This is a genomic window from Agrobacterium sp. NPDC058088, assembly GCF_042885035.1.
Taxonomy (GTDB): Bacteria; Pseudomonadota; Alphaproteobacteria; order Rhizobiales; family Rhizobiaceae; genus Agrobacterium.
In genome coordinates this window covers 1-56,278 of sequence record NZ_JBHVSU010000006.1, presented here as the reverse complement: position 1 = coordinate 56,278, position 56,278 = coordinate 1, and the positions used below count along the sequence as shown (strand labels likewise).

Genomic DNA, 56,278 nt, shown 5'->3' with positions numbered 1-56,278 from the left:
ACCAGCACCTGATATCGCCGACCTTGCCAATGCATGGAACCTTGATCCGGTTCTGATCGCAGCAATTGCGCTTGTGGCATTGTGGCTATTTACGACCGGTGCTCGAAACACCCCGATCATTTCGCGCGTAGCCATAATTCTTCTGCTCATCCTCGCATTCGTATCGCCGCTCTGCGCGCTGACCACAGCTCTTTTTTCGGCAAGGGTTTTCCACCATTTCATATTGATCGCTTTCGTGGCCCCGCTAATAGCACTGAGCCTCAAAGCAAGATTGGGCCTCCGCCCAGACTGGCTCTCGCGCTTTCCGGAAGCAGCTTTTCTTGCCCATACGATCGCGTACTGGGCATGGCATTTGCCGCCAGGCTATTCTTTTGCGCTTTCCGGTACGCTCAACTATTGGATGATGCAGCTTACCCTCATCGCCACAGCCGTCTGGCTCTGGTGGACGATCCTGGTTGTGGCGAGGCCCATTATGCGCATCTCGCTGGCGCTTGCCACGATGGCGCAAATGGGCTTTCTCGCGGCAATCCTCACCTTCGCGCCCTATCCGCTTTTTTCGGAACATCTCTTGACGACGCAGGCCTATGGGCTGACGCCGCTTGGGGACCAGCAGCTTTCGGGCCTCATCATGTGGACATTGGGGCTGGTTCCCTACCTCGTGGTCGCGCTCACCGCCGTCAGCGAGACGCTGCGTCGTAACGCAACGCGGGAGAGTGAATGATCGCGCTTGTGAAGTTCATCCACTTCATGGCTATCTCGATCTGGGTCTCGGGGCTTATCAGCCTGCCCAGCCTCTACGTGCAACGCGCTCGCGTTCAAAACGATGACGATCGTTTTCGTTTGCAGAAGATAGTCCGCTTTTCCTACGTGAAAATCCTGTCACCCGCCGCCTTCATAGCGGTTGCATCCGGTACGACGCTTATCTTTTTGCAGTCCACCTATCTGTCATGGTTCAGCGCGAAACTGGTTCTCGTCGCTGGTCTTGTGCTCATCCATGTTCTGACAGGACTTGTCATTATCCGCCTCTTCGATGAAGGCGAGGTCTATCCGCCGTGGCGGTTCGTCACGGTCACAGCACTCAGCATCATCATCTCCGTCGGGATCGTCTACTTGGCGTTGGCAAAACCAGAGATACCCGCGCTGCTACCGGAGTGGGTCTTAGAGCCGGGAGCGCTCAAGCGCATCCTCGATCCACTCATTCCTTGGAAGACACCATGAGGCCGATGCCGTGATCGAATATCAGCTTCCCGCCATGCCAGCCGGCGAGCGCCGTCAGTCCCGAAGCAATGAGCGACAAGCCGAGCCCGTGCGGCAGAATGTCGATCAGGCCAAATGCCCGCCCGCCCCAATTGGCACCCGCCACGGAAATGAGCGCGATTGCCGCCACGCCGTGCGCCCAGCTTGCAACCCGCGCGCGGATGCCGGCAACCAGAAGCAGTTCCGCCGTTCCGATGACGCCGGCTGCAACGCCGCTGAAAAAAGCGCCGCCGGACGCCCATATGCCGGCGCGAACCCAGAACTCGTCTGCCGACCACCAATAGAGGAGATCGCAGGCCAGTGTGGTGATGACGAGCGCGATTGGAAAGTGGACGGTCATCGCATGCAAGGGGTGGCCAGCAACGGCAATCGCAGAGTCCGTCGTCTTTTCTTCCACCTTGGAGATAACCGGATTGGGCTCGTCGCGTTTTTCCATCGAGTTTTTCCTTTTTCATCGCTAACCCGTTTGAGAACGGTGAGGTTCCCGTCGATCGCATTCATGCTTTCGCTTTTGCTGGTGTCGGGATGCTCCGGCGATCTCTCGGTCCTGGAACCTGCCGGCCCCGCCAGTCACAAGGTCGCACTTCTGTGGTGGGTCATGTTTGGCGGTGCCTGCGCTATTTTCGTGCTGGTCGCCGTTCTTCTGGTGCTCGTCTTTTTCAGGCCGGCGATGATGGCGCGGATCAATTCGCGTCAGTGGCTGATAGGCGGGGGCATCGGTTTTCCCCTGCCGGTTTTGATGGCGCTGGTGGCGTTTTCGTTCATGCAGGGAGAATCCCTGCTTCCGCAATCTGCCAGCGATCCACTTCGCATCGGCGCCGTTTCCCGGATGTGGAATTGGGAGTTCGTGTACCAGACGCCTACCGGAACTGTCAGCAGTACCGACGTTCTGCATCTGCCGGTCGACCGGGACGTCGTCCTTGAGGTCAAAAGTGCCGATGTCATCCACAGCTTCTGGGTACCAAGACTTGGCGGAAAGATAGACGCTGTTCCGGGAATTTCCAACAGGATCGTCCTGCGGGCCGACCAGACAGGCGCATTTGGAGGTATCTGCTCCGAATATTGCGGTACCGGCCATGCCGGCATGAGTTTCCGCGTCGTCGCCTACGACGAGAGCGATTTTTCAAGGGTGATCGGGGAATTGGGACAAAATTGATGGATGATGTGCGCACACCCAAGAGTCACTCACCTATCGCGCTTCACCGCGAACTCAGTGACGTCTGGAGTTCTGGAACGGGGCTTCAGCGTCTCGCAGCGGTCAATCACACCGTCATAGGCAAACGCTTCATGGTGACGGCGCTGGTGTTCTTCGCGATCGGTGGTTTCCTCGGCATGCTCATCAGGACACAGCTGGCCACGGCGTCGAATGCCTTCATGGACGCCGAGCAATATGCGCAGGTCTTCACGATGCACGGCACGATCATGATGTTCCTGTTCGCCATTCCTTTCTTTGAGGGACTTTCCATCTATGTCCTGCCAAAGCTCATAGGCGCCAGAGATCTCGCCTTTCCCCGCCTGTCCGCTTACGGTTACTGGTGTTATCTCTTCGGCGGAGGAATGCTGATTGTTGCCCTTTTGGGCGGCATTGCGCCAGCGGGCGGCTGGTTCATGTATACGCCGCTTTCATCGTCGCAATATAGTCCCGGGATCAACGCGGATATCTGGCTGCTTGGCATCACATTCGTGGAAATTTCCGCCATCAGCGCGGCCATCGAAATCGTCGTGACGATCCTCAGGCTACGGGCGCCCGGCATGTCTCTGGACAGGATGCCTGTTTTTGCCTGGTACATGCTGGTCGTTGCGGCGATGATGCTGGTCGGGTTTCCGCCCTTGATCCTGGGTTCGATACTGCTGGAGGCGGAGCGAGCCTTCGATATTCCTTTTTTCGATCCGGAAAGGGGAGGCAGCCCGCTTCTCTGGCAACATCTCTTCTGGCTGTTCGGCCATCCCGAGGTTTACATCATCTTTCTGCCGGCTGCCGGCGCATTGTCGACCATCATTCCCGTTCTGGCGGGAACCCGCCTGATTGGTTACAACATCATCGTTGCCGCGCTGATTGCCATGGCGTTCCTGTCCTTCGGGCTATGGGTTCACCACATGTACACCGTCGGCATTCCCCATGTGGCGCTTTCATTTTTCTCAGCTGCCAGCGCGCTGGTCACCATCCCGACCGCAATTCAGATATTTGCCTGGCTCGGCACCCTCGCGCGCGGCAAGCCGACGATGAGCGTACCCATGCTTCATATCATGGGTTTTTTCTGCGTGTTCATTATTGGCGGCCTGACGGGTGTCATGCTGGCCATGGTGCCGTTCGATCAGCAGGCGCATGATACCCACTTCGTGGTGGCTCATCTGCATTACGTCCTGGTCGGCGGGTTTCTGTTTCCGATGCTTGCCGGGCTTTATTACTGGGTGCCGCATATCAGTGGGCGTCAGCCAGTGCAGCACCTTTCCAAAGCCGCGTTCTGGATGATTTTTATCGGCTTCAATCTGACGTTTTTCGTGATGCATCTGACCGGTCTTCTCGGCATGCCGCGCCGCATTTTTTCTTATCCGGAGAGCGCGCCATGGCAATGGCTCAATCTTCTCTCCTCGATCGGCAGCTTCATCATGGCGGCTGGCTTCATGCTTGTCGTGTTGGATTTCGTTCTGCTGTTTCTGTACGGACGCGCCTTCAGGCGCAATCCCTGGAATGCCGGCACGCTCGAATGGGCCATGCCGACACCACCGACCGCTTATGCTTTTGCTTCACAGCCCGAAGTGACTGCGCGGGCGGATGGGCTTCCCATCAACCGGATTGCGGCCAAGCTTGCCGCCGGCAAGGGCTATCTCGGCTTCGTGCGATCCAGAAAAATGGAAACGATGGGGACGGACGCTGTCACGGGCGCACCGCTGCAGATCGTCGTATTGCCAGGCCCGAGCTTTCTTCCCCTGCTGACGGCAGTTTCCACTGCCGCGTTCTTTATCGCGCTACTTCTCAAAGCCTACCCGGTCGCAATCGTCAGCCTCTTGCTAACAGCATGTCTCTTCATTTCATGGACGCCGAACGAGGATGCGAGACAGGAGCGGGGGCCGGTTGTCGCGCGTGGTGACGAGCGTTTTCCCCTCCACTATGAAAGTGCGGATGCCCCGTCCGTTCTGGCGATGAAACTTGCCCTGATCGCGGACACTACCCTTTTCGTGTCTCTGCTATTTGGCGGGCTTTTCCTCTGGATTTCCGCCGGTGGTGAAAAGGTTGTCTGGCCGCAATCGATCTCGCTGCATGACGTTTTTCTGGTGAGCGCCTTTATAGCCGCTCTTTGCGGCGCCGCTGCCAGTCATTTCAGGATGACAAGCGTCATATTACTCGTAAGCGCTATCGCCTACGCGACGGCGATTGCTTGCGGTCTATTCGTTCTGCGCCAGCAATATGGCGAGGTAAGCCAGGCAGTCCACGGCGTTTCGGTTGCCGTCAATGTCTATCTCGTATTGCATGGATTTGTCGGCTTCATTCTCGCGGCATTCGGTTGCTGGCGTCTGTCCAAGGGCTACGTTTCCGACCGTCGCCGCAACGACCTGCGCATAGGGACCCTCTGGCACGCTCATTTTCTGGCGGCAACTGCCATTTCGTTTCTTTTCCTGCACACACTGCGGGCGATGACGGAGGGTGGCTGATATGCGGTACCGCACCGCTTTTGGCCTTGCTGGGCCATTCGTCACCTGGGCTTTATGCTTTCTGGCATTATATGCCGCGCAATTTGTCGGCTGTGCCTGGGGGTGGGACGTTCGGTCCTACGCCGGGGTTTCCCTGCTTCGATTTGTTCTGATCGGCCTGCTTGCCCTGTCTCTTTTCCTGCTCGTCATCTGGTGGAAAAAACTGAAACGCCGTCGGACGGAAGAGAATGATGTGCTTTCAGCAATAACCCACGTCGCGGCATTGGCAGCCCTTGCGGCAACTGTTTTTGTCTTTCCTGGCGTATTCTGGCTCAGTGTTTGTTGATGTGGGCCGACATTGCCATCAGCTGGCCGTTTCTCCGCGGGCACTCCAAATGTTTCGCCCACAGATCACAGGTCCGTTTGAAGGCTGCTCTGGTGATCTGGAACCCCAATTTAGCGCGACTTGATATTCGCTAGGCGAATGATGAATGGAAAAAACATTCATTTGATAAATCAGGTCGAGGCCGGAATAATACTTTCCGAGCCAATATGGCGAAGGCGATCCATCGCTAAAAGAAATCAATAAAAAGGGAACAAAATGAGGAAAAGTGCTGTTTTTTTATGGTTGGCGGCCTGCGCCAGCTTTTCGGTTTCTTCGGCTCTTGCGAAGGATATTACGGTAGGATTGAGCGGCACCGTAACGTCGGTTGATCCGCATTTTTATAATGCCTCTCCAAACAACAGCATTGCCATGCAAATATTCGATAGGCTAACCGAGCGGACAGCCGAAGGGCAGCTTGTCGAGGGTCTTGCAACGAAATGGGAGGCCGTTTCCGAAACCAAATGGCGTTTTACTCTTCGTGAGGGCGTAAAATGGCATGACGGAAAACCTTTCACTGCCGATGACGTTGTTTTCACACTCGGCCGCGCTGGAAATGTTCCCAACAGCCCCGGTGGGTTCGGCGGTTTCATCAGAAATGTCGCAAGCGTCGAAGCCGATGGAAATCTTGCGGTCATCATCAACACGAAGGCGCCGGCGCCTACCCTCCCGGGTGATCTCGCCAACATCGCGATCATTTCCCGGCACGTCGGGGAGGGCGCGGACACCGCAGACTACAATTCCGGAAAAGCGGCAATCGGCACCGGCGCCTTTCGCTTTTCCACTTTCAAGCAGGGCATCGAAGTTGGGCTGGAGCGTAATCCAGACTGGTGGGGCAAGAAAGTGGCGTGGGACCATGCGACCTACCGCATGATCTCAAGCGCCAGCGCGCGCACCACGGCCATTCTGGCGGGTGATGTCGACATTATCGACGCTCCCGCCGCTACCGATATCGCGCGCTTCAAGTCGACAGCAAATCTTTCCTTCGTCTCTACGCCCGGTCTGCGTGTGATCTATCTGGCGCCGACGACATCGGGCGAGACCTGGAAAGCCAATGTGAAGGGACCGAATGGCGAAGCGCTGGAGACAAATCCGCTTGCCGATGCACGCGTCCGCAACGCTTTGTCCGTGGCGATAAACCGTCAAGGTATCGTCGATAAGATCATGGAAGGCACAGCCACGGCATCTGGCCAGTGGTTGCCCAAAGGTGCCTTCTCCTACACCGACGACATTCAACCACCGAAGCCAGATGCGGCAGCTGCCAAGAAGATGCTGGCCGATGCCGGCTTCCCGAACGGTTTCCAGCTGACGGTTCATGTACCGAACGACCGTTATCCTAACGCGCCAGCAGTCGTTCAGGCTGTTGCGCAGATGTGGACCCGCATTGGCGTGAAGACGAATGTGGAAGCGCTTCCATGGACCACGTTCTCCTCGCGCAAATCGGAATTCTCCATGAAGCTGCTGGGGCTCGGTAACGCCACCTATGATGCAAGCTCCATGTTGGTGAACGTCCTGGGAACCGTTGATCCGAAGCGTGGACTGGGTGCTTCAAATGACAGCGGATACTCCAATCCGGCACTCGATGATCTCGTCGCGAAGGCGATGACGATTTACGACGACAAGGCGCGCGAGACGGCCCTTGTGGAGGCGGTCAAGGTCGCGGTAAATGACGGCGCCATCATACCGCTTTACCAGCAGAGCAATGCCTGGGTTACGCGCAAAGGCCTGTCCTATGCACCGCGCATCGATGAGCGCACGCTCGTCAAGGACATCTTCGAATAAGGCGCGCTGGCGGATCGGACTGTTTTCGATCCGTCACGGTCACTTCCTGCGCGCAGAGGAGCGGCTTTTGCACAAGAAGGCAAAGCCTGAAATGCGGTATATCTGACAGCGCCCGCATGTCGAAAGCGGCGGGCCTGCGCCACATCATCAATGTTTTGAGGGTATCATGACCCTATGGATTATCCAGCGCCTGTTGCAAGCGATACTGGTCGCTCTGGCAATGGCCGTGATCGTGTTTATTGGCCTTCACCTGATAGGCAGCCCGATCGAAACCCTGCTTCCGGCGGAAGCCACCCATGAAGACCGCCTGCGGCTGATCGCCGATCTTGGCCTTGATCGCCCGCTTTACGAACAGTTCTTTCTGTTTCTGAAAGGCGTCCTCCAGGGAAATCTCGGCATCAGCTATGTCTACAAGGAGCCGGCCGTCGAGCTGATCCTGTCCCGCCTGCCAGCCACGTTGGAGCTTGCCTTTGCGGCCGTCCTGCTGTCGCTCGTCTTCGGCGTGCCCCTCGGCCTCATGGCGGGTTGGAAGCCCGAGAGCCCATTTTCCCGCATGATCATGGTCGGTTCGATCTTCGGTTTCAGTCTGCCGATCTTCTGGATAGCCATTCTTCTCATCATGATATTCAGCGTGCAGCTGGGCTGGTTGCCGAGTTCCGGGCGCGGTGCAACCGAAACCCTGTTTGGTATTCCATGGTCCTTCGTCACGCTGGATGGCCTCAGGCACATGGTACTGCCGGCAGTCAGCCTTTCGTTGTTTAACATTTCCATGGTGACGCGCCTGACCGAAGCCGGTGTCCGCGAGGCCATGTCCAGCGAATATGTGCGGTTTGCCAAGGCCAAGGGTCTTTCTCCACGGCGCATACTCGGCATCCACGTCCTCAAAAACGTCATGATACCGGTCGTTACCGTCGTCGGGCTCGATATCGGTCAGACAATCGCTTTTTCTGTCGTCACCGAAACGATTTTTGCCTGGCCCGGCGTCGGAAAGATCATCATCGACAGCATCGCCGCCCTCGATCGCCCCGTGATCGTGGCCTATCTCATGCTTGTGGTCATCATGTTCGTCATCATCAATCTCGTCGTCGATGTCACCTACAGGCTGCTCGATCCACGTATCCGACTTCAGGGAGAGTGACGTGCAAGCTATCCCCGTCTCCGTAAAATTCCGACCCGGGCTGCAATTCCTGCGGCAGTTCTCACGCTCGCCGCTTGCGTTGATCGGCCTCATCCTGATTATACTTATTGCCCTTCTGGCGATCTTCGCTCCGATATTGTCGCCTCAGAACCCCTACGACCTGATGCAACTGGACATCATGGATGGCCGCATGGCCCCGGGATCGGAGGCGTCCGCCGGCTTTACGTTCCTGTTTGGCTCTGACGATCAGGGGCGCGACATGCTCTCCGCCATTCTCCACGGTCTGCGGATCAGCCTGATTGTCGGTCTGGGATCGGCAGCCATCGCCTTTGTCATCGGCACCGCTTTTGGCCTGACGGCCGCTTATGTCGGTGGCAAGGTGGAAACGGCGATGATGCGCATTGTCGATCTTCAGCTCTCCTTTCCCACCATCCTTTCAGCGCTCCTCATCCTTGCGCTGCTCGGGAAAAGCGTCGGCAACGTCGTTTTCGCAATCGTGCTGGTGGAATGGGCGACCTATGCCCGCACCGCCCGCGGCGCCGCACTGACGGAACTGCGCCGCGAATATGTTGAAGCCGCAAGGTCGTTGCGCCTTCCCCACCGGAATATTCTATTTCGCCAGCTTCTGCCGAACTGTTTGTCGCCGCTGGTGGTCCTGCTGACCATGCAGGTCGCGCGCGCAATTACTCTTGAGGCGACGCTCAGCTTTCTTGGTCTAGGCGTGCCCGTTACCGAACCGTCGCTCGGGCTCCTCATTTCCAGCGGCTATGAATTCATGTTGTCGGGCACCTACTGGATCGCGCTTTTCCCCGGAATAGCGCTGCTCGTCACCATCTTTGCGATCAACCTCGTCGGCGACCGCCTGCGTCAAATGCTCGATCCGAAGGCTGCACAGAAATGACCGCCATGCTCGAAATCAAAGGTTTGAAGACCGAAGTCGTGACCGCCGAAGGCCGCGTCACTCTTATCGACGACATCAATCTCGACCTCGCGGCCGGTGAAGTGATGGGGCTTGTGGGAGAATCGGGATCGGGTAAATCGGTAACCGGACTGTCGATCATGGGATTGATCGATAAGCCAGCCCAGGTCACGGGTGGACAGATACTCTTTAAGGGCAGGGATCTGCGGACGCTCTCTGAGCGGGAGTTTCGCTCCATTCGCGGCAACCGGATTGCCATGATTTTCCAGGATCCGATGTCCACGCTCAACCCCGTCCTGCGTATCGATACGCAGATGATGGAGGTGGTGCGTGCCCATGAAACGATCAGCAAGCAGGCCGCCCGCGAGAGGGCACGTGATGCCCTGGGAATGGTCGGCATTCCAAGCCCTGAGGAGAGGCTGAGCGCCTATCCGCATCAATTCTCGGGCGGGATGCGGCAGAGAGTGGCCATCGCCATCGCACTCCTGATGTCGCCGGATCTCATCATCGCCGATGAACCGACCACGGCACTTGATGTCACGATCCAGGCGCAGATCCTCTCGATCGTGCAGAAGCTCGCTCGCGAAAAGGGAACTGCCCTCATCTGGGTTACACATGACCTCTCGGTCGTCGCTGGCCTCGCCGACCGCCTTTCGGTCATGTATGCCGGCCGCATCGCCGAGCAGGGAAAGACGGCCGATCTGCTCAGCCGCCCCATGCATCCCTATACAAACGGCTTGATGGCGAGCCTTCCCGCGCACAACAAGCGCGGTTTCAGGCTCAAACAGATATCGGGCACGACGCCATCTGTCGCCAATATGCCGAAAGGTTGCGCCTTCCACCCCCGCTGTTCGTCAGCGACCGAGCTCTGTCTCAGTCCACCGCAGCTTGAACCCGTCGAAGGCCGACTTCTTCGCTGTTTTCACCCCGTCATGGAAGGAGCGCCAGCATGAGCAATCGACTTGAGGTCCGCAACGTCAGCAAGCGCTTCACCCGCAAATCCGGCCTGATCGAACGCGGCGCCGAATTTATCGGTGTGAAATCCCCCAATCCCGTCGTCCGCGCTCTGGATGATGTCAGTCTTACCGTCGCAGAAGGCGAAGTCGTCGGCATCGTCGGTGAATCCGGCTGCGGGAAGTCGACGCTCGGACGCGTGGTGGCCGGTCTGCTGCAGGCGTCAGAAGGAACCGTGCTCTTCCGGGACAAGCGCCTACAGGATATGCAGGGCGACGAGGCGGAGACGGCGCGGCTGAAGGTCCAGATGATCTTTCAGGACCCGTCCTCCTCCCTCAATCCCCGGCAGCGGGTGCGTGAAATCATTGGTGCTGCGCCCCTTCATCATGGGCTCACCACGGCGCGGGAGCTGGATGATTATGTCAACCAGCAGATGGCGCGCGCCGGCCTCGATCCCTCCATGGCATCCCGCTTTCCCCACCAGTTCAGCGGCGGGCAGCGTCAGCGTATCGGCATCGCACGCGCGCTTGCGGTTCAACCGGACATGCTGATCTGCGACGAGTCGGTCGCGGCTCTCGATGTGTCGATCCAGGCGCAGATAATCAACCTTTTTCTCGACCTTAGAGAACAGCTGGACCTGACTTACATCTTCATCAGCCATGACCTCTCGGTTGTTGAGCATATCTCCGATCGCGTCGTGGTGATGTATCTCGGCCGTGTCGTGGAAGAGGCGACCGTCGAGGAGTTGTTCGCCCATCCCAATCATCCCTATACCCGCGCACTCCTTCAGGAACGACCAAGCCTCGATCCTGTGCAGCGCAGTTTTACTGCCATCGAAGGGGAAATACCAAGCCCGCTTTCACCGCCGTCAGGATGCCACTTCCACCCCCGCTGTCCGCTGGCGATGGAGCGCTGTCGCGTCGAGCGGCCGGAACTACGTTCGGTCGGTTCGCGCCACAAGAGCGCCTGCCATCTGAACGACTGATGTCGGCAAATCCAAAACCAAAACCGCAAAAGGAAGAAATATGTCTGTTTCAGCACCTCTGGAACATTTGTCTGCCGATCAACGCCAGGAATTTCCGTCACAGGAATGGAAGCAGGTGGATAATCCTGCCGATCACGGTCTTTCCGCCGATGTTCGCTCGAAAGTCGATGCGGCTCTGGAAGCTCTGCCAACCACATCGTTTATCGCGGTTGCCGGTGGCGAAATCCTCTATAGCTACGGTGATATTTCCGAGGTGAGCTATCTCGCCTCGACCCGCAAGAGCATCCTTTCGATGCTGATGGGGAAAGCCGTTGCCGAAGGAAAGATCGATCTCGATCTGACCATGGCAGAGCTCGGCATCGATGAGGATCACGGCCTGCTGCCTATCGAAAAGACGGCAACGCTGCGTGACCTTCTGATCAGCAGTTCCGGCGTTTACCATCGGCCTGGGAGCCCCGGCAGCAATACCAAGAACATTCCAGAGCGCGGCTCCAAAAAACCCGGCACGTATTTCCACTACAACAACTGGGATTTCAACGTGCTCGGGGCCGTTTTCGAACAGTTGACCGGCCGCAGTGTCTTCAAGGCCTTCGAGGAAGATTTCGCAGGGCCGATGGAAATGCAGGATTTCGATCCTTCCCGCCAGCGGATGATGGGTTACGAGGGTGCATCGCGGTACCTTGCCTATCACTTCTTCCTGTCCGGGCGCGACATGGCGCGGCTGGGGCTTGCGATGGTCCGACAGGGTCTTTGGGGCGACAGGCATGTGATGCCGACCGGATGGGTTGCAGAAAGCACTAAAATCCGCGTTCCAGCAGAAAGCATGAACGAGAGCGAAAAGTCGCGGATTGCCGGCTACAGCTATCTCTGGTGGATTCCCGTGGTCACGGATGAGACGCCGGAATGGCAGGGCGCCTGTGTTGCCGCTGGCCACTTCGGGCAGTTCATCCTGTGCCTGCCAGCGCTCGACATGGTTTTTGTCAACAGAAGAGCAATACCCGATGATCTGGCGATTGCGCGCAATGACGGAAGCTTCAAGGAAGAATTGCCGGCAGTGACCATGGAAAATTTCCTTGGCGTCGCCGATCATTTCATCCGCGCAAAGTTGACGATGCGATGAAGCGGCAAGGCCGCCGATCCATCAGGGCGCGTCCCCGGTGAAACAGTCGGAAATCTGTTCCCGCAGCCACTGACTTGCCGGATCGCGTTCCTTTTCGGCAAGCCAGATCATGCTGGTCGACTGTTTTTCTTCTGCAAAAGGAGATTCCAGCAGCAACAATTCGTGCGAACGTTCGAAGAGTTTCGCAACGCTTTCCGGCATGATCGCCACAAGATCGCTGCGGGCTATGATAGCGACTGCGGCAGAAAAATGCGGCACGACGGCAACCACTCTTCGCTCAAGACCCATGGCGTCCAGCCGCTCGTCGATCCAGCCACGACGGCTTGGCGCGGAGGTTACCTTGACGTGTCCAAGCGACAGCAGCGCATCCAGCGTCAGCGGCTTCTGCGCGGCCGGATTGGTGGCCGACATGATGCAGACGCGCCTTTCTGTAAAGAGTGAGGTACAGCGGTAACGGGCCGGAAAATTGTCCGCCGTCATGACGGCGACATCAATCGTGCCTTCATCGAGATGCTCCTGGACGACGGGAAGAAAGTTTCGATTGTTGGCCACGCCCGTGCGCGGCATGTGAATGACTTCCAGCACGCAATGCTTCGCCCGTGCCTGCACACGCTCGATCAGGCGAGGCATCAGGACAACGGAGAAATAGTCGTTCATTCCGATCCTGAAGGCGCGGTGGGATGTTTCCGGTTCGAATTTGAGATGTGACAGCATCACGGTTTCGGTATCTTCGATGATGCGCCGGACCGCCGGAAAAATCTCCGCACAGAACCGCGTCATCACGAAACCGCCTGACGTCTTTCGGAACAATTCATCACCCGTGATGGCACGAACGCGCTTCAGCGCATGGCTCATGGCGGGTTGGGAGAGACCGATATACTCGCCTGCTGCCGTCATGTTGCCTTTGACAACGAGGGCATAGATGACCTTGAGTAGATTGAGATCGATGGATCCCAATGAAAATCGCTGCATGCGAACCTGCCTTAGCCTTCAAAACGTACATGAACACAATGGCATGGACCGCGCCTTGCGAAAATAGGCGGCAGTCCTTCGCTTGTGATCTCAGTCGGTGCGGCCACCACAGCTGCTGCGATTTTGAGGACGTCTCCGACGGTGACTTACTCCGGCCCATGAGACGATGTCTCGATCCAAACAAGCAGGGTCTGTCGCAGGACTTTGTGGTGTCGATGCTGCTTCATGAACATTTGTCCGGCAGGTTGGCCAATCCTTGTGATCAGTGTTCGAAGTGTGGTTTTCTCATTGTCAGGAAGCTTGAGAATATAGAGGCTGTCGAAATCATCACTCGGCCATTTCGGAGCATCGCCGGGATTACCGCCAACCACTTTCATCAATGACTTCGCCGCCTTGACCAGCGTCTTCTGTTCCCAGGCGACAAAAGTCACGCGTGCTTCATGGTCGACCGGTGCCAAGGCTTCCACCAGCGCGTCAACACCATGGTAACCTATCGCGGTCTCCACCGGCGGCCCGTTGGCAATGACGGTGGGCTCTATGGTTGCAATCGGGCGGACATAGGCAAAAGTCTTCCCATCATCTTGCTTGAGATGGGATGGTAGGCCTGTCTGGACGTATTCGAGCACATCAAAATGATCTACAACCCAAAACGAAAGCACGCCGGGAACGTGAAGCTCTCGCCCGTCGAATTCGGGAAACGCTAGAATGCCCAACCCGAGGGGTGTCTTGGAAACTCGGGCCTATTCAACGAGGAATGCACCGTATGACAACGATCAAACGCATTGTGCTGGCAAGCCGCCCCTTGGCGGAGCCGACGCATGAAAATTTCCGACTTGAGGACGCCGAGTTGCGCGAATCAGCCGAGGGCGATGTCACGGTCCGCGTTCTCTACCTTTCGCTCGACCCCTACATGCGTGGGCGCATGAGCGATGCCAAATCCTATGCCGCGCCCGTACCCGTCAACGGTATCATGGAAGGCGAGACGATCTGCGAGGTGGTGAAGTCACGGCATAATGGTTTTGCGCCCGGCGACATCGTGCGCGGGCGGACCGGTTGGTGTACGGGCGCGGTGATCAGTGGGGACTTGCTTCGAAAGGTCGAGACGCACGGTGCACCGGTCACGACCGCGATCGGCGTACTCGGCATGCCGGGATTTACCGCATGGAGTGGTCTGAAGTTCATTGGCAAGCCGAAGCAGGGTGAGACGGTTGCGGTTGCTGCTGCCTCTGGGCCGGTCGGTTCGATGGTCGGACAGCTTGCAAAGCTTTACGGGGCGAGGGCAGTTGGTATAGCCGGTGGTTCCGACAAGTGTGCGTTCGTCAAGGGTGAACTTGGCTTCGACAGCGTGGTTGATCATCGCTCGGAGAATTTTGTCAGCGATCTGAAAGCGGCCTCTCCAAACGGGATTGATGTCTATTTCGAGAATGTCGGAGGACGCGTCTGGGATGCGGTATTGCCTCTTCTAAACCAGTTCGGGCGCGTTCCCGTCTGCGGCCTCGTTTCTCAATATAACGGTGCAAACTCGTCGCAGGCAGATCGTCTTCCGGCAACGATGTCGGTGATCCTGAGACAGAGCCTGCTTGTTCGAGGTTTCATCCAGACAGAGTTTGCCGCCGATCATTTCAATGACTTTCTCGCGGAGATCGGCCCAAGGGTCGCTAGAGGCGAGATCAGGTACCGCGAGGATGTCGTTGATGGATTGGAGAACGCTCCCGACGCCTTTATCGGCATGCTGAAGGGCAAAAATTTTGGCAAGCTTATCGTCAAAATCGACGGCGTCGTCTCATGAAACGTCATAACGTAAAACATATCGCGGTGTTGGATGACTACCAGAATGTGGCGATCAGCAGCGCCGACTGGTCGCCATTAAACGACCGTGCAGAAATCACGGTCTTCAATGACCATATCGCGGACGAAGAACGCCTGGTTGATCGTCTCTTGCCGTTCGACGCTGTCTGCGTCATGCGCGAACGGACGCCGCTGTCGCGACGTATTCTCGAGCGCCTGCCGAACCTGCGGTTCATCGCAACGACTGGAGGGCGCAATGCCTCAATCGACGTTGCAGCAGCCCGTGATCTCGGCATCGTTGTTTCGGCGACGGGTGCCAACGGATCGGGCGCCCCGGAGCTGACTTGGGCACTCATCCTTGCGGCGGCACGCCATATTCCCACAGAAATTGCCTCGTTTCGGGGTGGTGGCTGGCAAACCACGGTCGGGCGCGATCTTTCGGGCAGCACGCTGGGTGTTATCGGTCTGGGTAGGATCGGCCGCCAGATTGCAAAGGTCGGCCTTGCATTCGGTATGGAGGTGATCGCCTGGAGCCAGAATCTGACCGATGAGGCGGCAGAGGCTGCCGGTGTGAGGCGGGTTGAGAAAGCGATGCTTCTTCGCGAGTCCGAGTGGGTGACGTTGCATCTTGTTCTGTCCGAGCGAACAAAAGGCATAATCGGTCAGGACGAGCTGGCGTTGATGAAGCCAACAGCTTGGCTCGTGAATACGTCACGAGGTCCGCTTATCGATGAAAGAGCCTTGATCGCTGCCCTGGAAACCGAGAGCATCGCAGGTCTTGCAGTGGACGTATTTGATCGTGAGCCTTTGCCCGCTGATCATCCACTTCGGACTTTTGGCAATGTGATCGCGACGCCTCATATCGGGTTTGTTACCGAAAACTCATACCGAATTTTCTATCGAGATACCGTGGACAATCTCGCCGCATGGCTGAACGGCGCGCCACTGCGGGTTTTGTGAATTTCCGACGCGATCCTTGCTTCCTGTCTCACCGCCTGGCGGGGCCATTTGACCTTGCCTAAATAAAAATGCGGCCGGGTAACCGGCCGCATTCCCGTTTTGCAAGAAGGCTCAACCCTTGATGAAGGCCAACAGGTCGGCGTTCAGCACATCGGCATTGACTGTCAGCATGCCGTGCGAGAAACCGGGATAGGTCTTCAGGGTGCCGTTTTTCAGCAGCTTGATCGACTTGTGAGCGGAGTCGGCGATCGGAACGATCTGGTCGTCTTCACCGTGCAGAACCAGCGTCGGAACGCTGATATTCTTCAGGTCTTCCGTCTGGTCTGTTTCAGAGAAGGCCTTGATGCCGTCGTAGTGGGCCTTTGCACTGCCCATCATGCCCTGACGCCACCAGTTCTGGATAACGCCTTCATGCACGGTCGCGCCATCGCGGTTGAAACCATAGAACGGGCCGGCCGGGACATCACGGAAGAACTGGGCGCGGTTTGCGGCAAGCGCCGAGCGGAAGCCGTCAAAAACCTCCATCGGCAGGCCTTCCGGATTGGCCTCGGTCTTCAGCATCAGCGGCGGCACGGCGGAAACGAGAACGGCCTTGGCAACACGGCCGGCGGGCTCGCCATGCTTTGCGACGTAACGGGCAACTTCACCGCCACCGGTGGAATGGCCGATATGGACGGCATTCTTCAGATCGAGCGCTTCGACGACGGCAAAGGCGTCGGAAGCATAATGATCCATGTCGTGCCCTTCCGAGACCTGAGCGGAGCGGCCGTGTCCGCGGCGGTCATGGGCGACGACGCGATATCCTTTGGAAACGAAGAACAGCATCTGCGCATCCCAGTCATCGGAAGAGAGCGGCCAGCCATGGTGGAAAACGATCGGCTGGGCATCCTTCGGGCCCCAGTCCTTGTAGAAAATCTCAGTGCCGTCCCTGGTTGTTACGAAACCCATGTCAATTTCTCCTTGTGCTGAATGGTTAGTGGAAGGGGTCTGCGAGAAGGCGATCGTCGGAATGCTCACGCTGGCAAGCGCGATGCTACCGATGAGTACGCTGCGTCTCGACACGAAAAACCGATCTGCATCAGATGTCATACATATCTCCTGTCGAGCTTTGTCTTCGAATGCCCTTGGTGACTTGAACAAGCTAGCGCCATCCGCTATCACAGGCACGTGGCGCAAATGACTTTCTCAGAGGCAAAAGTGACAAATCTCAAGCGGGCTGACTTCATCGAGGTGGGATTACTGATCTATCCGGATTGTCAGCTGGCTGCGGTCTACGGACTGACGGACTTATTCCGTGTTGCTAGCGATTGGGCGACGGATTTGCAGGAACCATCAAGCCTTCGAAAAATCCGTGTCAGTCACTGGACGGTCGAGGATGGCGCGGTTTCCTGCACCTGGGATTCGGAAACTGGGGCATCGCATTCGTTGAGCTACATCATCGCGCCACCGAGCATCGTCATGCCGGAGAAGATGCAAAGCATGCGGCCGGCATCAAAATGGCTTTCATCCCAGCATGCACTTGGTGTGACTGTCTGCTCGATCTGCGCCGGCGCTTTCGTTCTCGCCGAAACGGGGCTCATCGATGGCCGGCGCGCCACGACCCACTGGGCCTTTGCCCAGAGACTTGCCGAGCGGTTTCCCAAAATAGACGTTTCGCCCGATAATATGATCATTGACGATGGAGACGTGATCACCGCCGGAGGCATTTTGGCTTGGGCCGATCTCGGCCTGCTTCTCGTTGAAAAGCTTCTTGGGCAGACCACAATGCTGGAGACAGCGCGCTTTCTGGTCGTGGACCCGCCGCGGCGCAGCCAGAGTCAATACAAGACATTCATCCCGCGATTTGATCACGGCGACAAAGAAGTGCGACAAATCCAGCATCAATTCCACGCAGCGCCAGAGCTGCAAAAATCGATCGGTGAATTGGCAGACAGCGTGCATCTTTCAGAAAGGACGCTCCAGCGTCGCTTCTTGCGTGCGACAGGATTGAAACTGACGGAATATCTTCAAAACGTGCGCATCATGAAGGCGCGGCAATTGCTCGAGACGACGAATGGCTCGGTCGAGAGCATCGCCTGGGCGGTCGGCTATGCGGATCCGGCAGCATTCCGCAAGATATTTGGCAGGTTGACGGGAGCGACGCCGAACGTTTATCGCGGCGATGTGCGACTGTGATTAAGCTTGCGGGCGACTACTTTTCCTGTTGCGGGACGAGGCTGCCATCCCGTTGAAGCTAAATCTCCCGTTTCGACGCCGGCCCGTCTTCAGCCATATGCCTGTTCTGGCAGGTCTCATCTGAACGGCGCAAACGGATCAAGTTGAGGTAGCCTTTACCTTCTTCTGACGGAGCGTTTCTCCGAACTTCATCCGATAGGCACGCGCAAGCGTGGAGGGCGAGGAAAACCCTGTGCGAAAAGCAATTTCATAAAGCGACAGATTGGTTTCCACCGCGAGTGCGCGGGCATGAGATAGTCTGATCTGGCTGTAGTACTGGCCCGCGGACATGCCAAGATATTGGTGAAACAGGCGATCCATGCTGCGCTCTGAAACCGCAACACGGTCGGCAATGATTGGCAATTTGAGCGGCTGTTCGGCAGTTTCACGCATAACGATGATGGCACGCTGTAAGGCTGTGGGGAGGCCGTGATCGCTCATCCTGCCGGCGAACCCTCGCGCCAGCCCCCTTTCACCAGGTTGTTGGACACCGCCAAACATGTTGGCGACATCAAACCGCAGCGCCTCGCCCGCGTGTTTGCCGATGAGGTCGAGTGACCAGCTCAGAACACTCTGTGCATCTCCGCAAGTGACGATGTTTCCGTCTACGACATAGGGTCCGTCCGTGACACGGACCTCGGGAAAATTCTCCGAAAATTCCTTCGTCTCCATCCAGTGGATCGTCGCCTTGCGTCCTCCCAGAAGACCCACGCGCGCAAGTAGCCACGCACCGGTGTCAAGCCCGCCCACCACCGGCAATCCGCGGGCTTTTCTGCGCACAGCAGCCGCTGAATCGTGATCAAGGTGATTTCGCACACCGTAGCCCGCAACAAGGACCAGTGCATCGGTCGCTCCAACGCGGGACAGGGGTAGGTCAGCGCCAATCACCGCACGTGACGAGCTGGCGATGGGACCACCGTTCAAAGAGCATAATTGCCATGAAAACAGCTGACGACCCGATAGATCGCGGGCTGCCCGCAGAGGCTCAATGGCGCTGGCGAGCACCATGTTGGAAAAGCCTTCGAAAAGCACGAACGTCAGGTGAAACGGCGATTTTGGCGACATTTGCATAATTTAGCGCAAATCATGCACATTGCGACTAGAAATTTGCTGTCACACTCCCTTGGAATTTACCTCGTTTCCGGAGTTTTTCATGAACCGCGACGTCTTCATCACATGCGCTGTCACCGGTTCCGGTCAGAGCCATACGAAGTCAAGTCTCGTACCGATCACGCCAGCACAAATTGCCGATGCCTGCATTGAGGCCGCCAAGGCGGGCGCCGCCATCGCCCACGTCCATGTTCGCGATCCAAATACCGGGGCGCCCTCTCGCGATCCGGCTCTTTACCGGGAAGTTGTCGAGCGTGTCCGCGCTTCGGATACGGATGTCGTGCTCAACCTGACGGCGGGAATGGGTGGAGATATCGTTCTCGGATCGGCGGAAGCGCCTTTGCCGCTCGCGCCACAATCCGATCTGGTTGGCGCAACCGAGCGTCTGATCCATGTGGAAGAATTGCTGCCGGAAATCTGCACGCTCGACTGCGGAACGATGAATTTCGCGGAAGCAGACTATGTGATGACAAACACCCCCGGCACGTTGCGTGCCATGGCCCGGCGCATTCAGGCAGCTGGCGTGCGTCCGGAAATCGAGGTCTTTGATACTGGGCATCTCTGGCTTGCCAGGACACTCGTCGATGAGGGGCTCATCGACGATCCCGTCATGATCCAACTTTGCATGGGCATCCCCTACGGCGCGCCAGCCGATATCAACAGCCTCATGGCGATGGTCAACAACATCCCGCAAGGATGGACCTATTCGATGTTCTCGATTGGCCGCATGCAGCTGCCATATGTTGCACAGGCGGCGCTCGCGGGCGGTCATGTCCGTGTCGGGCTGGAAGATAATATCTGGCTGGACAAGGGTGTGCTCGCGCGCAACGGCGATCTGGTCGAACGCGCGGCCACCATTTTAACAGGAATGGGCTGCCGGATTCTTACCCCACAGGAGGTTCGCGACAAGCTCAAACTGCTTCGGCGCTAATCAGCATCTCATCAAACTATAATAAAGAGAGGAACTGTTGAAATGAGCAAAGCACTATTCGATGTAACCCGACGCGGCCTCTTGGCTGGCGCAGCTGGCCTTGCGGCTGCCGGGCTGATCATGCCATATGGCGCAAGAGCAGCAGAACCGAAGCGTGGCGGCACGTTGCGTATCGGCCATCTTGGCGGCGCGACCTCCGATACCACAGACCCTGCGACGTTTGCTGCCGGCCCGGTCGTCACCGCCATGCTGGCGGTGTGCAACAACCTCGTGGAAATCGACGCCGAGGGCAAAGCGGTGCCGGAGCTTGCGGAAAGCTTCGAGACCGACACAGACGCGCGCATCTGGACCTTCAAGCTGCGGCAGACCGCAACCTTTTCCGACGGGCGCAAGCTGACTGCCAAGGACGTGATCGCTTCATTCAATCACCATCGCGGGCAGGATTCCAAGTCCGGCGCGAAGGGATCTCTCTCGCAGTTGACCGACATTCGCGCCGATGGTGATCACGTCGTGATCTTCGAACTCAAATCAGGCAATGCCGATTTTGCCTATCTTACCTCCGACTACCACTTCGTCATCATGCCGGCCAACGAGGACGGAACGCTGAACTGGCAATCCAAACTCGGCACAGGTGGATACGTACTGGCCGATTTTGAGCCGGGCGTTCGCATTACCTTGAAGCGTCGCGATGACTACTGGAAATCGGATCGGGCCTGGTTCGATACCGCCGTTCTGTCAACCATCAACGACGCCACGGCGCGTCAGAATGCGTTGATCACCGGCGAGGTCGATGTCATCAACTCGCCTGACCTTGCAACACTTCCGCTTCTTTTGCGCCGACCAGGGATCAAGGCAACGGAAGTCACGGGCACCGCCCATTACGCAATGCCAATGTTCTGTGATGCAGCGCCGTTCAAGGACCCCAATATTCGCCTAGCCCTCAAACACGCCATCGACCGCAAGGCGGTGCTTGACAAGGTTCTGCACGGGCACGGTCGCATCGCCAACGACAGCCCCATCGCGCCCGCTAACCGCTACTTTGCCGCCGACCTGCCGCAACACAACTATGATCCTGATAAGGCAAAGCACTATCTCAAAAAGGCGGGCATGGATGCGCTCAAGGTGGAAATATCCGCATCGGACGCAGCCTCCGTCGGGGCGCTGGCCATGGTTCAGCTGTTCCAGCAGTCCGCCAAGGCGACTGGGATCGATCTCGGCATCAAACGGGAGCCGGACGATGGATATTGGTCGAATGTCTGGCTGAAGAAGCCGTTCTGTGTGAGCTACTGGAATGGCCGCCCGACCGAGGACGACATGTTCAGCCTCGTTTATGCCAAAGGTGTCGATTGGAACGAAAGCCACTGGGATAACGAGCGGTTCAACACGCTTCTTGTAAAGGCGCGTACCACTCTGGACGAAAAGCTGCGTGCAGAAATGTATCACGAGATGCAGGGCCTGGTCAGTGAGGATGGCGGGACGATCATTCCTGTCTTCGTGAATTACGTCGATGTCTCCAATGACAAGGTTGCGCATGGCCCCGTTGCCAACAACCGCTTTTTCGACGGCTGGAAAATCGTAGAACGGTGGTGGCAGGCATGAAAATCGCAGCAATTGGAGGCGGTGTCATCGGCGGCGGCTGGATCGCCCGCTTCATACTGGCCGGTCATGACGTTGCTGTCTTCGACCCGCATCCCGAAGCAAACCGTATTGTCACAGAAGTAATGACAAATGCGTCCGAGGCATGGGGGAGGCTTTATCAATCACCTCTGCCTAAGCCAGGGGCAATAGTCTGGGCAGGCTCGATCGCCGAGGCGGTAGCAGGTGCGGACTACATCCAGGAAAGCGTTCCGGAGCGGCTGGATCTCAAGCATCGTATCATTGCCGAAATTGAAGCAGCGGCTCCGCCACAGGCGATCATTGCCTCTTCCACCTCCGGGTTCAAGCCGTCAGAGCTGCGCGAAGGTGCAGTTCATCCCGAGCGTGTCATCGTGGCGCATCCATTCAATCCGGTCTATCTTTTGCCGGTCGTTGAAGTGGTGGGCAGCGGCATTGCTGCGCAAAAGGCGTCGGACATTCTGGTGTCGGTGGGCATGAAACCGGTGCAGATCGGCCGGGAAATCGATGCACATATCGGTGATCGCCTGCTCGAAGCGATCTGGCGGGAAGCACTTTGGCTGGTCAAGGATGGTATCGCCACCACTCAGGAAATAGACGATATCATCCGATACGGCTTTGGACTGCGCTGGGCGCAGATGGGTCTGTTCGAGACCTATCGCATCGCTGGCGGTGAAGCTGGTATGCGTCACTTCCTTGCTCAGTTCGGCCCGGCGCTGAAATGGCCATGGACCAAGTTGATGGACGTGCCGGACTTCAACGACGACCTGATTGACCTGATTGCCGGCCAATCGGACGCACAGTCAGGAGCGTACACCATTCGCGAGCTTGAGCGCATTCGCGATAGCAACCTGATCGGTATTTTCCATGCGCTCAAGGCAAATGATTGGGGAGCCGGACAAACCGTCAAAGCGATGGAAAATCGCTTTTATGCACGTCACGGTAAGATGCAGTCAGATTATCCGCTGCGTCTCCATGAAGCCCATGTGAACGGTGGCTGGGTGGATTACAACGGTCACATGACCGAATTTCGCTACTTGCAGGTATTGGGCGATGCGACTGACGCCTTTCTCATCCATATCGGGCTCGACGCCGAATATCGCGCCGGCGGTCATTCCGCTTACACGGTCGAAACCCACATCCGTCATCTGGCGGAAGTAAAGGCAGGTGCGCGGCTCACGGTGGAAACCAGGCTGTTTGGTTATGACGAGAAGCGCCTTCGCCTCCATCATGCGATCCTGAAAGAAGATGGCGAGACAGTCGCGACCGGCGAGCATATGCTGCTGCATGTCGATACCAAGGCAAACCGTACGGTGGCAATGCCGACAGCATTGATGCGCGCACTTGATCATGTCAACGCGCAGGAAAATGGATCACTTCCAGATCACGCCGGGGCCGGTATCCGTGCGGTACGGTTGAAGGAGACGTCGGCATGACGAGCGGACGAAAGCGCCCCATTCAGCATATGCTGGCCGTGCGGCTGGGTCTCGGCTTGTTCACTCTGATTTTGATTTCCCTCCTGATTTTCCTTGCCGTTGGCCTGCTGCCGGGCGACATTGCCCAGCAGGTCCTCGGCCAATCGGCGACGCCCGAAACCGTTGCAGCTTTTCGCCGCGAGCTCGGTCTCGATCAACCTCTGACATGGCGCTATCTCACGTGGATCGGCGGCATCCTCACCGGCGACTTCGGGCATTCGCTTGCCAACGGTCGACCTGTTGCTGAGCTTCTGTCGGCGCGGTTGGGCAATACGCTGTTTCTTGCTGCATACGCAGCCGCCATCGCGATACCACTGGCGGTGCTGTTGGGGCTGCTGGCGGCGATGTGGAGAGGGACGTGGTTCGACAGGGTCATCAACATCATGACCCTGTCCGCCATCTCTTTTCCCGAATTCTTCGTCGCTTACATCCTGATGTTTTGGCTTTCCGTACACATGGGATGGTTTCCATCGGTCGCCGATCCCGGTGCGGCACCCGACTTCTTCGACATGCTACGCCGCGCGTTCCTTCCGGCAATAACGCTCGTCCTTGTCGTGACAGCGCATATGATGCGCATGACGCGTGCTGCGGTGCTGAATGTGCTGGCCGAGCCCTATGTCACAATGGCGCGCCTCAAGGGCGCCTCCCGCTGGCGCATCATCACCAGGCATGCCCTGCCGAATGCGCTTGCGCCGATTTCCAACGTCATCGCGATCAATGTTGCGTGGCTTATTACCGGTGTCGTCATCGTCGAGGTTGTTTTTGTCTATCCTGGTCTCGGCCAGTTGATGGTCGACAGCGTTACCAATCGTGACATGCCCGTGGTGCAGGCCTGCGCTCTCATCTTTGCCTCAGTTTATATTCTCTTGAACCTTTTGGCCGACGTGCTGGCAATTGCCACCAATCCGCGCCTGCTGCATCCAAGGTGAGCTGATGACGAGCCTTACCCGGACAATCAGGACCATGCCTTTAACCGCGCTGATCGGTCTTATAATCATCGTCATCTATGTTGTTGTCGTGGCGCTTGCCCCAATGATCGCGCCCTACGACCAGGCCGAAATCGTCGGCGCGCAATTCGAACCCTGGAGTACGGCTTTTCCCCTCGGCACGGATGCGCTTGGTCGCGACATGCTCTCGCGGCTCATTTGGGGCGCACGCAATACTGTCGGAATTGCCGTCGCGACCACCGTGCTTGCTTTTGCGCTCGGTGCGGTAGCTGGTCTTCTTGCTGCTGCTCTCGGCAAGTGGTTTGATCTCGTTCTTTCCCGCATTGTTGACGTGATGATGGCGGTGCCGCCCCTGATCCTGACATTGCTGGCGCTATCAGCGCTTGGGTCGGGCGTGGTCAATCTGATCCTGATCGTTGCGGTTCTCGATTCAACACGCGTCTTTCGTCTGGCGCGCGCGACCGCGGCAAATGTCATGGTCATGGACTATGTGGAGGCGGCGAAACTCAGAGGCGACGGCATCGCCTGGATCATTCTCAAGGAAGTGCTTCCCAACGTCACCGCGCCCCTCATTGCCGAATTCGGGCTGCGGTTCTGTTTCGTCTTTCTGACCATTTCGGCGCTTGCCTTCCTGGGGCTTGGGCTACCACCACCGATGGCTGATTGGGGCGCGATGGTTCGCGACAACGCCGCCCTCATCACCTTCGGAGATATCACACCGCTTCTACCGGCCGCCTGTATCGCCGTGCTGACGGTTTCGATCAATTTTGTCGTGGACTGGATGTTACATCGCGCCTCGGGATTGAAAGACTAAAGCCATGTTGCTGAAGATCGAAAACCTCAAAGTTGAAGCTAAGAACGAGGATGGTTGGTCCCCGATCCTGCACGGCATAAATCTCGAAGTGAGGCGCGGCGAGGTCGTTGGCCTGATCGGCGAGTCTGGTGCCGGCAAATCGACGCTTGGCCTTGCAGCATTGGGTTTTGCCCATGCCGGCCTGCGTTTTGCAGGTGGGCGCGTTCTCGTTGAGAATGTTGATCTGCTGCGCCTGAGCGAACGGGAGAGATCGGCCTATCGAGGACGGCGCGTTGCCTACGTCGCCCAATCTGCTGCCGCCAGTTTTAACCCTGCCTGGCGATTGCTCGATCAATTCTGCGAAGGCCCGGCCATACACGGCACCGCGAGTAGACCGGATTGCGAAATCTTTGCGCGTCAGCTTTACGCCAGCATGCATTTGCCTGATCCGGCAAATTTCGGGTTTAGATTTCCGCATCAGGTGTCGGGTGGACAGTTGCAACGTGCCATGGTCGCAATGGCCATGGCCTGCAAACCCGATCTCATCGTCTTTGACGAACCGACGACAGCGCTCGACGTGACAACGCAGATCGGGGTACTGACCGCCATCCGCTCAGCCGTCGAAACATCGGGAACTGCAGCGATCTATATCACCCACGATCTCGCCGTCGTGGCTCAGATGGCTGATCGCATCAAGGTGATGCGTCATGGCCGGGAGGTGGAGGAGGCGCCTACACGCCAGATCATGCAGGCACCACGCGATGAATACACCCGCTCGCTCTGGGCCGTGCGGGAGTTCCGCCGCCCTGAGCGCTGTCTGGAGAGAAAGGACGCGCCTGTCATCAGCATCAACAATGTCACCGCATCTTATGGTCACTTCGATGTCTTGCGTGACGTCGCGTTTGAAATTCCGCGCGGTGCCACCGCCGCTGTTGTCGGAGAATCGGGTTCGGGAAAATCAACCGCCGCCCGCGTTGTTACGGGCCTCCTGCCGCCACGCATCGGCAGCATAGCGCTGAATGGTGAAGTACTGCCGCCGAGCCTTAACCGCAGATCGCGCGAGCAATTGCGCAAGATCCAGATGATCTATCAAATGGCTGACACAGCCCTCAATCCACGCCAATCCATCCGCCAGATTCTCTCCCGTCCGCTACAATTTTATCTGGGCTTGAAGGGAGCGGCGCTGGAAAGCCGCCTTGTGGAACTGATGGAGCAGATCGAGCTCGCGCCCAGCCAGTTTCTTCATCGGCGACCCGGCGAGTTGTCTGGTGGCCAGAAGCAGCGGATCGGCATCGCCAGGGCGCTGGCGGCAAATCCTGAGATTATCATCTGTGACGAAGTGACGAGCGCACTTGATCAACTGGTGGCCGAGGGCATCCTGCGTCTTCTCAGTCGCCTCCAGGACGAAACGGGCGTTTCCTACATGTTCATCACGCACGACATCGACACGGTGCGCGCCATTGCGGACGACGTTGTGGTGATGAAGGGTGGAACGGTGCAGGACAAGGGCAGCAAGGCCGACGTCATGGATCCGCCGCGCCATGATTATACGCGTCAGTTGCTCGCCTCTGTGCCGCAGATGGATCCGGATTGGCTAAGGCGTCATAACGGGGATACACCATATGATCAGTGATCCTCAGGTTCTCGCCTTCATCCACAAAACCGAAGCCAGCTATCCAGCGCAGGCCAACACGGCGAGCGCCGCGGAAAACCGTGCCTACTACGATGCGATGTGCGCTAACTTTCGGGCACCTCGGCCAGAGAACGTCATCGTCGTCGATCGGTCGATCAGCGGCGTGGCTTGTCGTTTATACGGTTTGGCATCACCCGTTTGCGTCCTTTATCTGCATGGCGGCGGCTTTGTCGTGGGCGGGCTGGACAGCCATGATGACGTCTGTGCGGAGATCGCTGATGCGACCGGCTTGCAGATCATTTCAGTCAATTACCGCCTTGCGCCGGAGCACAGGTGGCCGGCACAGATAAACGACGTTGAAGCGGTTTGGCGCGCCGTGGATCAGCCAGTTGTTGTCGTCGGTGATAGCGCCGGCGGCTTGCTTGCTGCAGCACTTTGCCTTTCGCAGAAAGGCGGCAGGCAGCCGCTGGGCCAGGTCCTCATCTACCCTGGCCTGGGTGGTGGCGGAGATGCTGCGTCCTATCGCGAAAACGCTGAAGCCCCGCTGTTGCGCGCAAGCGACGTGCTGGCCTACCAGGACTTAGTCTTCGGTGGCCAGCCCGCAACCGATCCCATCGCCCGACCTTTGAAGGCTCCGGATCTTTCAGACCTCACGCCTGCTTTTATCGTTACAGCGGATGTGGACCCTTTGCGTGACGACGGGTGGGCTTATGCCGAGCGGCTGGCGGCGGCGGGTGTGCCTGTAACGTTGCGCAACGAGGCTCAATTGCCTCACGGTTTCTTGCGCGCGAGGAGCATGAGCGACCGTGCGCGCCGGAGTTTCCAAGCCGTGATTGCGGCGATCGGCCGGTTCGCATCTCAGGAGGTCCCTTAGCAAGTTTTCCCCATGAGCCATCGCCGCGATGCGCAGCGAGGACCGATTGAGAGCACAATTCCGTCCTTAACAATCGATCACTAGCCTTGAGCCCCTCATCGACGCGATCCACTGCGATGTCCGTCGCGCATGCACGGCAAATGCGACAGTGCCTCTAGCTCGCGCAACAAGCATTTTTGTGACGACATCAATCGACTACCGACGCGCTCCCGTTTTCGAGACGACCTCATGAACCGGTAGATGAGAGAGAGCGTAATGCTGAGGAAAGGTAGCGTTGAGTTAGCTCTAAGCCGCTGATTTTGGCGAGATGAAGCGCGGCATCGATATGCTTTTCCAATCCGGATGCGTTGAGCTTCATCTCCATTTCTCTTTCGATTAGCACGATACCCGAATAAATGGACGGCACGCCGTCTTGATCCTTCGAGCAAGAACCCATGCTTAGGAGAGATCTTATATGTCCGTCAGTACATCGGATGCGGTAAGGCGAAACGAATGGCCTGCCACCAAGGATGACGTCGTGTATCCGCGCAGCAAGGCGAGGGCGATCTTCTTCTACAATCCGTTCAAGAATGGCTTCGACTGGAATGCCTTTGGCGAGGTCATCTTCGCTAATCTCGTAAATCGCGGCAAAAGCCGCATCGGCAGTCAGCGTGTTCGTTGACAACGACCACGAATAGAACCCAGCTCCATCCAGAAGATTTTCAACCAAGCTTCTAGGCGGCGTTTCCATGCCGGTCCGCTCCCTCTCGCGTTGCTCTATTGAAGAGCATGCAATCCGCTTTACTAATAAAATGCAAGGTTGTTTCATAGTTGATCTGCAACGCCGTCACCATCGTTCTTTGCAATTGAGCTGCCAGGATCGGCGGACCGCGTGGCTTCGAATTGGCGGTCGGGCACTTCACTTTAATCACATAGTGACGAAGGCAGATTTTCTGGTCAAAAACCCAAGCCGAGTTGCGACGGTTCCTCGTCTTCGGCTTCCCTTTCATTGGTGAGCGACGACAGCGTTACACCGAGGAGCCGAACCGGTCGCTTGAACGGATAGACACCGGCGAGAAGGGCATTGGCCGCGTCGAGGATGTTTTCGACGCCCGAATAGGGGAGGGCAATTGTCTTGCTCCGCGTCGCCTGGGTGAAATCGGAATATTTGATCTTCACTGTCACCGTCTTGCCGCTGAATCCCTTGGCCTCGCAGTAGCCCCAGACCTTTTCCGCAAGCGGCCGGAGCTCTTTCGTCGCGAGCTCGAGGTCGTCAATGTCCGCGGTAAACGTATCTTCCGCGCCGACAGACTTTCGCACTCGATCCGGCCTGACCTGCCGCTCATCGATGCCCCGGGCAATGCCATAAAAGTACGGACCGGACTTTCCGAAATGCTCGACCAAAAAAGGCAAGGACTTTGCCTTCAGATCCGCACCTGTCTCGATCCCCAGCCGCTGCATCTTTTCCGCTGTCGCCGGGCCGACGCCATGGAATTTCTTGACGGCGAGCTGTTCGACAAAGGCTGGACCGTTCTTCGGCGTGATCACCGCCTGGCCGTTCGGTTTGTTCAGATCGGACGCCATTTTTGCGAGGAACTTGTTGTATGAAATCCCGGCCGAAGCGTTCAGTCCTGTCACCTCCTTGATCCTGGCCCTGATTTCCAGAGCAATCTCCGTGGCGACAGGCATATGCTTCAGATTTTCGGTAACGTCGAGATAGGCCTCGTCGAGCGACAAGGGTTCGATGATCGGCGTGTAGTCCGCAAAAATCTCACGGATCTGTTGCGAGACGGCGCGATAGACTTCAAACCTGGGCTTCACGAAGATCAGATCGGGGCATTTTCGCGCCGCCGTGACTGACGGCATGGCCGAGCGCACGCCGAATTCCCGCGCCTCGTAGCTTGCTGCTGCGACGACGCCACGGGCAGCCGCTCCGCCAACAGCCAAGGGTTTGCCACGAAGCTCCGGGTTGTCGCGCTGCTCGACCGACGCGTAGAAGGCATCCATGTCCACATGGATGATTTTTCTGACGGTTGAGACGGAGGCGAGATCCATTGCGATTAAGAGTCTCTGGTGAAACGAAACGGGAACATAGCATCTTCCGGCGCGGCATCCAAGTGCCAGCGATATTTGGTCGATCGACTGAGGGAAATTAGTCGCTTCTTCAGGCATTCAGTCATCAACTCAAGTGAATTGCAGCTTGCCAAACTGGATGCTGGATCGCATCTTGACCGATAGGCCGCAGGCGCGATCCGATAGTTGTAGCTATAAGAGGACTGCCAATGGAAGTAACGCCGCCGCTGCGAGACAACACAAAGAACGACCAACCGCCCGCAACCGTCGCGGCAGTGATCCTGGCTGCCGGAAAAGCCAGCCGCATGGGTGAGGGCGGAGGCCATAAGCTGCTGGCCGAATTCGATGGAGAGCCGCTAGTGCGCCGTGCCGCGAAAATAGCGCTCTCCGCCGATGTGGACTTCGTCATCGTTGTGACCGGTCACCGTCGGTATGAAATAGAGGCAGCACTTCTGGGGCTGGAGGTAACCACCATCTGCAATCCCGACTATGCATCCGGCATGGCGAGCTCGCTGATCGCGGGATATTCAGCCGCAGCAGCGCGTGGTGCCGATGGCGCTCTCGTCATGCTTGCGGATATGCCCGGGGTGACGGTCGGCGACCTCAACGCCCTGATCTCCTCTTTCCGCCAGCATTCGGGGCAAGCGATCATTCGCGCGGTTTCGCGGGGCAAACGTGGAAATCCGGTCATCCTTCCGAAGTCACTCAGCGATTTCATCATGCGGCTTGAAGGCGATGTCGGGGCGCGGCACCTCGTAGAGACGTCGGGGACCCCGGTCATCGATTTGGATATCGGCGATGCGGCCCGTCTGGATGTTGATACGCCCGAGGAGGTTCTCGCGGCCGGAGGCGTTTTGAAAGGATAAGGTCCGTGGCGGGCCCGAGCAAGCAGCCGGATATCTTCAATGCATCTGGTGCGCGCTGGGTGGGAGACCACATTGCTTCATTGGATCGGGACACGTTGCGGACGGCTCATCCTCCGTCGCATTTTGTTAACACCAAGCCACAGGCATCATTTTGAGGTCGAGGCCCTATATAGGGCCTCGACATTTCGGCGAATGGTTTCTACCCGGGTGAAACACCAGGAAGATTGCCGCCGCCAATGGCGTCAGTCGAGCTCAACCATCAGCTTGTCCAGGGTGATGGGCAGGTCGCGAACACGAACTCCTGTCGCATTATAAACCGCATTGGCAACCGCCGCACCAACCCCCGTTATCCCGATTTCTCCTATACCCCGTGCGCCCATCGGGGCCTGCGGGTCGGGCTTGTTGGTATAAAGGATTTCGATTGACGGTACATCCATCTGGACCGGCACGTGGTAATCGGCCAGCGAGGCGTTGACGACACGGCCTGTCCGCTCATCGAAGTTGGTTTCTTCCGTGAGAGCAAGACCGATTCCCATGATGATCCCGCCCTTGAACTGGCTGGTCGCCATTTTGTGGTTCAATATCTGACCAGCATCGAAGGACCCTAAGAAGCGCGAAACACGCGTCTCCCCTGTGAGAGCACTAACGCGTACCTCGCAGAACTGGGCGCCGTAGGAATGCATGGAAAAGGCTTCCATTTCGGCTGGTGCAGGTGCTTCCGCCTCGCAAACGAGCTCTTCTCGCCCCGCCCTTTGGAGGATCGATTGGTAGCTCTCAAACCGGCTATTGTCGCTGACGTGCGACAGCCCACCGTCTCTCGGTTCGACTTCGAGAAGCGACAGTCCGGCAAGCGGTGAGTCATTGCCGGCAAGCTTGATCAATTCCTCTACGAAGACTTCTGTTGCGGCAATGATCGCGCCGCCAATGGAGGCGGTTTGGGTCGAACCTCCGGCGATCACACCCTTTGGCAGTCTGCTGTCACCATATTCGAAAGTCACCTGATCGAGCGGCAAGCCCAACCGTGCTGCGAGATGCTGCACCTGAACCGTGGCGGTTCCCATTCCCATATCGTGGACGGCAGTTGAAACGGTGACATGGCCGTCCGCCGTCAGCTTGATCCGGGCCGCACCTCCGGGAAACCGGTGGTATGGATAGGTCGCGGTGGCGCATCCCATGCCGATCAGCCATTCGCCTTCGCGTCTTTGGCGCGGTGTCCGGCTCCGGTTGTCCCAACCAAATTGTTTTGCGCCTTCCTCGTAGGCTTCAATGAGATCGCGGGAAGAGAACGGCTTGCCAGTTGTCGGGTCTTTTTCCGGCTCGATTCGCCGACGCAGCTCGATCGGATCCAGTCCCAATTTTTCGGCCAGTTCATCGAGCGCACATTCAAGCGCGAAGGTGCCAACGGACTCACCCGGCGCGCGCATGAAGGTGTTCACCAGCATGTCCATGTCGGCAACGTTCTGGCCGATGCTGAACGTTCTGGCGGCATAGAGGTGGCGCGCGGGAAAGGTAAATTGTTCCGGGCAGGAATTATGCGACGTCATCGCCGCCGTTCCAGTGTGGATCAGCGCATCGAGCGTCCCGTCGGCTCTCGCCCCCAGGGCAACGCGCTGTTCGGTGACCGTGCGGCCGCCGACGATCCGGAAGACACCTTCGCGTGAAAGCATGATGCGCACGGGCCGCTTTGCGAGTTTGGCTGCCGCGCAGGCAAGGATTTGGTGATCCCACAAACATTTGCCGCCAAAGCCGCCACCGACATAGGGCGAGGTAACATGCACCTTGCTGACATCAATTCCAAAAATATCCGCAAGCTGGCCCGTCGTCAGGTCGAGAAGCTGACTGGCGTCATGGACACGCAGTTCGTCATCATTCCAGGCAACGGTTGCCGCATGCAGCTCAATGGCATTGTGGTTGTGACGCGGTGTTCTGTAGATGAGATCGACCTTGACCTCGGCATTGGCAAGCGCCGTTTCCGCATCGCCGATTTCCACGTATGGCGGCTGGCCGAGCAGGTTCTCAAGCTGGCGGGGCGTTTTTTTCGCTTCATCGAAAGACGTGACCGCCGGCAGCAATTCATACGTCGCCTTGATGAGGGAAGCGGCGTAATCCGCCTGTTCCTGTGTTTCGGCGAGAACCAGCGCAATCGGTTGGCCGTTCCAGTGGATTTCGTCATTTTGCATGACAGGAAGATTGCTTGCTCCGGCCGCTGTCGGAGAAGACATCATCAGCGATGGCGCCTTCATCCGTGGCGCGTTCTTATAGGTCATGACGAGAATGACGCCGGGTGCGGCCTCCGCAGCGCCGACATCAAGTTCGGTGATGCGTCCACGGGCAACGGCGCTGAAAGCGAGTGCAGCGTAGCTGATGTTATCGTAGGGAAACTCTGCCGCAAAGCGCGTCTTGCCCTGGACTTTCATGGGGCCTTCGATGCGCGATACGGATTGCCCGAGCGAACCATGTTTGCGCAGCAGCGGGTCAGTTGTGACGGCAGGCTGCCAGCGGCCTTGTTTGCCTGTCTCCCGCAGTGTCTGGGTATCGGCGCTCATGCGTTTTCTCCCTTTAATTCCTCAAGAACCGCGACAATGGTGCGTTTTGCCAGTTCAATCTTGAAAGCATTGTCTCGCAGGCCGACGGCTTCGGCGAGTTCGGCCTCGGCGGCAGCCCGGAAGTGCTCCGCATCTGCCTTCTGGCCCTTAAGATGGGCTTCGGCCTTCAGGGCACGCCACGGCTTGTGAGCCACGCCGCCCAGCGCCAGCCTTACGTCGTTCACATTCCCATCGCCATCGAGATCCAGTGCCGCCGCAACGGAGACGAGCGCGAAAGCGTAACTCGCTCTATCCCTGACTTTCCTGTAGGCGGATTTTTTTGCGAAAGGCAGCGCGGGAATTTCGACGGCCGTGATGAGTTCGTCCGGGTGAAGGGCGGTTTCGATTTCGGGCGTGTCGCCGGGCAGACGGTGGAGATCACGCAGCGGCAGGCTGCGCTTGCCTGCCGGACCCTGAAGGTGAACCATGGCATCCAGTGCGACCAGCGCGACGCACATATCGGATGGATGGGTCGCAACGCAGCTTGCAGATGCTCCGAGGATGGCGTGATAGCGGTTGAAACCCTCCAGCGCGTCACATCCTGAGTGGGGCTCGCGCTTGTTGCAGTGAGCGGCATTGTCATAGAAATACCGACACCGGGTGCGCTGAAGAATGTTGCCTCCCACGGTCGCGACATTTCGAATTTGCGCGCTTGCACCTGCCAGGACCGCGCGGGAGAGAACCGGAAATTGGGTCCTGACCGCACCATGGGCCGCAAGCGCGGTGTTTTTCACGCCCGCCCCGATCAGCAGGCTGCCATCGGCGCGTTGTTCGATGGTGCTCGACAGGTGCGTGACATCGATCAGCGTTTCCGGTTTTTCGACCGTTTCCCGCATGAGATCGACGAGATTGGTGCCGCCACCCAGATATTTCGTTGTCGGCCCGGCCTGTTTGAGCGTTATTGCCGACGCAGCATCAGAGGCTTGGTGGTAAGAGAAGATATTCATGCCCGTGCCCTCTCGTCGGTCTGCATCGCGGTCTGCTGGACCAGCGTTTCAGAAATCGCCTCAACGATGCCGTTATAAGCGCCGCAGCGACAAAGATTGCCGCTCATACGTTCGCGAATTTCGGTGTCATCGATCCTGACACTGTCGCCCGAAAGATCGGCGGTGACGACGCTCGGGATGTTTCGCTCGATCTCGCCTGCCATGCCCACGGCGGAACAGAGCTGCCCGGGCGTGCAATAGCCGCACTGGAAGCCTTCATGTTCGATAAAAGCTTTTTGCAACGGGTGAAGGTTGCCGTTGGCCGCAAGGCCCTCCACAGTCGTGATGTTACGGCCTTGGTACTGAACGGCGAGCGCGAGACAGGAATTGATACGCTCGCCATCCACCAGCACCGTGCACGCGCCGCACGCGCCCTGGTCGCAGCCCTTCTTCGTGCCGGTAAATCCAAGATAGTTGCGCATGAGATCAAGCAGTGACGTGCGGATGTCCGCCTCCACCTCCACTGCCGTTCCGTTGATGTTGAATTGCATTGGACATCTCCCTCATCTGAAGGTCCGCACGGAAAGTCTCCTTGCGGCACCCATGGAGCTCATAGTGATGGTTTGCCTGTGGCTACTGTCGGATATGTTGATCCGTCGATCTGCTTTTGCTCTAGCTTTGCGTCACATAGGACTGTCTGCTGGCGGCGATATCGGCGAGGACTGAGAGTGCCAGCGACTGTGCATCCCTTGCCCGTCCGAAAACGCCGATTGGCGCTTTGATCCTGGCGATTGCCTCGTCCGAATGACCACTCCGACGCAATCGCTCGACGCGTTTCTCATGGGTGCGGGAACTGCCGAGAGCGCCGATGTAAAAGGGTGATGCGCGCAGGGCGGCCTCAAGGACCGGCATTTCCCGATCGAGGTCGTGCTGGAGGAGCGCAACTGCCGTGTCGGGATCGATCATGGTGGGATCGACGTCGGTCCGAGCCTCATCCTCAAGGAGGAAAACGTCGTATCCTGCGGCTCTCGCGATACTGGCGGTGGTCTCGACCTCGAGCGAGCGTCCGGAAAGAACCATACGCACTTTGGGACGATAGTGTGTAACGAAGCCGTCGCCGTTCCATCCTGTCCGCGTGCCTTCCAATCCAAGCGAAAGTTGTTCGACACCCGGCCGATAGCACAACGACGCGCGTCGGCGTTGATCTACCAACATGTTGATGGAACAGAGCAGCTCAACGTTTTTGACAAGATGGACAGCGACGGTAATTCCGCCTCCGCAGGGAAGGACGATGTCGAAGAAAGGCGAGCCTTCGCCCAGCATGACGAAACGATCATGGCCACTCTTCATTGCCTGGAGGGCTTCAGCGGCGATAGCCGCTTCCGTGCATCCGCCAGAAACATATCCACAGTACCTGGCGTCCTCGGCAACCGCCATATGCGCGCCAAGCGGACGCGACGAACCGCCGCGTATTTCCACTAAGGTGCATAGCGCCACCCGAAGCCCTGTCTTGATGTTCTCGATTGCAAATTTCAGGACGTCATAAGCCTTGTCGGTGGAGAAAGCTTTTTGTGGCGTCGTCAAGACTGTGTTCTCGGCAATGCGAGGCAACCAATTCGCGGCATTTTCGTTGTGGCAGATGCTATCGGCCGATCTTGTCATAAGTGCCTCCCGCATTGTGACAACAGAATGAGTGACGGACAGTTAAGTTCCTCAGGAACTCCTGAGTGGTGAGATGATCACCAGCGCCACTCGTTGATTTCGGCATGACATCCGCCTCCAATCTGATTTAAAGAAGCGAATGGCGCACCCATAAACGGAGGCGCCTCCGTTTAACTTAGTAGCTTGCGATCGTTCGTCAAGCGATTTTTCGTGGAGTGGCCTTTCCGTGCCCAAGGAGCAGACGCCTCCGGTTCAACCGCCCCCTTTGCGTGCAGACGCACGGCGAAACCGGGATAAGCTGATAGAAGTAGCGGCGCTGGCGTTTTCAGATGAGGGCGCGGCCGCTTCGCTGGAAGATATTGCCAGGCGTGCAGGGGTTGGTATCGGCACGCTTTACCGGCATTTTCCCACCCGCGAACATTTGGTCGAAAGCGTCTATCGCCGAGAGCTGGAAATTCTGGCGACGGCTGCGCGCGATCTGATGCGGGAAGAAGAGCCCGCGAAAGCCATTGAAGAATGGATGAACCGGTTCGTGAGCTACATGGCCGCGAAAAGGGGTATGGCGAACAGCCTGAAGCTTCTGTTCACATCCAATTCCGCCCTCTTTGCAGAGGGCTCGAAGCTCTTGCACACGGCGTTCGAAGAGCTACTAAGCAACGCCGTCAAGGCTGATGCGGTCAAGGGAGACATTGAGGGGGCGGATGTTCTCAACGCGCTCTTCGGCATTTATTCCATTCCGGAAGGTCCGGATTGGCGTGACCGCGCGCACAGGATTGTTCGGTTGGTGATGGACGGTCTAAGGCGGTAGCTTCCGCCAAACCTGTTGTCGGGCGATCTGGAAGTTGCTGTAATCAACGTCCATCAAATAATTGGCAAATACAAAGGACGTGCCAACGACCCACGTTCGCATTGATGTGGGCGGTCAGCCGTTGGAAAAATCGCGGGCAGCTTTGATGAAGGCGCTGAAGGCAGCGGGTGGGTTCTTCCTGCCGGGGTAATACAAGGCCAATTGGGAAAGAGAGGGTGTCCAGTCTTCAAGGACGCGCACGAGCCTGCTGGCCGCGATGTCATCGCGAACATCCGGCTCCATCACGTACCCAAGGCCAACGCCTTCTTGGGCAGCTATTCTGACCAGACTTGGTTCGTCGAGGGTTATCGAACCCTTCACATCGATCTGGACTTGGTTTCCATCTTTCTCAAACTTCCACCGAAACAGGGCTTGATTGGGAAGACGGGCGCGGATGCACCGAAATCGATAGAGGTCGGTCGGCACCATCGGTCTGCCGTACGTCCGCAAAAACGCCGGCGATGCGACAACCGCATTGCTGCGCTTCAAACCAAGTGGCACCGCGATCATGTCGCTCGGGACCAGATCCGCCGGCCTCAAGCCGAGGTCGAAGCCACCCGCCACGATGTCGACCAGCCGACCTTCCGTCACCAGATCGATATGCACCTGCGGGTAACGCTGCAAAAACGAAATGATGAGCGGGGCTATGACCTCTCGTGCTGCCGAGGCGAATGCGTTTATCCGCAAGGTGCCCGTCGGGATCTCCTGCAGCGATTGAGCCGCAGTCATAGCATCGTGGATATCGGTCATGGCCGGACCAACACGCTCGACAAACGCCCGTCCGGCGTCGGTGAGGGAAACGCTTCGCGTTGTGCGGTTGAACAAGCGGATGCCAAGACGCTGCTCCAGCTTTGCGATGGCATTGCTGAGCGCTGTCGTCGAAATTCCAAGCTCCAGCGCCGCTGCCCGAAACGACCCAAGGCGCGCAATTGCAAGAACGGCATCAATGTCAACCAGGACGGAACGAGTCATTATCCCTCTTTTCGCAATAGCTCATCCTAATTAGTCCCGCTTATCGCGTCAATTTCTCTGTTCTACCTTAGCGAAGTGCGACGGTTACGGGTCGTTTCCGAGCCGCAGCGGCTAGAACATGATGAGGATGAACATGACTATCAAACTACCAAAGGCCATCGAAGCCTATTTCGAGGCGGACCGGACCGGCAGTCCGGAAGCCATCGCAGCGACTTTCACGGAAGACGGCATCGTGAAGGATAAGGGCGAGACCCATAAGGGACGCAAGGCTATCCGCGACTGGATGGCTGATGAGGCTCAGCAGTACAGCTATACGGTCGAGCCGTTTTTGATCACCATTGAGACCGGCAAAACCCAGGTAACGGCGCACACCGCTGGCGACTTCCCCGGCAGCCCCATCGACCTGCGTTTTATTTTCGTCCTGTCGGGCGACAAGGTTGCTGAACTGGAGATCACCGTATGACCGGCTTTCTTACCCTGGAGGGCCGTCGCGCTCTCATCACCGGTGGCACTTCGGGTGCCGGTGCGGCAACAGTCGCGTTGTTTAAGGAACTCGGCGCCCGGGTGCTCACCACGGCGCGCAAGAAGCCGGTGGATTTCTCCGGCGCGGCGTTCGTCGAAGCAGATCTCACCACTGTGAATGGTGTCCAAACGGTAGTGGACGCCGTTCATCAGGAACTTGGCGGACTGGATATTCTCGTAAACGTGCTGGGTGGCTCCTCGGCGCCCTCAGGCGGCTTTGCCGCGTTGACCGACGAGGAGTGGGAAAAGGAGTTCAACCTCAACTTCTTTCCGGCTGTTCGGCTTGATCGCGCTCTCCTTCCTGGCATGATCGCGCAGGGAAGCGGGGTCGTCATTCACGTGACGTCGATCCAGCGGATTCTCCCCTTGCACCAGGCGACAACTGGCTACGCCTCGGCGAAGGGCGCGCTCAACACATACAGCAAGAGCCTCTCCAAGGAGGTCTCTCCCAAGGGTGTGCGGGTCGTGCGGGTTTCTCCCGGCTGGATCGCCGATCCGGGCACGAACGGTCTCGCCCTTCGTATAGCCGAGGACGCCGGCATCAGTTACGACGAAGCGGTGCAGGCGATCATGGACTCGCTGGGCGGCATACCGCTGGGCCGGCCAGCCAAGCCGGAAGAAGTCGCCGACCTGATTGCCTTCCTTGCTTCAGACCGAGCGTCGTCGATTACCGGGACGGAGCACATCATCGACGGCGGTACCGTTCCGACCGCCTGATGGGGTAGATCCGTTGCAGATCAGGCGGGTGGCGCCCATCCGCCGATCTGTGAATAGATCGCATCCCGCAAATGGCGCACGTCCTTGTTCAAGGCAGCGAGTTCGGGAGGCGTCTGGGTAGAGGCGGCAAGCAAAGTATCGCTGAGGCAGCCGGCTCTGTGCTGCATGGCACGTCCCTGATCCGTCAGCGTCACCAAAACCTGACGTTCGTTGCTCAGGTTGCGTTCCCGACGCACATGTCCAGCAGCTTCGAGACGCTTTAAAAGGGGGGTGAGCGTGCTGGATTCTAAAGCGAGCTGGTCCGCGATGGAAACAACACTCTGATTGTCTTCTGCCCAGAGAACGTTGAGGACGAGATATTGCGGATAGGTTAGCCCCAGCTCGTCGAGAAGCGGCTTGTAAGCGCGCTGGATGGCAATGCCGGCGGTATAAATGGCGTAGCAAAGCTGGTCCTGCAGCGGCGGCGGATCGTTATGTCGTTTGGTCATCTTCAACTCCTGAAGACCCACATATAGGTCGTCTTACCGCAAAAATAAATATCGCGATAATAAATATGTTGACGAACGAAATGACATCTGCCAGTCAATAGTTATCGCAATAATTATTATCGCAAAACAGGAGGAATGAACCATGACACGAAGAACCGTCTCCACCATTTCGGCAATTGCATCTGCTGTCACATTGGCCGCGACGCTGTCTGCAAATGCCGCCGATAACACCATTCCCAACGATCAATCCGTGCGAAACGTCGTGCTGGTCCACGGCGCTTTTGCCGATGGTTCGGGCTGGAAGGGCGTCTACGACAATCTGACGAAACGCGGTTACCGCGTCACCGTTGTCCAAAATCCGCTGACGTCACTTGCAGACGACGTTGCGGCCACCAAACGCGCGCTCGAACGGCAGGATGGTCCGGTCATTCTGGTTGGGCATTCCTGGGGTGGCACGGTCATTACGGAAGCGGGTGTTGATGACAAGGTTAAAGGCCTCGTCTATGTCTCCGCCCTCTCACCGGACGCCGGTGAGACCACGGCCCAGCAATATGATGGATTTGCTCCTGCGTCAGATTTTGTCATCGAGACCACGAAGGACGGGTTTGACTATGTCAGCCCGGCCAAGTTCAAGGCAGGCTTCGCACACGATGTCAGCGAAGCTGATGTTGCATTCATGCGGGACGCCCAGGTTCCGATCAATATGTCCGCATTCGGCACTAAACTGGAAAATGCCGCTTGGCGCACCCGCCCCAGCTGGGCCGTCATCGCCACCGAAGACAAGGCTTTCGATCAAGCAATGTTGATCCACATGGCTGAGCGCATCAAGGCCAAGATCACCAAAGTCTCGGCGAGCCACGCCTTGTTCATGACACAGCCTGAAGTCATCTCCGATACAATAGATCTTGCCGCCCGCACCGTATCGGCGAAAAAATAATGATCGGGGGACGATGTCTCCCAGTGATCCGACGTCGCGCTATCTCATCAGTGGCGCGACGTCTTGTCAGCGGGGCGGGGCTTGCCCATTAGAGTTGCCGTCATCAATTCGCTGGGCTGATGGGGTGGCCGCCAAGATCAGAGCGCTTGAGCAGCACTGATCGATGAAACGAACTGCCGCGTACGCTCATTGCGGGGTGAACGGAAGATGGTTTCAGGCTCACCCGTTTCGACGACCTTGCCTGCCTCAAGGAACACGACCTGGTTGGAAACCTGCGAAGCCAGCCTGAGATCATGTGTCGCCATCACCATCGTCGTGCCTTCCCTTGCCAGTTGACCAAGGACATCGACCACCTCTGCAGCAAGCTCCGGATCGAGTGCGGATGTCGGCTCGTCGCAGAGCAGCACCTGAGGCGAAGGGGCGAGTGCCCTTGCTATCGCGATACGCTGTTGTTGACCGCCGGAAAGATTGGCCGGCCAGGCATCTGCCTTGTGCGCCATTCCAACCTTTTGCAGCAACTCCATAGCGCGTGCCTCAGCTTTCTCCTTCGTCCATTTCTGGACGACAAGAAGACCCTCCATAACGTTCTCAATCGCCGTTCTGTGAGGAAACAGCTGGAAGTTCTGGAAGACCATACCCGTTTGTCTACGGATTTTCTGGATATCCTGCCAGCGGGCTTTGCGCCCCGGGTGAAACTCCACGGTTTCGGACCCAACCCTCACAGAACCGGAGGTGGGTTGTTCCAACAGATTAATACAGCGCAGGAGCGTGCTCTTGCCGCTACCTGACGGCCCGACAAGGGCCGTGACACTTCCCTCCGGAAACTGCAGGGAGACGTCCTTGAGGATCACCGCGTCCCCGAAACGTTTTTCGATATTGCGAAGTTCGATCATCGGCTCGCCTCCAAGTGCCCACCGTAGCGGGAAAACCTGGCCTCCAGCCGCGATTGAAGGGTTGATAGAACGGAACTCAGGACCAGATAAATCAGTGCTGCCTGAATATAGAGAATGAGGGGCTCGTACGTCGTGGCGACGATGCGCTGTGCTGCCTGAAACAACTCCGGAACCGTAATCGCCGCTGCAAGCGACGTATCTTTCACGAGTGAAATGAAGGTATTTGAAAGCGGTGGCACCGACACCCTTGCAGCCTGCGGCAGAATCGTCCTGCGCATCGCCTGTTGCCAGTTCATTCCGGTGGAATAGGCAGCCTCCCATTGGCCTTTGGGGACGGAAGAAATGGCCGCGCGAATAATCTCGGATGTATATGCGCCAACGTTGAGTGTGAAGCCGATCAATGCCGCGGGAAAGGCATCTAGAAGCACGCCGATACTCGGGAGGCCGTAAAAAATGACGAAGAGTTGCACCAGGAGCGGCGTGCCGCGGATGATCCAGACGTAAAACCGGGCGAGCCCTGAAATCGGGGCAGGACCAAATAGTCTTGCAATTGCGGTCACCAGGCCCAGGGTCAGGCCAAGCCCGAAGGAAAGCAGTGTAAGCGGGATGGTGAATCGGATGCCCGCCCACAACAAGGTAGGAAACGAGTCCAACATCAACTGAAGCCAGTGGGGCAATGCACACCTCTAAAACGAAGTCGCCCGACGTAGACGCCGGACGACCGATTGGACTTGACTGCGCGGGTTGCGGCAGGATGACAGGTTTATTTGGACACGTCCTGCCCAAAATACTTGTCTGAAATCGCCTTGTAGGTACCGTCCGCCTTTATCTCGGCAAGAGCCTTGTTAATGGAAGCGACCAGATCGTCGTCGCCTTTTCGCACGATGATGCCTGAATAATCGGCGTCTGACTTTTCGGCGACGATCTTCACGGGAGCATCAGGTTGATGCTTCTTGAAGTCCAGGAAGGAGAGGCTGTCATTTACGGTTGCGTCTGCACGCCGCGTAAGCACCAACTGGATCGACTGGTCAAACCCGTCAGTGCCAACAAGCTCGGCTCCGGCCGCCTCGGCAAGCTTGCCGAAGTTACTGGTCAGCGACTGAGCGGACTTCTTGCCCTTCAGGTCTTCGAAACCCTTGATGTCCGTGTTGCCATCGCGAACGATCAAAACGGCCTTCGAAGCGATATAAGGCTCGGAGAAAGCGTATTTCTGCTTGCGTGCCTCGGTAATGCCGACCTGGTTGATGACGGCGTCATATCGCTTTGCGTCGAGACCGGCGATCAGTCCGTCCCATTTGCCCTCGATGAATTCGGCTTTCACGCCGAGCTTCTTTGCCACGGCCTCGCCGATTTCAACGTCGAAGCCCACAAGCTTGTTGGAAGAATCATGGAAGGTAAAGGGCGCGTAGGTGCCTTCGGTGCCGATCTTGATGATACCGGCCGACTTGATTTGATCGAGGTTTTCTCCGGCCACTGACGGGGAAAAAGCAAGTGCCTGAAGTGCCACCGTCGTCGCGATAATTTTGATCCAGCCCATGTCCGGGTTCCTTTAGAGGATTACGATTGCACAAGGATATAGGATGGCGTTCATTCGTTCGCACGATAAAGAAAAGCAAAAAATACGCACTGGTTAGAATATTTTACCCTGAAAGAGAATTGCCTTTAAAGAGGATTAGCCGGATCACGGACGCACCTATGGGCTTACGTTCACGTCTCCTTCTTTGCCTGCGCGGTTCCCAGTCACAGGGCCGGTGATGCGGTGTTTCGGCTTGTCTGCGCCGGAAAGTTCTATAAAAATTGCAGTCTGTCGAATTCAATGTGGAGACCGTCGTCCTGGACAAGGTTAACGATCGCGCACCCGCAGCTTCCGTAGCTGACCTCCTGGAAACAGTGGACTGGGCATCGAGTCCGCTTGGCCCTAGGTCTGAATGGCCTGCCTGTCTGCGGGCCGCTATCGGCATTATGTGTCCCTCCCAGGCGCAGATCGTGATGTTCTGGGGGCCAGAATTTGTCGCGCTCTATAACGATGTCTACGCACCAACGCTCGGCTACAAGCATCCACATGCTTTTGGCAGACCCGCCCGGGAATACTGGAGCGAGCTCTGGGACGACCTCGAACCCCTGTTGAAGCGGGTTCTCGATAATGGCGAAACAGTTGCTGCCAAAGACAGGCCTTTTTACATTGAGAGACACGGTTACCCCGAGACCGTCTATTTCGACATCTCATATTCTCCTGTAGCGGATGAGAACGGCGTGGTGCGCGGTGTGTTCTGCATCGTCAACGAAACGACCGAGCGCGTCAGGGCAGATGCTGCTTTGCGCGAAAGCGAGGAGCGTCTGAGAGCCATCTTCGCCCAGTCCGCCGTAGGCATTGCGCTGGGCGATCTGAGCGGAAAGTTGATCAGCGTGAATGACCACTTCTGTCAGATCGTTGGAAGACCGCGGGACGAATTGATCGGCATCCGCATGCAGGACATCACGTTCGCTGACGATCTGCCTGAATACCAGCGCCTGTTCAGGCATATGGCCGAAACCGGAGAGAGTTTCGAGATTGAAAAACGCTACGTTCGCGGCGATGGCAGTCTAGTGTGGGTCTCGAATTCGGTCTCTGCAATCCGGGACGACAAGGGGAATATGTCGCAGGCTGTTGCGATATCCGTCGATATCGGCGCGCGACGGCACGCTCAGGAGATAGAGAGGCATCTCGCGTCGATGATCGCCTCGTCCAACGACGCGATCCTTGCCATTGACCTCGACATGAAGATTACCAGTTGGAACGCGGCCGCTGAAAAGCTTTATGGCTACTCGGAGGAAGAGGCTGTCGGCCAGACGGTGCTGATGCTGGTGCCGGATGAACGGCGAGACGAGGAGCCGACAATCCTCACACAGATCAAGGCAGGCAAAATCGTTGAGCCTTACGAAACCCAGCGTCGTCGCAAGGATGGTCGGCTTGTCGAGGTACTTCTTAGCGTGTCGCCGATCCGCGACACCAACGGTAATGTCATCGGCGCCTCCAAAACGGCGCAAGACATCACGGCGCGCAAGGATGCCGAGCGGCTCAGATCCATCCTCATCAATGAACTCCATCATCGCGTCAAAAACATCCTTGCGACGGTGACGGCAATCGCAAGGCAGACGATTGGTCGGGACAAGGAAAATCACGATGATGTGGAAGCTTTCACAAGCAGGCTGGCGTCTCTGAGCAGGGCTCAAGACCTGCTGGTGCACGCCGATTGGCAGCACGCCGATCTTAAAGCCGTCATGCATCAGGCTTTGTCACCTTATCCCGTTGAGGCCTTTCAGATCGGCGGTCCGAGCGTTGCATTGCCGCCGAGAGCGGTGGTGTCGCTTTCCCTTGCGCTGCATGAGTTGGCAACCAACGCAGCCAAATACGGTGCCCTGTCTATGCCTGGCGGCCAGGTGTCTGTTTCCTGGCAATTTGATCCTTTCGCAGACAAGCGCCTTCGGATCGTCTGGGAGGAGCGAGGTGGTCCAGAGGTTGCGCCGCCACAGCGCAGGGGCTTCGGCTCGACCCTCATCGAGCGACTTCTATCCGCCGAATTGAAGGGCGAGACGAAATTCGTCTACGAGAAGAGCGGCGTGATCTGCGTGATTGAGGCGGAACTGTCGAAGGATGCTGACGGCGTGGCGGAATGAGGCCGTAAAGCGCCGGTTCGCGATGCCGAAAAACTAACGCTAATCTCAGTTCATCAGACCCAACATTTTTCTCAACGCTTCCGACCAGACCGCGTAGCCTGCTGCATTAAGGTGAACCAGATCGGGTAAATAATAACGGAACATTGGCAGGCCATTTTCACCAAGGAGGCCGGCGTTCGGATCAAGCCATGTTGCGCCTTCGCTGCTGTTGCACCAGTCGCGCGCTATCTGGTTGAAGAGATCGAATTCATGGCGGTAAATCCAGCGCGCCGGACTGGGCTTGACGGCCAGAACAAACACGTCCGCCTGCGGGAGGGCACGCGAAATTCGGTCGCGGAAATCCTGCAAGTGACTAAGCGCCGTCCCCGCCTTGAGGCCGTCGCTGGCAATGTCGTTTTCGCCGAAATAAAGTACCACTTTGCGTGGCCTCAAGGGAACCAGGAGTTGGTTCAGGTAGTGACCGGCGGAGAGGTACGTGCCGCCGCCAAATCCCAGATTGACGATATCCAGCGAGCCGAGATCCTCGGTGATGGAGTTCCAGATTCGAAACGAGGATGAGCCATAAAAGGCGATCGGATTGTCTGGAAGGCCGATGCGCTGAAGGCGGGCAAGAACGGCAAGGACATCGTTTTCGTGACGGCTGGTGCCGATATTGGCTGGGAAGTCGTACATGGTGGTCCTAAAACATGTGGCTTGAAAGCCGGATGCCGCCATTTGTGCATCCGGCGCCCGGCAGAGGTTACGAAATCGCTTGGCGCAGGACAGCCAGGGCACCCTTCGTGAGAGCATCGTCCGCACCCATGGATGTCTTGAGCCCGAACACATCTGCGGCAACCAGATAGAGATCGTTCAGCCCGTCATTGCCGACGATCGCTGCCTCGTCCCCATCCGCATACCATCCCGCATCGCGGGCCTGCCGAAACTCCTGCCCGATGACCAATCCCCGCACATAGGATCGCAACTGATCCGGCGAAAGCCGGCCGGCAAGCCCGCCGGTTCGCGCCGAAAACATGAGTGACAGCATGGCGGCGGATCGTTTTGCCTCTTTCAGACCCCAGAGATAGGCCTCCGGATCATCGACCGGCGGCTGCGTTGAACCGCGCGCGATGAAGGAATGATTAATGAGCAGGTTGAAGATTTCACCGGTCACGAATGTCTGGAAGCCGTCGATCCGCCCCGCCTTCACCCGCGCCCATTTGCTATGGGTTCCGGGGATGATGAGGGTGGCGTCCTCACCAAGGCCGCGGCCGACGATCTGAGTTTCTTCGCCGCGCATTACATCCGGAAACGGCTGGCGGGCGGGGTCGTTGAGACCCGGCAGGAAGACGAGATCGGAACCGTTCGGCAGCGACCTGCGCACAGTGCCGGCGGCAAGTTCCGTCGGGCCTGCCGGGCACGGCACATAAGCGACTTCGACCCAGCCGTTGCGGCTGGTGATCATGCCGAGCGCGGCGACGGGCAGGGCCCCGTGGCGCATGAACCAGGGTGCGAGTGCAGCCATCAGCGCCGCCTCATGCTCACCCTTGCCAAGGCTCGAAATACCGTCGGCGGTCTCCAGATGATCGAGTTCTTCTCCGCCTTCACCGACAAGCGCCGCCCTCAGTGATGTCGTTCCCCAATCAACGATGATCGATGTCGCCGTTGCAGCCATGTCTTGAACCTCCTCGTTCATTTCATCTTGGGGCTTGTCATAGGGTGCGAGTCTATGTAGTGTCAATTAGTGAATTCAAGGTATCAATATATGATACTTAATTGGGAGGAAAATGATGGTGGCTGGCCTCAAGGGGATTTTGCCTGTTCTGCCCACGCCGTTTCTGGCAGATGGCGGCATTGACGAAGCGGGTATGAAGCGGCTGGTGGACTTTGCGCTCGACAAGGGCGTGGATGGTGTCGTGTTTCCCGGTTTTGCGAGCGAGGTGGAGGCTTTGAATGCTGCCGAGCGCGCAACGCTGCTGAAGATCGTCGTGGATGCGGTAGCCGGTCGTGTGCCGGTCGTGGCGGGCGCGAGTGCTGCCGACTGGCGTGAGGTGGTCGAGCATGGGCGGGCGGCATCGGCGCTTGGCATTCGCCATCTGATGGTGCAGCCGCCGAAATCGGTCGGCACGGATGCGCCGGCACTGATCGAATTCCTCGGCAGGATCGTCGAGGCGCTGCCCGAAGTCGAAATCATCCTGCAGAACGCGCCTGCGCCGCGCGGCTCCGACCTCTCGCCCCAGGCGATCGTGGAAATCGTGCGGGCGTTGCCGCAGGTGGCCTATGTCAAGGAAGAGACCCTTCCGGCCGGCCCGGCCATCAGCCACATCATCGCCCATGCGCCTTCGACCCTGAAGGGCGTCATCGGTGGCGGCGGCGCGCGTTATATTCTCGACGAATATGCCCGAGGTGCTACGGCAGCGATGCCGGCGCTGGAGATCGCCGAGGAACATGTGGCCATCGACAGGGCGCTTGTTGCCGGGCGGCAGGAAGAGGCTCGCCGGATCTATGTCCGCACCCTGCCGCTTCTGGTGCTGCAGGCGGTCTATCGCATGCGGCTGACCAAATATGTGCTCGCCCGTCGCGGCGTGATCGAAGGCGTCGGTGTGCGTGCGCCGACACCCGAGCTTGATGCGGCGGCCCTTGCCGATATCGATGCCAATCTGGTCGAGCTTGGCCTTGTTGCCGCGGAGGCCGCATGAATAGCGCCATAGCAACCGTCGAAGTCTTTACGCTGACCCAGCCGCGCAAGGTTCCCTATCTCGGTGCGCTCAGGGAAGGCGAGGTGGTCAATCCCAATGGCTACATCGTGCGCAAGGGCAATCGCACGGTCTACCCCACCTTCGACCGCAGCGTGCTGGTACGCATGACCACCAAGGCCGGCATCGTCGGCTGGGGCGAGACCTATGGCATCGTCGCCCCCGGCGCGGTTGCCGCCCTCATCAATGATCTTCTCGCCGGTTTCGTGATCGGCCGGGACGCGTCCGATCCTTCGGCTGTTTATGACGACCTTTACGACATGATGCGGGTGCGCGGTTATACCGGCGGCATTTACGTCGATGCGCTCGCAGCGCTTGATATCGCGCTCTGGGATATTGCCGGTCAGGAAGCCGGAAAATCCATCCGCGACCTTCTTGGCGGCGGTGTCGACAGCTTCTCGGCCTATGTTTCAGGCTTGCCCGAAAAGACACTGAAGGCGCGCGGGGAACTGGCGAAATATTGGCAGGATCGCGGTTTTGATGCTTTCAAATTCGCAACGCCGGTGGCTGACGATGGCCCGGCGGCGGAAATCGCCAATCTGCGGCATGTCCTTGGCCCGAAGGCAAAGATTGCTGCCGACATGCACTGGAACCAGACGCCGGAGCGGGCGCTGGAACTCATTGCAGAGATGAAACCGTTCGACCCGTGGTTTGCCGAAGCGCCGGTCTGGACGGAGGATATCGCAGGGCTGGAAAAGGTTTCGAAGGGAACAGACGTCCCGATCGCTGTCGGTGAGGAATGGCGCACCCATTGGGACATGCGCGCCCGCATCGAACGCTGCCGCATCGCGATCGTGCAGCCGGAGATGGGGCATAAGGGCATTACCAATTTCATCCGCATCGGCGCTCTTGCCGCCGAGCACGGCATCGACGTGATCCCGCACGCAACTGTCGGCGCGGGCATCTTCCTGGCCGCGAGCCTGCAGGCGTCGTCGACATTGCCGACCCTCAAGGGTCACGAGTTCCAGCACTCGATTTTCGAGCCAAATCGCCGCCTGCTCGCCGGCGACATGGATTGCCGCGAAGGCAGATACTACCTGCCCTCCGGACCCGGACTTGGCGTCAAGCCGTCGGAGGCGGCGCTCGCCCTTATTGAACGTATCTGAATTGGTTTTCTGGAGGAGGAACCCATGACCAAAAGAATAAGAAAGCTGGCGCTTGGCACAGCGACCGCGATGTTGATGACCGTGGGCGGATTTGCCCCCGCCATGGCCGATACCGTTTTGAAATTCATTTCCTGGCAGACGGATGATGCCGGCACGGGCGAATGGTGGCGCTCCGCCATCGCCGCCTTCGAAAAACAGCATCCGGGCGTGAAAATCGAATTCACCAAGGCTGAGCGCAGCTCCTATGCCGACACGATGACGACGCTTTTTGCGGCCAACCAGCCGCCGCAGATCGTGCATCTGGCGTCCTTCGAATTTCAGATGTTTGCCGATAGCGGCTGGCTCGAGCCTCTCGACCCGTGGCTGAAGAAGGACGGCATCGACATGACGGGCTGGGCCGGCCAGCAGAAATGCGAATGGAATGGCGAAACCGTCTGCATCATGACCAACTATTTCGGTTTCGTGATGGCCTACAACAAGAAGATTTTGGAAGAGGCGGGCGTCGCGGTTCCGAAGACCTATGACGAGTTTCTGGCCGCTGCGAAAGCGACGACCAAGGATCTGAACGGCGACGGCATTATCGACCAGTTTGGCACCGGCCATGAAACCAAGGGCGGTCCCGGACAATATCTGACGGAGATGCTGAACTACATCCTCGACGCTGGCGCCTACTGGACCGACAAGGACGGCAACATCACCATCGATACGCCGCAGATGGTGGAGGGTCTTTCACGCTGGAAAACCGTGATGAAGAGCGGGATCAGTCCGGTCGACATGAGCGCCAGCGACGTGCGCAAGCTCTTTGCCGATGGCAAGATGGCGATGCGCCTTGATGGGCCCTGGCTTTACGGCACGACCGAAAAGGGTTCTGCCAAGGCTGATATCGTTTACGCCGCGCCGCCGCTTCATCCGCCGCTTGGCGGCTCGTCCAACGTACTCGCCATGCCGGCCGATATTCCCGACGACCAGAAGGCCCTGGTCTGGGATTTCATCAAGCTGACGATGTCACCGGAATTCCAGCGCAGCTATGCCACCCTTGGCGGCAACACCCCGCCAAGCCCGACAGCTGACGTCTCGGGTGTTGAAAAGACCATCCCGCATTTTCCGGTGCTGATCGAGACGATGAAGGCCGCGTCCGAGGCAGGTATCGACCGCATTCCGACCGGACTTGAGCTGTTCTACAACGAGTTCAGCAAGATGGTGATGGAAGAAAGCCAGCGAATGATCATTCAGGATCTCGATCCGGCGGAAGTGGCCAAAACCATGCAGGCAAAGGCCGAAGCCATCAAGGGTTGATCCCGTCGTTTCGCCATGACCCGCTTGAGAGGGCCGTGGCCATCATCCGCATCCGGCAGGAGGACCATCCATGACCGAATCCGTTCGGGCTGGGCGTCGTAAGTTTTTCGATCTTGCGCGTCCCAGCCGGCAACATCTCCTTGGCTATATTCTGATCGCGCCTGCAGTCCTGATGGTTGCCGCCATCATCGTCTGGCCGCTCGTTTTGGCCATCGACCTATCGTTCCAGCAGGTCAAGATACCAAGGCTCGGCGGCGCCAGCCGCCCGTTCTCATTGGCGAACTACAACTGGCTGTTTTCGTCGCCGGAATTCTGGCTTTCCTGCTGGGTCACGCTGAAACTAGTCGTTGTCGTCACCGCCGGCAGCGTCGCCGTTGGTCTCAGCACGGCGCTTCTGGCCAATAATCGCTTTAAGGGCCGCACCGTCGCGCGGCTGGGAATGGCGCTGCCTTGGGCGGTGCCGGAAATCATTGCGGTCGTCATCTTTGCGTGGATGTTCGACACCTCCTTCGGTCTGTTCGGCTGGCTGGCGATAAAGCTCGGTTTCACCAACCAGATGATCCCCTGGGTCAGCAGTTCCACAGCCGCCTTCTGGGCTGTTGCGATCACGATGGTCTGGAAGGGCTTCCCCTTCGTGTCGATCATGTGCCTCGCCGGCTTGCAATCCATTCCCGCGGATTATTACGCGGCGGCAAAGGTGGATGGCGCAAGTGTGTGGCAGCGCTTCCGCTGGATCACCATGCCGCTTTTAATGCCGGTGCTGGGCGTGACGCTCGTGCTGACGCTGCTGTGGGTGTTCCGCGACTTTTCGATCATAAAGGTTTTGACCGGCGGCGGACCGCTGCGTTCGACCCAGACATTGTCAATCATGACCTACGACCAGGCCTTCCAATACCACAACTTTGGCCGGGCGGCCGCCGTCGGCGTGCTAACGCTGGTGATCTGCATCGTCGCGAGCCTCTTGATGCTCGGCCGGCGTTCGAAATCCATCTATTGAGGAGGCTTTGATGAAACGGACATTTTTACAGAGCCTCGCTCTCTATGTGACGGTCATCTTCACGCTGGTGATGATCCTGTTCCCGGTCTACTGGCTGCTGGTCACAGCACTTTCCACCACCGATGAACTGTACCGCCTGCCGCCAACCTTCTGGCCGGATGATGCGCAGTGGGATATTTTCGCCCGTGTCTGGGCGGCAAAACCGATCCTGCTGTGGCTGTGGAACTCGATGCTGGCGGCCATTGGCTCGGTGGCGCTGTCGATGCTGGTCTCGGTCAGCGCCGGTTATGCGCTGTCGCGTTATTCCATGCGGGGCGGTGCGACCATGGGTCTCTTCGTTCTGACGGCGAAGATGTTGCCCGCGACCCTGCTGGTCATTCCGCTGTTTTCGATCTTTTCAAGCTTTGGACTGATCGGCAGCCTGTGGACGCTGGTGCTGGCGCATTCGACGATGATCATTCCTTTCGCCACATGGATGCTGAAAGGCTATTTCGACACCATTCCGAAGGAACTGGAGCAGGCCGCCATGGTGGATGGCTGCTCGCCGATCGGCGCGATGGTGCGTGTCGTGCTTCCGATCGCTACGCCCGGTCTTGCCGCCACCGCACTCTATGCCTTCGTGCTCAGCTGGGCAGACTACGCCTATGCGCGCACCTTCCTCGTCAACTCGCCGGACAACTGGACGGCCAATCTCGGCATCACCACGATGCAGGGCGAATATGTCACCTACTGGAACGACATTTCCGCCGCATCCGTGTTCATCGCGCTGCCGATCATCGCAATCTACCTGTTCCTTGAACGTTATTTGGTCGGCGGCCTCACCGCTGGCGCGGAGAAATAAGCATGGCCAATATTTCCATTCGCAACGTCAGCAAGTCCTATGGCGCGCTCAACGTTCTCAGGCCCTTTTCGCTTGAGATCGAGAATGGCGAGTTCGTGGTGCTTGTCGGGCCTTCCGGCTGCGGCAAGTCGACGATGCTGAAAATCCTCGCCGGTCTCGAACCGGCAAGCGAAGGACAGATTTTCATCGGTGACAACGAAGTGACGGATCTTGCGCCGGGTGACCGCGACATCGCCATGGTGTTTCAGAACTATGCGCTTTATCCGCACCTGACCGTTCGCCAGAATATCGGCTTTGGCCTCAAGATGCGCGGCACCGACAAGACCGAGATCGACCGTCGAGTTGATGATGCCGCGCGCATTCTGGAAGTCACACCCTATCTCGATCGCAAGCCCAAGGATCTCTCGGGCGGCCAGCGCCAGCGCGTGGCGCTTGGCCGTGCCATCGTGCGCCAGCCGCAGGCCTTCCTGATGGATGAGCCGCTATCCAACCTCGATGCCAAGCTGCGCGTCCACATGCGTGCAGAAATCGGCGCGTTGCATAAACGCATCGGCGTCACCACCGTTTATGTGACGCATGATCAGGTCGAGGCGATGACGATGGCGGACCGCGTCGTCATCATGCAGGGCGGCATCATCCAGCAGATCGCCGCACCCGACGAGCTTTTCAACAATCCGGCCAATCTTTTCGTTGCCGGGTTCATCGGCTCGCCGGGCATGAATTTCCTCAATGCGGAACTGCGTGACGGCACGGTGACCCTCTTTGGGCAACAGGTTTCCCTGCCGGGGGTCCTTGACCGTCAGGGCAGCGTGATCGTGGGCCTGCGGCCGGAACACCTCGTTCTGGGCGATGCGCCTGTTACCTTCGAAGTGCGCCCGACGCTGGTTGAAAGCCTGGGATCGGAAAAATATGTCTATTTCGATGCGGAGGGCGCAAGGGTCGCAGATGGCGAAGAAGGCAAGTCCAAGGGGCTGATCGCGCGCGTCTCGCATACCGGCAATCTTACCGGCAATGAGGCGCTCCGGCTCGGTTTCGATCCGGCGCAGCTTTATCTCTTCGATTCAAAGAGCGGAGCAAGGCTATGATCCTTGTCGCCGGATCGTCAGGCCGTGTCGGCCGCGCCGTTGTCGCCGCCTTGCGCGCGCAGGGCCGAACCGTTCGCGGCTTTGATCTCAGACCATCGGGAACCGGCGGCGAGGAGGTTGTAGGGTCACTTGAGGATGCGCAGGCTTTGTCCGACGCCATCAAGGGGGTGAGCGCCGTTCTGCATCTGGGGGCGTTCATGTCCTGGGCTCCGGCGGATCGCGACCGCATGTTTGCCGTCAATGTCGAGGGCACGCGCCGGCTTCTGGATGCGGCTTCAGCAGCCGGCGTGCGGCGCTTCGTTTTCGCCTCATCGGGCGAGGTCTATCCGGAAAACCGCCCGGAGTTCCTGCCGGTCACGGAGGACCATCCGCTTTGCCCCAATTCGCCGTACGGTCTGACCAAGCTTCTGGGCGAAGAACTGGTGCGCTTTCACCAACGAAACGGCACGATGGAAACGGTTATCCTGCGTTTCTCGCATACGCAGGATGCGGCGGAGCTGCTGGATGAGGACAGTTTCTTTTCCGGTCCCCGGTTTTTCCTGCGGCCGCGCATCCGCCAGCAGCAGAATTTCGGAAACACCGCCATCGCCGAATTGCTCCAGTCCCGCGATATCGGCGAACCCGCGCACATTCTGGCGCGTAACGAAAACGGCCGGCCGTTCCGCATGCATATAACCGAGACACGCGATATGGTGGCGGGCATTCTGCTTGCCCTCGACCATCCCGACGCGGCAGGCGGCATCTTCAATCTCGGGGCGGATGAACCTGCCGATTTCGCCACGCTTCTGCCGAGGATTGCGGCGCTGACCGGCCTTCCCATCGTGACAGTCGATTTTCCTGGCGACGGCGTTTATTACCATACGTCCAACGAGCGGATCAGAAACACTTTGGGGTTTGAAGCGGAATGGAAGATGGACAGGATGCTGGAAGAGGCAGCGGCCGCAAGGCGGCAGCGGCTCGCGAAGGAGCTGAGGCAATGAAACCCGAGACGCCAGGCGGCACCGCGGCGCTGGCCAAGGGGCTGACCCTGCTTGACATGGTCGCCGATGCGCCGGAACCACCGCGTTTTGCCGAGTTGTTGCGCGCCTCCGGCCTGCCCAAGCCGACATTCGCACGCATCCTGCGGACCCTCATCGCCTATGGTCTCGTGCGTCAGGATGAGGCCCGTGGCACCTATGTTCTGGGCCAGCGCTTTCTGGAAATGTCCCACAAGGTCTGGGAGAGCTTCGATCTCGTTTCGGCAGCGACGCCGGAGCTGGAGCGGCTGGCAGCCGAATTGGGGGAGACGGTTGCACTGTGCCGGCTTGACGGGACGATGACGCAATATCTCGCGGAGCGTTCGCCGAACGGTCTTTCCGTTCGTGTCGAGGTTGGACGCCGCGTTCCTCTGCATTGTACCGCACCTGGCAAGGCGCTGCTCGCCTTTCAGGACCCCGCCGTTGGCCGCGCCCTCCTGGATCGCCTGACGCTTGATCTGCTGACACCCAAGACCATCACCACCCTCGATGCGCTGCAGGCCGATCTGACGCTGACGCGGGCGAGGGGTTATTCGATTTCTTATGAGGAACATCTGCCCGGGGTGAATTCGGTTGCTGCGCCCGTCATAGGCCGGGACAATACGCCGATGGGTGTGCTCGTTGCGCTCGGGCCGTCGTCGCGGCTCGATTCCTCCAATATCCATCCCGCCGGGCGTGAATTGATTGCCGCCGCCCGCCGCATTACCGGTGCAGCCGGGGCCGTGGCGATCAGCTCGCGACCACGCCCGCGCTCCGCAACGGGCCGCCCTAGTGCAGAACTCAGCTGCATTCTGCCATGGGGTGCGCAACTGGGGGAAAGCCCGGTCTGGCACGAGGGGGAAAATGCACTCTACTGGGTGGATATCCTGCATCCGGCAGTGCACCGCTTCGATCCCGCCACTGGCCGCAACGAAACCTGTGAGACCGGCAAACTGGTCAGCGCCGTCATCCCGGTCACCGACGGGCGGTTGCTGGTGGCATCGCAGGATGGCGTCGAATGGCTGGATTTCGCCTCCGGCCGGCTGATCCCCTTCGTCAGCCCGGAGGCGGGCATCGTCGACAACCGCCTCAACGATGCCAAATGCGGGCCGGATGGCGCGATATGGGTCGGATCGATGCGCATCGATGCCTCCAAGCCCACCGGTGCACTTTATCGCATCAATGCGAATGGCGCGTCCGAGCGCAAGGAAGGCGGCATCATCGTCTCCAACGGCCTCGGCTGGAGCCCGGATGGCCGGACCTTCTATTTCGTCGATACCGTGCCCGGTCTCATCCACGCCTATGATTGCGATCCGGCGACGGGTGCTCTGTCGCGACGCCGCGAATTCACTCGCATTCCCGTGGCCGATGGTCGGCCGGATGGTCTGGCCGTGGATGCGGAAGGTGGTGTCTGGTGCGCAATCTGGGATGGCTGGTGCGTGCGCCGCTACCTTCCGAACGGCAAGCTGGACCAGGTGATCGATATGCCAGTTCCGCGTCCTTCCAGTATCGCCTTTGGCGGGCCGGACCTGTCGACGCTGTTCATCACCAGCGCCCGCACGCGTCTGCCCGCATCCACGCTTGCCGACGCGCCGCTCTCCGGCGGCCTGTTTTCCTGCCGCCCGGGACTTGCCGGCGCGCGCATATCGCTGTTTGAAGGGTAAAGAATGCGTCTCGAAAGCGTCTTTGGTTTGAAGGGTCGCACGGCGCTTGTCACCGGTTCCAGCCGGGGGATAGGAGCAGCGATTGCAGAAGGGTTGGCTGGGGCAGGTGCCCATGTCATCCTGCATGGTGTCAAGCAGGGCGCCACAGCGGCTGTGCATGAGCGGATAGTAGCCAACGGCGGAAAGGCGGACCACCTCGCTGGCGATCTGTCCGAAGTCGGTGCTGGTCATGATCTTATCGAGCGAGCAGAGGCAATTGCACCACTCGACATCCTCGTCATCAACGCCAGCGCGCAGATCAATGCCACGCTGTCTGCATTGACCCCAAGTGATCTGGCATTTCAGTTGGCTGTCAATCTGGGTTCGACCGTCGATATGCTGCAGACGGCGCTGCCGCGAATGGCAAGTCGCAAGTGGGGGAGGGTAGTCTCTATTGGCTCGGTCAATCAGTTGAAGCCCAAAAGCATTGTTACGGCTTATGCAGCGACGAAGGCCGCACAGCACAATTTAATTCAAAGCCAGGCAAGAGATTACGCGCGCGATAACGTGTTGCTCAATACCCTCGCTCCTGGCCTAGTCGATACGGACCGCAACGCTCACCGCCGTGTTGAGGATCCAGAGGGCTGGAATGAATATGTAAGCGCATTGAACTGGATGGGGCGGGCCGGACGACCGGAAGAAATGGTGGGGGCAGCTATCTTCCTGGCGTCGGAGGCATGTAGCTTCATGACGGGCGAAACGATTTTTCTGACCGGAGGTTATTGAGTGGAAGCAGGGCGTTTTTTACCATTGCTGCTTCGTCGCGAGTGACAACCCATTGGTATCATTCGCAGGTCGCACTTCATTCTTGCACCCACCGCGCTACAAACGATGTTAAAGCTGATTAGAGATGCGACGCAGCTGGCCCGTTAGAAATGCGACACTGGCTCCGACAATCAGCCCCCGACCGGACCGGCT

General features: G+C 58.2%; 54 protein-coding genes (1 of these 54 cut by a window edge). 36 read left to right on the top strand and 18 right to left on the bottom strand.

Going from position 1 to position 56,278, the window contains the following annotated elements:
• Both ACFVTJ_RS17055 and ACFVTJ_RS17050 read left to right on the top strand, forming a co-directional pair.
• Positions 1-721, top strand: the 3' portion of a protein-coding gene (locus ACFVTJ_RS17055) for a cytochrome c oxidase assembly protein (RefSeq protein ID WP_386909353.1). The gene continues 29 nt to the left of window position 1, outside the view; only the last 721 of its 750 coding nucleotides appear in the window; its start codon lies beyond the left edge, outside the window; the stop codon is at positions 719-721.
• Positions 718-1,218, top strand: a complete 501-nt coding sequence (locus ACFVTJ_RS17050; RefSeq protein WP_386909351.1) for a CopD family protein — start codon at positions 718-720, stop codon at positions 1,216-1,218. The genes ACFVTJ_RS17055 and ACFVTJ_RS17050 overlap by 4 nt, the downstream gene beginning before the upstream one ends.
• Here the strand turns inward: ACFVTJ_RS17050 and ACFVTJ_RS17045 are convergent.
• Positions 1,196-1,693, bottom strand: a complete 498-nt coding sequence (locus tag ACFVTJ_RS17045) for a DUF2231 domain-containing protein (RefSeq protein WP_386909349.1) — start codon at positions 1,691-1,693, stop codon at positions 1,196-1,198. The two genes, ACFVTJ_RS17050 and ACFVTJ_RS17045, sit on opposite strands and share 23 nt — an antisense overlap.
• 63 nt (positions 1,694-1,756) lie before the next feature.
• Here ACFVTJ_RS17045 and coxB point away from each other — a divergent pair, with 63 nt between their 5' ends.
• The 9 genes from coxB (at position 1,757) to ACFVTJ_RS17000 (ending at position 12,170) form a co-directional block, all read left to right on the top strand.
• Positions 1,757-2,413, top strand: a complete 657-nt coding sequence (gene coxB, locus ACFVTJ_RS17040; protein ID WP_386909347.1) for a cytochrome c oxidase subunit II — start codon at positions 1,757-1,759, stop codon at positions 2,411-2,413.
• Positions 2,413-4,911 (top strand): cytochrome c oxidase subunit I, encoded by a 2,499-nt coding sequence (ctaD, locus tag ACFVTJ_RS17035; RefSeq protein WP_386909345.1) that lies wholly within the window; start codon positions 2,413-2,415, stop codon positions 4,909-4,911. The genes coxB and ctaD overlap by 1 nt, the downstream gene beginning before the upstream one ends.
• Before the next feature lies 1 nt (position 4,912).
• The gene (locus tag ACFVTJ_RS17030) at positions 4,913-5,236 is read left to right on the top strand and encodes a hypothetical protein (RefSeq protein WP_386909343.1); all 324 of its coding nucleotides are present in this window, start codon (positions 4,913-4,915) and stop codon (positions 5,234-5,236) included.
• 408 nt (positions 5,237-5,644) lie between these two features.
• Positions 5,645-7,054, top strand: coding sequence for an ABC transporter substrate-binding protein (locus ACFVTJ_RS17025; RefSeq protein ID WP_386909342.1), 1,410 nt, complete (start codon positions 5,645-5,647; stop codon positions 7,052-7,054).
• Between the two features lie 166 nt (positions 7,055-7,220).
• The gene (locus ACFVTJ_RS17020) at positions 7,221-8,192 is read left to right on the top strand and encodes an ABC transporter permease (protein ID WP_386909340.1); all 972 of its coding nucleotides are present in this window, start codon (positions 7,221-7,223) and stop codon (positions 8,190-8,192) included.
• Position 8,193: 1 nt separating this feature from the next.
• A complete protein-coding gene (locus ACFVTJ_RS17015) occupies positions 8,194-9,093 on the top strand; it encodes an ABC transporter permease (RefSeq protein ID WP_386909338.1) in 900 nt (299 codons plus the stop codon).
• Entirely contained in the window at positions 9,090-10,064 is a 975-nt protein-coding gene (locus ACFVTJ_RS17010) for an ABC transporter ATP-binding protein (RefSeq protein WP_386909336.1), read from the top strand. The genes ACFVTJ_RS17015 and ACFVTJ_RS17010 overlap by 4 nt, the downstream gene beginning before the upstream one ends.
• Positions 10,061-11,050 carry an ABC transporter ATP-binding protein gene (locus tag ACFVTJ_RS17005; RefSeq protein ID WP_386909334.1) on the top strand — a complete coding sequence of 330 codons (990 nt, stop codon included), beginning with the start codon at positions 10,061-10,063 and terminating at the stop codon, positions 11,048-11,050. The genes ACFVTJ_RS17010 and ACFVTJ_RS17005 overlap by 4 nt, the downstream gene beginning before the upstream one ends.
• Before the next feature lie 40 nt (positions 11,051-11,090).
• The gene (locus ACFVTJ_RS17000) at positions 11,091-12,170 is read left to right on the top strand and encodes a serine hydrolase domain-containing protein (protein ID WP_386909332.1); all 1,080 of its coding nucleotides are present in this window, start codon (positions 11,091-11,093) and stop codon (positions 12,168-12,170) included.
• Between the two features lie 21 nt (positions 12,171-12,191).
• Here ACFVTJ_RS17000 and ACFVTJ_RS16995 read toward each other — a convergent pair whose 3' ends face one another.
• On the bottom strand, positions 12,192-13,142 hold the full coding sequence (locus tag ACFVTJ_RS16995; RefSeq protein ID WP_386909330.1) for a LysR family transcriptional regulator: 951 nt from the start codon (positions 13,140-13,142) through the stop codon (positions 12,192-12,194).
• 146 nt (positions 13,143-13,288) lie between these two features.
• Positions 13,289-13,855 carry a hypothetical protein gene (locus ACFVTJ_RS16990; protein WP_386909329.1) on the bottom strand — a complete coding sequence of 189 codons (567 nt, stop codon included), beginning with the start codon at positions 13,853-13,855 and terminating at the stop codon, positions 13,289-13,291.
• Between the two features lie 50 nt (positions 13,856-13,905).
• Here ACFVTJ_RS16990 and ACFVTJ_RS16985 point away from each other — a divergent pair, with 50 nt between their 5' ends.
• Both ACFVTJ_RS16985 and ACFVTJ_RS16980 read left to right on the top strand, forming a co-directional pair.
• Positions 13,906-14,931 carry an NADP-dependent oxidoreductase gene (locus ACFVTJ_RS16985; protein ID WP_386909327.1) on the top strand — a complete coding sequence of 342 codons (1,026 nt, stop codon included), beginning with the start codon at positions 13,906-13,908 and terminating at the stop codon, positions 14,929-14,931.
• On the top strand, positions 14,928-15,890 hold the full coding sequence (locus ACFVTJ_RS16980; protein ID WP_386909325.1) for a D-2-hydroxyacid dehydrogenase family protein: 963 nt from the start codon (positions 14,928-14,930) through the stop codon (positions 15,888-15,890). Before ACFVTJ_RS16985 ends, ACFVTJ_RS16980 begins: the two co-directional genes overlap by 4 nt.
• A 111-nt stretch (positions 15,891-16,001) precedes the next feature.
• Here ACFVTJ_RS16980 and ACFVTJ_RS16975 read toward each other — a convergent pair whose 3' ends face one another.
• The gene (locus ACFVTJ_RS16975) at positions 16,002-16,838 is read right to left on the bottom strand and encodes an alpha/beta fold hydrolase (RefSeq protein WP_386909657.1); all 837 of its coding nucleotides are present in this window, start codon (positions 16,836-16,838) and stop codon (positions 16,002-16,004) included.
• Between the two features lie 249 nt (positions 16,839-17,087).
• Between ACFVTJ_RS16975 and ACFVTJ_RS16970 the strand changes: the two genes are divergently transcribed.
• A complete protein-coding gene (locus ACFVTJ_RS16970) occupies positions 17,088-18,065 on the top strand; it encodes a GlxA family transcriptional regulator (RefSeq protein WP_386909323.1) in 978 nt (325 codons plus the stop codon).
• A 138-nt stretch (positions 18,066-18,203) separates the two neighbouring features.
• On the opposite strand, the gene ACFVTJ_RS16965 is transcribed toward ACFVTJ_RS16970, so the two are convergent.
• Positions 18,204-19,169 carry a GlxA family transcriptional regulator gene (locus tag ACFVTJ_RS16965; RefSeq protein ID WP_386909321.1) on the bottom strand — a complete coding sequence of 322 codons (966 nt, stop codon included), beginning with the start codon at positions 19,167-19,169 and terminating at the stop codon, positions 18,204-18,206.
• A gap of 88 nt (positions 19,170-19,257) precedes the next feature.
• Here ACFVTJ_RS16965 and ACFVTJ_RS16960 point away from each other — a divergent pair, with 88 nt between their 5' ends.
• From ACFVTJ_RS16960 to ACFVTJ_RS16930, 7 genes are read left to right on the top strand one after another with little or no spacing between them, the layout of a single operon-like run.
• A complete protein-coding gene (locus ACFVTJ_RS16960; RefSeq protein ID WP_386909319.1) occupies positions 19,258-20,145 on the top strand; it encodes a 3-keto-5-aminohexanoate cleavage protein in 888 nt (295 codons plus the stop codon).
• A gap of 42 nt (positions 20,146-20,187) precedes the next feature.
• Positions 20,188-21,744, top strand: a complete 1,557-nt coding sequence (locus ACFVTJ_RS16955) for an ABC transporter substrate-binding protein (protein WP_386909317.1) — start codon at positions 20,188-20,190, stop codon at positions 21,742-21,744.
• The gene (locus tag ACFVTJ_RS16950) at positions 21,741-23,195 is read left to right on the top strand and encodes a carnitine 3-dehydrogenase (RefSeq protein ID WP_386909315.1); all 1,455 of its coding nucleotides are present in this window, start codon (positions 21,741-21,743) and stop codon (positions 23,193-23,195) included. Before ACFVTJ_RS16955 ends, ACFVTJ_RS16950 begins: the two co-directional genes overlap by 4 nt.
• Entirely contained in the window at positions 23,192-24,163 is a 972-nt protein-coding gene (locus ACFVTJ_RS16945) for an ABC transporter permease (RefSeq protein WP_386909313.1), read from the top strand. The genes ACFVTJ_RS16950 and ACFVTJ_RS16945 overlap by 4 nt, the downstream gene beginning before the upstream one ends.
• A 4-nt stretch (positions 24,164-24,167) precedes the next feature.
• Positions 24,168-24,995, top strand: a complete 828-nt coding sequence (locus ACFVTJ_RS16940; RefSeq protein WP_386909311.1) for an ABC transporter permease — start codon at positions 24,168-24,170, stop codon at positions 24,993-24,995.
• A 4-nt stretch (positions 24,996-24,999) separates the two neighbouring features.
• The gene (locus ACFVTJ_RS16935; RefSeq protein WP_386909309.1) at positions 25,000-26,607 is read left to right on the top strand and encodes an ABC transporter ATP-binding protein; all 1,608 of its coding nucleotides are present in this window, start codon (positions 25,000-25,002) and stop codon (positions 26,605-26,607) included.
• Entirely contained in the window at positions 26,597-27,481 is an 885-nt protein-coding gene (locus tag ACFVTJ_RS16930; RefSeq protein WP_386909307.1) for an alpha/beta hydrolase, read from the top strand. The genes ACFVTJ_RS16935 and ACFVTJ_RS16930 overlap by 11 nt, the downstream gene beginning before the upstream one ends.
• A gap of 226 nt (positions 27,482-27,707) precedes the next feature.
• Here ACFVTJ_RS16930 and ACFVTJ_RS16925 read toward each other — a convergent pair whose 3' ends face one another.
• Together ACFVTJ_RS16925 and dinB are read right to left on the bottom strand one after the other, a co-directional pair.
• The gene (locus tag ACFVTJ_RS16925) at positions 27,708-28,211 is read right to left on the bottom strand and encodes a PAS domain-containing protein (RefSeq protein WP_386909305.1); all 504 of its coding nucleotides are present in this window, start codon (positions 28,209-28,211) and stop codon (positions 27,708-27,710) included.
• 206 nt (positions 28,212-28,417) lie between these two features.
• Entirely contained in the window at positions 28,418-29,515 is a 1,098-nt protein-coding gene (dinB, locus tag ACFVTJ_RS16920) for a DNA polymerase IV (protein ID WP_386909303.1), read from the bottom strand.
• A 227-nt stretch (positions 29,516-29,742) separates the two neighbouring features.
• Between dinB and ACFVTJ_RS16915 the strand changes: the two genes are divergently transcribed.
• On the top strand, positions 29,743-30,399 hold the full coding sequence (locus ACFVTJ_RS16915; protein WP_386909301.1) for an NTP transferase domain-containing protein: 657 nt from the start codon (positions 29,743-29,745) through the stop codon (positions 30,397-30,399).
• Between the two features lie 242 nt (positions 30,400-30,641).
• Here the strand turns inward: ACFVTJ_RS16915 and ACFVTJ_RS16910 are convergent, their stop codons facing one another.
• The 4 genes from ACFVTJ_RS16910 to ACFVTJ_RS16895 form a co-directional block, all read right to left on the bottom strand.
• On the bottom strand, positions 30,642-32,945 hold the full coding sequence (locus ACFVTJ_RS16910; RefSeq protein ID WP_386909299.1) for a xanthine dehydrogenase family protein molybdopterin-binding subunit: 2,304 nt from the start codon (positions 32,943-32,945) through the stop codon (positions 30,642-30,644).
• The gene (locus tag ACFVTJ_RS16905) at positions 32,942-33,931 is read right to left on the bottom strand and encodes an FAD binding domain-containing protein (protein WP_386909298.1); all 990 of its coding nucleotides are present in this window, start codon (positions 33,929-33,931) and stop codon (positions 32,942-32,944) included. The genes ACFVTJ_RS16910 and ACFVTJ_RS16905 overlap by 4 nt, the downstream gene beginning before the upstream one ends.
• On the bottom strand, positions 33,928-34,461 hold the full coding sequence (locus ACFVTJ_RS16900) for a 2Fe-2S iron-sulfur cluster-binding protein (protein WP_386909296.1): 534 nt from the start codon (positions 34,459-34,461) through the stop codon (positions 33,928-33,930). Before ACFVTJ_RS16900 ends, ACFVTJ_RS16905 begins: the two co-directional genes overlap by 4 nt.
• 121 nt (positions 34,462-34,582) lie before the next feature.
• Positions 34,583-35,572, bottom strand: coding sequence for an XdhC family protein (locus ACFVTJ_RS16895; protein WP_386909294.1), 990 nt, complete (start codon positions 35,570-35,572; stop codon positions 34,583-34,585).
• A gap of 226 nt (positions 35,573-35,798) precedes the next feature.
• Between ACFVTJ_RS16895 and ACFVTJ_RS16890 the strand changes: the two genes are divergently transcribed.
• Positions 35,799-36,380: a TetR/AcrR family transcriptional regulator gene (locus ACFVTJ_RS16890; protein WP_386909292.1), complete on the top strand. Its 582-nt coding sequence runs from the start codon at positions 35,799-35,801 to the stop codon at positions 36,378-36,380.
• 114 nt (positions 36,381-36,494) lie between these two features.
• Here the strand turns inward: ACFVTJ_RS16890 and ACFVTJ_RS16885 are convergent, their stop codons facing one another.
• Entirely contained in the window at positions 36,495-37,391 is an 897-nt protein-coding gene (locus ACFVTJ_RS16885; protein ID WP_386909290.1) for a LysR family transcriptional regulator, read from the bottom strand.
• A 133-nt stretch (positions 37,392-37,524) separates the two neighbouring features.
• Here ACFVTJ_RS16885 and ACFVTJ_RS16880 point away from each other — a divergent pair, with 133 nt between their 5' ends.
• Both ACFVTJ_RS16880 and ACFVTJ_RS16875 read left to right on the top strand, forming a co-directional pair.
• Positions 37,525-37,854, top strand: a complete 330-nt coding sequence (locus ACFVTJ_RS16880) for a nuclear transport factor 2 family protein (protein ID WP_386909288.1) — start codon at positions 37,525-37,527, stop codon at positions 37,852-37,854.
• Positions 37,851-38,630 (top strand): SDR family oxidoreductase, encoded by a 780-nt coding sequence (locus ACFVTJ_RS16875; RefSeq protein WP_386909286.1) that lies wholly within the window; start codon positions 37,851-37,853, stop codon positions 38,628-38,630. Before ACFVTJ_RS16880 ends, ACFVTJ_RS16875 begins: the two co-directional genes overlap by 4 nt.
• 20 nt (positions 38,631-38,650) lie before the next feature.
• Here the strand turns inward: ACFVTJ_RS16875 and ACFVTJ_RS16870 are convergent, their stop codons facing one another.
• Complete coding sequence (locus ACFVTJ_RS16870; protein WP_386909284.1) at positions 38,651-39,118, bottom strand: MarR family winged helix-turn-helix transcriptional regulator; 468 nt, start codon at positions 39,116-39,118, stop codon at positions 38,651-38,653.
• 142 nt (positions 39,119-39,260) lie between these two features.
• Here ACFVTJ_RS16870 and ACFVTJ_RS16865 point away from each other — a divergent pair, with 142 nt between their 5' ends.
• On the top strand, positions 39,261-40,055 hold the full coding sequence (locus ACFVTJ_RS16865) for an alpha/beta fold hydrolase (RefSeq protein ID WP_386909282.1): 795 nt from the start codon (positions 39,261-39,263) through the stop codon (positions 40,053-40,055).
• A 137-nt stretch (positions 40,056-40,192) separates the two neighbouring features.
• Here the strand turns inward: ACFVTJ_RS16865 and ACFVTJ_RS16860 are convergent, their stop codons facing one another.
• The 3 genes from ACFVTJ_RS16860 to ACFVTJ_RS16850 all read right to left on the bottom strand — a co-directional run bounded on the left by ACFVTJ_RS16860 (position 40,193) and on the right by ACFVTJ_RS16850 (position 42,485).
• On the bottom strand, positions 40,193-40,948 hold the full coding sequence (locus tag ACFVTJ_RS16860; RefSeq protein ID WP_386909280.1) for an amino acid ABC transporter ATP-binding protein: 756 nt from the start codon (positions 40,946-40,948) through the stop codon (positions 40,193-40,195).
• On the bottom strand, positions 40,945-41,625 hold the full coding sequence (locus ACFVTJ_RS16855; RefSeq protein ID WP_386909278.1) for an amino acid ABC transporter permease: 681 nt from the start codon (positions 41,623-41,625) through the stop codon (positions 40,945-40,947). The genes ACFVTJ_RS16860 and ACFVTJ_RS16855 overlap by 4 nt, the downstream gene beginning before the upstream one ends.
• Before the next feature lie 86 nt (positions 41,626-41,711).
• A complete protein-coding gene (locus tag ACFVTJ_RS16850; RefSeq protein ID WP_386909276.1) occupies positions 41,712-42,485 on the bottom strand; it encodes an amino acid ABC transporter substrate-binding protein in 774 nt (257 codons plus the stop codon).
• Positions 42,486-42,937: 452 nt separating this feature from the next.
• On the opposite strand from ACFVTJ_RS16850, the gene ACFVTJ_RS16845 reads away from it, so the two are divergent.
• Positions 42,938-44,605 carry a PAS domain S-box protein gene (locus ACFVTJ_RS16845; protein WP_386909274.1) on the top strand — a complete coding sequence of 556 codons (1,668 nt, stop codon included), beginning with the start codon at positions 42,938-42,940 and terminating at the stop codon, positions 44,603-44,605.
• 45 nt (positions 44,606-44,650) lie between these two features.
• Here ACFVTJ_RS16845 and ACFVTJ_RS16840 read toward each other — a convergent pair whose 3' ends face one another.
• Both ACFVTJ_RS16840 and ACFVTJ_RS16835 read right to left on the bottom strand, forming a co-directional pair.
• The gene (locus ACFVTJ_RS16840; protein ID WP_386909272.1) at positions 44,651-45,277 is read right to left on the bottom strand and encodes a GDSL-type esterase/lipase family protein; all 627 of its coding nucleotides are present in this window, start codon (positions 45,275-45,277) and stop codon (positions 44,651-44,653) included.
• Positions 45,278-45,344: 67 nt separating this feature from the next.
• Positions 45,345-46,256 (bottom strand): 2-dehydro-3-deoxygalactonokinase, encoded by a 912-nt coding sequence (locus ACFVTJ_RS16835; RefSeq protein WP_386909270.1) that lies wholly within the window; start codon positions 46,254-46,256, stop codon positions 45,345-45,347.
• A gap of 115 nt (positions 46,257-46,371) precedes the next feature.
• Between ACFVTJ_RS16835 and ACFVTJ_RS16830 the strand changes: the two genes are divergently transcribed.
• The 9 genes from ACFVTJ_RS16830 to ACFVTJ_RS16790 all read left to right on the top strand — a co-directional run bounded on the left by ACFVTJ_RS16830 (position 46,372) and on the right by ACFVTJ_RS16790 (position 56,086).
• Positions 46,372-47,280 (top strand): dihydrodipicolinate synthase family protein, encoded by a 909-nt coding sequence (locus ACFVTJ_RS16830; RefSeq protein ID WP_386909268.1) that lies wholly within the window; start codon positions 46,372-46,374, stop codon positions 47,278-47,280.
• Complete coding sequence (locus ACFVTJ_RS16825) at positions 47,277-48,443, top strand: mandelate racemase/muconate lactonizing enzyme family protein (RefSeq protein WP_386909266.1); 1,167 nt, start codon at positions 47,277-47,279, stop codon at positions 48,441-48,443. Before ACFVTJ_RS16830 ends, ACFVTJ_RS16825 begins: the two co-directional genes overlap by 4 nt.
• Before the next feature lie 24 nt (positions 48,444-48,467).
• A complete protein-coding gene (locus ACFVTJ_RS16820) occupies positions 48,468-49,739 on the top strand; it encodes an ABC transporter substrate-binding protein (RefSeq protein ID WP_386909264.1) in 1,272 nt (423 codons plus the stop codon).
• Positions 49,740-49,809: 70 nt separating this feature from the next.
• A complete protein-coding gene (locus ACFVTJ_RS16815) occupies positions 49,810-50,736 on the top strand; it encodes a carbohydrate ABC transporter permease (protein WP_386909262.1) in 927 nt (308 codons plus the stop codon).
• Positions 50,737-50,746: 10 nt separating this feature from the next.
• Positions 50,747-51,577, top strand: coding sequence for a carbohydrate ABC transporter permease (locus ACFVTJ_RS16810; protein ID WP_386909260.1), 831 nt, complete (start codon positions 50,747-50,749; stop codon positions 51,575-51,577).
• Positions 51,578-51,579: 2 nt separating this feature from the next.
• Positions 51,580-52,662, top strand: a complete 1,083-nt coding sequence (locus ACFVTJ_RS16805) for an ABC transporter ATP-binding protein (RefSeq protein ID WP_386909258.1) — start codon at positions 51,580-51,582, stop codon at positions 52,660-52,662.
• Complete coding sequence (locus ACFVTJ_RS16800; RefSeq protein ID WP_386909256.1) at positions 52,659-53,642, top strand: NAD-dependent epimerase/dehydratase family protein; 984 nt, start codon at positions 52,659-52,661, stop codon at positions 53,640-53,642. The genes ACFVTJ_RS16805 and ACFVTJ_RS16800 overlap by 4 nt, the downstream gene beginning before the upstream one ends.
• A complete protein-coding gene (locus tag ACFVTJ_RS16795; RefSeq protein WP_386909254.1) occupies positions 53,639-55,321 on the top strand; it encodes an SMP-30/gluconolactonase/LRE family protein in 1,683 nt (560 codons plus the stop codon). Before ACFVTJ_RS16800 ends, ACFVTJ_RS16795 begins: the two co-directional genes overlap by 4 nt.
• Positions 55,322-55,324: 3 nt before the next feature.
• On the top strand, positions 55,325-56,086 hold the full coding sequence (locus ACFVTJ_RS16790) for an SDR family NAD(P)-dependent oxidoreductase (RefSeq protein ID WP_386909252.1): 762 nt from the start codon (positions 55,325-55,327) through the stop codon (positions 56,084-56,086).
• The last annotated feature ends 192 nt before the right edge of the window (positions 56,087-56,278 follow it).

Coding starts and splice junctions, on each gene's coding strand:
- ACFVTJ_RS16875 (WP_386909286.1), top strand. CDS start 37,851: ATGACCGGCTTTCTTACCCTGGAGGGCCGTCGCGCTCTCATCACCGGT.
- ACFVTJ_RS16985 (WP_386909327.1), top strand. CDS start 13,906: ATGACAACGATCAAACGCATTGTGCTGGCAAGCCGCCCCTTGGCGGAG.
- ACFVTJ_RS17020 (WP_386909340.1), top strand. CDS start 7,221: ATGACCCTATGGATTATCCAGCGCCTGTTGCAAGCGATACTGGTCGCT.
- ACFVTJ_RS17010 (WP_386909336.1), top strand. CDS start 9,090: ATGACCGCCATGCTCGAAATCAAAGGTTTGAAGACCGAAGTCGTGACC.
- ACFVTJ_RS16865 (WP_386909282.1), top strand. CDS start 39,261: ATGACACGAAGAACCGTCTCCACCATTTCGGCAATTGCATCTGCTGTC.
- ACFVTJ_RS17050 (WP_386909351.1), top strand. CDS start 718: ATGATCGCGCTTGTGAAGTTCATCCACTTCATGGCTATCTCGATCTGG.
- ACFVTJ_RS16960 (WP_386909319.1), top strand. CDS start 19,258: ATGAACCGCGACGTCTTCATCACATGCGCTGTCACCGGTTCCGGTCAG.
- ACFVTJ_RS16805 (WP_386909258.1), top strand. CDS start 51,580: ATGGCCAATATTTCCATTCGCAACGTCAGCAAGTCCTATGGCGCGCTC.
- ACFVTJ_RS16880 (WP_386909288.1), top strand. CDS start 37,525: ATGACTATCAAACTACCAAAGGCCATCGAAGCCTATTTCGAGGCGGAC.
- ACFVTJ_RS16790 (WP_386909252.1), top strand. CDS start 55,325: ATGCGTCTCGAAAGCGTCTTTGGTTTGAAGGGTCGCACGGCGCTTGTC.
- ACFVTJ_RS16940 (WP_386909311.1), top strand. CDS start 24,168: ATGACGAGCCTTACCCGGACAATCAGGACCATGCCTTTAACCGCGCTG.
- ACFVTJ_RS16815 (WP_386909262.1), top strand. CDS start 49,810: ATGACCGAATCCGTTCGGGCTGGGCGTCGTAAGTTTTTCGATCTTGCG.
- ACFVTJ_RS17005 (WP_386909334.1), top strand. CDS start 10,061: ATGAGCAATCGACTTGAGGTCCGCAACGTCAGCAAGCGCTTCACCCGC.
- ACFVTJ_RS17025 (WP_386909342.1), top strand. CDS start 5,645: ATGCAAATATTCGATAGGCTAACCGAGCGGACAGCCGAAGGGCAGCTT.
- ACFVTJ_RS16825 (WP_386909266.1), top strand. CDS start 47,277: ATGAATAGCGCCATAGCAACCGTCGAAGTCTTTACGCTGACCCAGCCG.
- ACFVTJ_RS16980 (WP_386909325.1), top strand. CDS start 14,928: ATGAAACGTCATAACGTAAAACATATCGCGGTGTTGGATGACTACCAG.
- ACFVTJ_RS16850 (WP_386909276.1), bottom strand. CDS start 42,485: ATGGGCTGGATCAAAATTATCGCGACGACGGTGGCACTTCAGGCACTT.
- ACFVTJ_RS16840 (WP_386909272.1), bottom strand. CDS start 45,277: ATGTACGACTTCCCAGCCAATATCGGCACCAGCCGTCACGAAAACGAT.
- ACFVTJ_RS17045 (WP_386909349.1), bottom strand. CDS start 1,693: ATGGAAAAACGCGACGAGCCCAATCCGGTTATCTCCAAGGTGGAAGAA.
- ACFVTJ_RS16820 (WP_386909264.1), top strand. CDS start 48,468: ATGACCAAAAGAATAAGAAAGCTGGCGCTTGGCACAGCGACCGCGATG.
- ctaD (WP_386909345.1), top strand. CDS start 2,413: ATGGATGATGTGCGCACACCCAAGAGTCACTCACCTATCGCGCTTCAC.
- coxB (WP_386909347.1), top strand. CDS start 1,757: ATGCTTTCGCTTTTGCTGGTGTCGGGATGCTCCGGCGATCTCTCGGTC.
- ACFVTJ_RS16895 (WP_386909294.1), bottom strand. CDS start 35,572: ATGACAAGATCGGCCGATAGCATCTGCCACAACGAAAATGCCGCGAAT.
- ACFVTJ_RS16945 (WP_386909313.1), top strand. CDS start 23,192: ATGACGAGCGGACGAAAGCGCCCCATTCAGCATATGCTGGCCGTGCGG.
- ACFVTJ_RS16975 (WP_386909657.1), bottom strand. CDS start 16,838: ATGGGTTTCGTAACAACCAGGGACGGCACTGAGATTTTCTACAAGGAC.
- ACFVTJ_RS16935 (WP_386909309.1), top strand. CDS start 25,000: ATGTTGCTGAAGATCGAAAACCTCAAAGTTGAAGCTAAGAACGAGGAT.
- ACFVTJ_RS16965 (WP_386909321.1), bottom strand. CDS start 19,169: ATGTCGCCAAAATCGCCGTTTCACCTGACGTTCGTGCTTTTCGAAGGC.
- ACFVTJ_RS16905 (WP_386909298.1), bottom strand. CDS start 33,931: ATGAATATCTTCTCTTACCACCAAGCCTCTGATGCTGCGTCGGCAATA.
- ACFVTJ_RS16925 (WP_386909305.1), bottom strand. CDS start 28,211: ATGGAAACGCCGCCTAGAAGCTTGGTTGAAAATCTTCTGGATGGAGCT.
- ACFVTJ_RS16845 (WP_386909274.1), top strand. CDS start 42,938: ATGTTCTGGGGGCCAGAATTTGTCGCGCTCTATAACGATGTCTACGCA.
- ACFVTJ_RS17030 (WP_386909343.1), top strand. CDS start 4,913: ATGCGGTACCGCACCGCTTTTGGCCTTGCTGGGCCATTCGTCACCTGG.
- ACFVTJ_RS16915 (WP_386909301.1), top strand. CDS start 29,743: ATGGAAGTAACGCCGCCGCTGCGAGACAACACAAAGAACGACCAACCG.
- ACFVTJ_RS16835 (WP_386909270.1), bottom strand. CDS start 46,256: ATGGCTGCAACGGCGACATCGATCATCGTTGATTGGGGAACGACATCA.
- ACFVTJ_RS16955 (WP_386909317.1), top strand. CDS start 20,188: ATGAGCAAAGCACTATTCGATGTAACCCGACGCGGCCTCTTGGCTGGC.
- ACFVTJ_RS16930 (WP_386909307.1), top strand. CDS start 26,597: ATGATCAGTGATCCTCAGGTTCTCGCCTTCATCCACAAAACCGAAGCC.
- ACFVTJ_RS16995 (WP_386909330.1), bottom strand. CDS start 13,142: ATGCAGCGATTTTCATTGGGATCCATCGATCTCAATCTACTCAAGGTC.
- ACFVTJ_RS16830 (WP_386909268.1), top strand. CDS start 46,372: ATGGTGGCTGGCCTCAAGGGGATTTTGCCTGTTCTGCCCACGCCGTTT.
- ACFVTJ_RS16800 (WP_386909256.1), top strand. CDS start 52,659: ATGATCCTTGTCGCCGGATCGTCAGGCCGTGTCGGCCGCGCCGTTGTC.
- ACFVTJ_RS16950 (WP_386909315.1), top strand. CDS start 21,741: ATGAAAATCGCAGCAATTGGAGGCGGTGTCATCGGCGGCGGCTGGATC.
- ACFVTJ_RS16810 (WP_386909260.1), top strand. CDS start 50,747: ATGAAACGGACATTTTTACAGAGCCTCGCTCTCTATGTGACGGTCATC.
- ACFVTJ_RS16795 (WP_386909254.1), top strand. CDS start 53,639: ATGAAACCCGAGACGCCAGGCGGCACCGCGGCGCTGGCCAAGGGGCTG.
- ACFVTJ_RS16870 (WP_386909284.1), bottom strand. CDS start 39,118: ATGACCAAACGACATAACGATCCGCCGCCGCTGCAGGACCAGCTTTGC.
- ACFVTJ_RS16900 (WP_386909296.1), bottom strand. CDS start 34,461: ATGCAATTCAACATCAACGGAACGGCAGTGGAGGTGGAGGCGGACATC.
- ACFVTJ_RS16910 (WP_386909299.1), bottom strand. CDS start 32,945: ATGAGCGCCGATACCCAGACACTGCGGGAGACAGGCAAACAAGGCCGC.
- dinB (WP_386909303.1), bottom strand. CDS start 29,515: ATGGATCTCGCCTCCGTCTCAACCGTCAGAAAAATCATCCATGTGGAC.
- ACFVTJ_RS17000 (WP_386909332.1), top strand. CDS start 11,091: ATGTCTGTTTCAGCACCTCTGGAACATTTGTCTGCCGATCAACGCCAG.
- ACFVTJ_RS16885 (WP_386909290.1), bottom strand. CDS start 37,391: ATGACTCGTTCCGTCCTGGTTGACATTGATGCCGTTCTTGCAATTGCG.
- ACFVTJ_RS16860 (WP_386909280.1), bottom strand. CDS start 40,948: ATGATCGAACTTCGCAATATCGAAAAACGTTTCGGGGACGCGGTGATC.